The sequence below is a fragment of the Coriobacteriia bacterium genome (genome assembly GCA_030652115.1).
Taxonomy (GTDB): domain Bacteria; phylum Actinomycetota; class Coriobacteriia; order Anaerosomatales; family Anaerosomataceae; genus UBA6100.
Genome location: JAUSBK010000004.1, coordinates 1 through 56,880 on the forward strand (window position 1 = coordinate 1; position 56,880 = coordinate 56,880).

Genomic DNA, 56,880 nt, shown 5'->3' on the forward strand with positions numbered 1-56,880 from the left:
GGTGTGGGAGCGGGACCACATCATCGCGACGTGGCCCAAGGTCTTCACCTACGAGGGGATCGGCTACTACGTAGTCACACCGTAGAGCTGACGGATTCCTTCACGCACGAAGCGCGGGGCGCCTCATCCGAGGCGCCCCGCGCTTCGTGCGAATGGCGGACCGCTCGTTCGCTACTCGTCCTCGTCCTCGTCGTCCAGGGAGACGAACGACGCGCCTTCGAAGACGCTCTCGTCCATGAGGCGGATGACCTGGCGCTGACCCGAACGCAGCTCCGGCTCGTCCAGCGGCACGATTTCCAGTAGCGCGCAGTCAGAGAAGAGTTCGAAGCGCGCCTGCCCGTCGGTCGTGTGGAAGTTGAGGTAGGTGAAGCTCGATACGTTGAGGAAGGCGCAGTTGTTCACAATCGTGCTGGCCGACACGTCATCGAGCATGATACGCACGAGCGTGGCCTTGCCCGCGTCGATCTCCTCGCCGTCCACCACGTAGCGGTAGGTGAACGTCTCAACGGTCTCGAGCGCGCGCACCATGTCTCGTGGGTTGGTGAGGGTGCCATCGCTGACAAGCAGCGGGGTGAGTGGGCGGGTGGACTCCATCACGACTCCTGCCGGTGTGGCTTGCGGTAAGGTTGCACCATACTTGGATTCTACCCCACGCACAACCGGGGGCAGGACCCGTCCGCCGAGCGGTCGGGGGTGTTCGGGGAGCGGGGGACGGACGGCACGACCGCCGGGCGGTCGTGCAGGAGCGGAGGTCACGTGCGGCCGGACAAGCTCGTCATCAAGGTCATGCGCAGTGCGCACGCGCCGCTTACTGCCGAGGAGATTGCCGGCCGAATAGAGTTGGACGGCGGCGGTAGCTTCGACGTCACGCGAGTGGCGCACACCCTCCATCAGCTCGAGCGCTCCGGCACGGTAGCGGCGCTCGGCTCGGGGAAGTACCTCGCACTCCGGGAGCGGAACCTGGTTGCGGGCAGACTCTCGATGAACCGCCGCGGCTTCGGCTTTGTTGCCACGCCTCTCGGCGACATCTACATCGGCAAGCGGGAGACCGGCGGCGCGATGCACGGCGACACCGTAGCCGTGCGGCTGGAGGCGCGCAAGACGCGCGAGGGGCGCGCTGGCACGGTCGTGCAGGTGCTCGAGCGTGCCGTGACTGAGCTCGTAGGCCGCTTCGAGCGGCACGGCAAGCTCGGCATCGTCGTGCCCACCGATCCGCGGATCAAAGGCGACCTGTTCGTCGATCTGGCCACGTCGCCTCTCGAGGTGAAGCCTGGCGAGATCGTGGTGGCGCGCATCACGCGCTACGCCGATCGTCGCGATGCGATGCAGGGAGCCATCACGCAGGTCCTCGGCGCTGCCGACGCCCCCGGCGTTGACGTGGAGATCATCATCCACGAGCACGGGCTGGCGACCGAGTTCCCGCCGGAGGTGATCGAGGCTGCCGAGGCGCTCAGCCAGGACGTGGCCGGTGAGATCGCCCGTGGGCGAGAGGACCGGCGCGACCTCTTCACGATCACGATCGATCCCGTCGATGCGCGCGACTTCGACGACGCCATCTCGATCGAGCGCGAGGGCGCTGGCTATCGCCTCTGGGTGCACATCGCCGACGTCAGCCACTATGTCCCCTGGGACACGGTCGTGGACGTTGAGGCGCGTCACCGCGCCACCAGCGTCTACCTCGTGGATCGAGTGCTGCCGATGCTGCCCGAGCACCTCAGCAACGTCATCTGCTCGCTCAACCCCGACGAGGATCGGCTGACCTTCACCGCCGAGATGCTCCTCGACAAGACCGGCCTGGTGGAGCAGTACGAGCTGTATCCCTCGGTCATCAGAAGCGACCGGCGTCTCGATTACGACCAGGTTCAGACCTGGCTCGACAAGGGCGGCTTCCCGGACGAGACCATCGAGCGCATGCTGCGTGACTTCCATTCAGTGGCGGGGGAGATCCACAAACGTCGGATCGTACGGGGCGGCCTCGACTTCGATACGGTCGAAGCGCGCGTGAAGCTCGATGAGTCGGGCAAGCCGCTCGAAGTTGTGCTGCGCTCGCGCACGGACGCGACCAACATGATCGAGGAGGCGATGATCCTCGCGAACGAGGTCGTCGCGCGCCACATGACCGCCGCCAAGGCACCGATGGTCTACCGCATCCACGAGGACCCGGACCCTGATGCGCTTGCGCAGGTGGGCGTCGTTCTGAAGGAGTTCGGCTACCCGATCTCCGACCTGCACGGCGCGAGCCCCAAGACGTTCCAGAAGATCGTCGCCTTCGCGCACGGGCGGCCCGAGGAGCGGCTCATCAACTCCTTGCTGCTTCGGGCGCTGGAGCGCGCGCGCTACGTGGACTACCTGGGGCCCCACTTCGGGCTGGCGAGCGACGCGTACACGCACTTCACGAGTCCGATCCGCCGGTACCCGGACCTCATCGTGCACCGACTACTGCGCGCTCAGCTCACTCGCGCCCTCGAGAAGCCGCCGACGGCGAACATGGTGCCCGAGCTGGAGTGGCTCGCGGAGCACTCCTCGGCGATGGAGCGTGAGGCCGAAGCCGCCGAGGACGACAGCCAGAAGGTGAAGCTCGTGGCGCTCATGGCCGAGCATCTGGGCGAGGTGTTCGACGGGATCATCACGGGCGTGATGGGCTTTGGGCTCTTCGTTCAGCTGGAGAACACCGCCGAGGGGCTCGTCCACGTGGAGGCGATGACCGATGACTACTATCGGCTGGATCCCGAACGCTTCATGCTCTGGGGCGAGAACAAAGGGCTCACGTACCGGCTCGGTCAGCAGGTGAAGGTTCGCGTGCTCGACGCCAGCATCGGCGAGCGGCGCCTGGACTTCGAACTGGCCTGACCCGGGTCGTGCCTGGTGTGCCGGCGCGGCCGGCGCTACACTTACGCTCCCCACCATATGTTCACAAAGGAGGCCGTTTCATGCGTCCTGAATCCTTCGAGTTCTTCAAGACTCTCATCGAGGCTCCGTCGCCTTCGGGCTACGAGCAGCCGGCGGCGAAGGTCCTGCGGGAGTACATGGCCCCGATTGCCGATGAGGTGACCACCGATGTCATGGGCTCGGTCCATGCGCTGCTCAAAGGCAAGAAGGACGGCCCGACCGTGATGCTCGCCGGTCACATCGACGAGATCGGCTTCATGGTCACCTACATCACCGACGACGGGTACTGCGCGTTCGCGCCCATCGGGGGTCACGACCCGCAGATCCTGCCCGGCATGCGTGTGGACGTGCACACCAAGACCGGCGTGCTCCGCGGCGTGCTCGGCCGACTGCCGATCCACCTGCTCGAGGAAGAAGAGCGCAAGGTCGTGGTGAAGATGCACAAGATGTTCATCGACCTCGGCATGAGCGCAAAGGACGTCAAGAAGAGGGTGCGCATCGGCGACCCGGTCACCTACGGGGTGGGCGTGGAGACGTTCGGAGACGGCATGGCCGTCTCGCGCGCGTTCGACGACAAGATGGGCGCGTGGATCTGCGCCGAAGCGCTGCGTCTGGTGAAGGAGGCCGGCGGTGCTGCGGGCGACCTGGTCGCGGCCGGCACCGTCCAGGAGGAGATCGGCCTGCGCGGCGGCACGACTTCGGCGTATAGCCAGGACCCGGTCGTCGGCATCGCGGTGGAGGTCACGCACGCGACCGACTACCTCGACGTGGACAAGCGCAAGTTCGGCGAGGTCGTCTGCGGCAAGGGACCGGTCATCAGCCGCGGCGCCAACATCAACCCGAAGGTCTTCGAGCTGCTCGTGAAGGCCGCCGAGGCCGAGAAGATCCCGTATCAGGTGGAGGGTGCGCCTCGCGGCACGGGTACCGACGCGAACGCCATCCAGCTTTCGCGCGGCGGCAAGGCTGCGGCGCTCGTAAGCGTGGCGCTCCGCTACATGCACACGCCGACCGAGGTGCTCTGCCTCGAGGACGTGGAGAACACGGCCAAGTTGCTCGCCGCATTCGTACTCAGGCTGAAGCCGGGGACCGACTTCACGCCGTAAGGAAGTCATCACGCGAGCGTTCTGGGAGAGGCGATCTTCGGGTCGCCTCTTTCTTCGTCCGCAGGCTTGACAAGCCATGCTTGCTGTTACTATATACTCGATATGTAGATACTCGGTATATAGCGCGGCTACGGGGGGTCAGGCAGAGGTGAGCGTCCGGCACGGCATTCTCGCGGTACTCGAGCGGCGCTCGGCGCACGGTTACGAGCTGCGGCGTGAGCTGGAGGACGAACTCGGCTCGCACTGGTCGCTCAACTACGGCCAGGTCTACACCACCCTCGAGCGCCTGGTGCGTGACGGATTCGTCGTGCAGTCCGACACGGTCGCCGTCTCAGATGCGCCCGACCGCAAGCTCTATACGGTGACGCCCGCCGGTCGTGCCGAGCTCCGTCGCTGGTTCCTCACTCCGGTGGAGGGCTCCGAGGCGCGACGTGACGAACTCTTCGCCAAGATCGTCCTCGGACTCACGAGCGACGTCGACGTCTCGCAGATCATCCACGCCCAGCGCAAGAACGAACTCAGGCGTATCGCCGAGTTGACCTCGATCAAGGAGCACACGGACCCGGTGCTCGATCTGGCGGAGGTCCTGCAGCTCGACCTGTTCATCCTGCGCACTGAGTCGACGCTGCGCTGGCTGGAGATCGCCGAATCGAAGATCGGCAAGGCCGCAGACAGCGCTCCGGTATCGGTGGCGATCCGCGATGTCCGCGCTGTCGAGGATCCACTCGAAGACGAGCTGAGTCGTGGCGATCGGGAAGACGCCCGGGCTCGCGGCGCTGAAGGGGGCAGGTAGTGCCGGTCCTGAGAGATATCTTCCGTGCGAAGGGACGCTCGGTGCTGACGATCGCCGGCGTGGCCGTCGGCGTGTTCCTGATCGTGCTGATCGGGGCGATGGCCGAGAACTCGAACCGCCAGCTGGAGTCGATCGAGGACTTCCGAGCCGGTACCGTGACCGTGGCGGCGGAGGGCGCGTCCGTGAACGCGTTCAGCTTCCAAACACACAGCTGGGTCCCGCGGATGCTTCCCCCCGATGCGCTGGAGGAACTCCGCGATGTGCCGGGGGTGCGCGAAGTCTTCCCGCGGGTCGCCCTCCAGCTCGACCCCCGCGCGTTCTGGCTGGGGGTCCCGACCACCATCGTAGGCGGCTGCTCGTCCGACTGGCTCGCGCAGCAGGCGACGTTGGCGGCCGGACGCTTCGCCGCCGAAGGGGAGCGCGGCGTCGCCGTCTTCGGAGCCGATGTGGCCACGCAGCTCGACGCCAGCGTGGGCGACTCGGTGCGGCTGCGTAGCGGGGACTTCACGGTCGTCGGCATACTCGATCGCGCCTCGGTCACGATGCTCGACCAGTCGGCGTTCGTAGCGCTCGATGATGCCCGCACACTGTTCGTGGAGTCGTTCGACGACATCTACCACGAGCAGCTGAGTGGCGAGCCGGTGGTGCTGAGCGCCGAGGTGGTCGCCGCCGACGGGGTCGACCCGGACGAGCTCGCCAGCCGGATCGTGCGCGAGGTCGATGGCGTCATCGCACTCGGGCCCGAGAAGCTCAAGCGAGAGTCGTCGGGAACTGCCGCCACCTACGACTCACTCGTGATGTCGATGGGCGTCATCGCGCTGTTCGCCGGAGGTCTTTCGGTCATCAACACGATGATCATCTCGGCCACCGAGCGCACCCGCGAGGTTGGGGTCAAGCGTGCGCTGGGGGCCTCCACGGGCCGGATCATGCGCGACGTGCTGTGGGAGTCGGCGGTGATCGGCGTCCTCGGTGGCCTCCTCGGCGCTGCGACGGGCTCGCTCGGGGTGTGGGCCGCGGATGCCGCGCTTTCCGCCTCCACGGGCATGGGCATGTTCACGCTCACGCCAAGGCTCCTGCTCTTCGCGGTCGCGTTCGCCTGTGCGATCGGGGTCGTTGGTGGTCTGTATCCGGCACGCTACGCTGCGCGGCTCGACCCGATCGACGCGCTTGCACACTCGTAAGGGGAGAGAACGATGGTGAGTGCGATCAGGCGTCTCGCACAGCGGAAGCTCCAAACCACGCTCACGGTGCTCGGCGTGGCGGTGGGAGCGGCGATCTTCGTGATGATGGGCGGCATGGGCGTGAACGCCGCGGGGGTGATGGATCAACTCCTCGACTACCACGGGGACAAGGTGTATGTGGTCAACGCCGAGGGCGTATCGAGCCTGATGACCGGCAGTATCGAACACCCGCTGACTGCGGCGATGGTTGACGATCTCGAGGCTGTGGACGGTGTCGAGATGGTGCTGTGCGCCGCTGCGGTGGGCTATGACGATGAGGGGGTGCTTCAGGGCATCCCGTACATGATCTTCGGCGGCACCACCGGGTCCGGCGACAAACGCGAGGGGTTCTGGGGACGGTGGGAGATCGGTGAGGGGCGCGCGTTCGAGGAGAGCGAGACCGGTGTGGCAGTTGCGGGCGTCGACATGCTGGCGCACTTGGATGCGAAGGTGGGCGACACGGTTACGGTGCGTGGACATCGGATCGAGATCGTTGGATCGATGAAGCGTCTCGGCTGGCCATCGCTCGACCAGTGTCTGATGTTGCCGGTTCGCGACGCGCGGGTGATGACCGTTGAGTCGCTTCCGCCGACGCTCCGCAAGCTCGACCCGGACGACATGACCATGCAGGCGGTCATCTATCCCGAGCCGGGAGTCGATCCGTCGGTGCTGAGGCGTCGCGTCCAGGCCGAGGTGGATGGCGTGGTGGTGATGGACATCGGCGACATGCAGAGCATTCTCGACGATATGGACTGGATGGTGGTCGCCGAGGCGCTGCTCGTGAGCGCCTGCTTCCTCGCCTTGCTCGCCGGATCGATGCCGATCGTGAACACCATGATGGTTTCCGTCGCCGATCAGACGCGCGAGATCGGCGTGAAGCGCGCGCTAGGCGCCTCGGCAGGGCGCATCATACGCGACGTGCTTGCCGAAGCGGCGCTCATCGGCGCGCTCGGCGGTGTGCTTGGGGCCCTGTTGGCGGTAGCCGCGTCGCTTGCGATGAACGAGGCGGCACTCGCCGACGGTGGGGCACCCGTCTTCACCGTGGCCTGGGAGATCGTCGGGCTTGCCCTCGCCTTCTCGGTTGTAGTCGGTGTGCTGGGCGGTCTGTATCCCGCGTGGCGCGTGTCTCGGATGGATCCGGTCGACGCGCTCGCGCACGAATAGGAGGACACAATGCCAGCAGTGGTCGTTGACGATATCGAGAAGCTCTACTACCTCGGCAAGCACAATGTCGTACACGCGCTTCGCGGCACCGACCTGACGGTCGGAGAGGGCGAGTTCATCGCGATCATGGGCCCGTCGGGGTCGGGAAAGTCGACGCTGCTGAACGTCATCGGGTGTCTCTCGCAGGTCACCGCCGGGCATGTGCTGGTGGGAGGGCAGGATGTGACCAAGCTGAAGCCAGCGGCGCTCGATCGACTCCGCGCACGGGCGGTGGGGTTCATCTTCCAGAACTACAACCTGATCCCCACACGCACGGCGCTGCAGAATGTGATGTTGGCCGCCGAGTACGCGGGCATGTCGGCCAAGGAGCGCCATGAGCGTTCGGTCGAGATGCTCGAGCGCGTGGGGCTGGGTGATCGTCTGGATCACTTCCCGAGCGAGCTGTCGGGAGGAGAGCAGCAGAGGGTCGCGATCGCGCGTGCGCTCGTGAAGGAGCCGCAGCTTCTGCTGGCCGATGAGCCCACGGGTAACCTGGATTCGGTCGCTGCGGAAGAGATCATGGACCTGCTGCGTACGCTGCGCGGTGACGGTCAGGCGATCGTGATGGTCACCCACGACTCGCGAATGGCCGCGTATGCCGACCGCATCGTGTTCCTGAAGGACGGTCGTGTTGTGGATGAGGAGCGCATCAGGCCGAACGCGTGCTAGCTTCACCCTCTCGCGGCAGCCACCGTGCGCACATACCCGCATGCTAGAATGCTCGGGCGTCCCCCACGGGGCGCCCGAGTCGCATTGCCCCCGAGGAGTCACGCCCGTGCCTCGCGAAGAGAAGAACATCGCTACCAACAAGAAGGCCTACCACGATTACTTCGTGGACGAGGTCTTCGAAGCGGGCATCGTGCTCACCGGCACGGAGGTCAAGTCACTTCGCGAGAACAAGACGAACCTACGTGACAGCTTCGCGACCATCCGCAGGGGCGAGGTGTGGCTTCACAACGTCCACATCTCGCCGTATAGCCATGGCAACCGCAGCAACGTGCGCGTGGACCGCGAACGCAAGCTCCTGCTGCGCAAGGCGGAGATCCGCTACCTCATCGGCAAGACGAAGGAGCGAGGCTTCACACTCGTGCCGCTCAAGGTCTATCTGTCATCCTCGAACTTGGTGAAGGTCGAGATCGGCCTTGCCCGCGGAAAGAAGCTCTACGACAAGCGCGATGCGATCGCCGAGCGCGACCAGAAGCGCGACGTCGAGCGCTCGCTCAAGGAGCGGACGAAGGGCGAGTAGGCGAACCGACCTAGCGTGCAGAAGGGCCGCCCCTCGGGGCGGCCCTTCTCGTGAGCTTCGAAGGGGATTACCACTGCTCGGCGGAGTCGAGCACCCAGGTGTCTCCGTCGAGAGTGTAGTAAGCGATGTAGCCTGCCGAGTAATCGGCATACGCCTCCCAGCGGGTCACCTCGATGTATCCGCTCTCACCGTCCACCTCAACCCAGTAGATGACACCGCCCGGGAAGTCTACGGCCGCCTGGCTCAGCAGGTCGGTCACGGACGAATCGCCGATGCCGTTGAGAAGGGGTACGAGCTGCGAGTTGTCCCAGAAGTACTCGCGTCCGTTCGAGGCCGTCCCGTAGTCCATGTAGTCGTATTCCTCGTTAGCAGGGTCGTTCGTCCAACCAGAATCGAATCCGGCCGTGTTTTCGACCTCCAGGTAGAACGCGATCTGTACGTTGGGGTCGTCGGCGAGCGTGGCCCGGGCGACCAGCGTGTCAGTGGTGTACTCGGTGCTCGGGTGGACCAGCGCCTCCTTCACGACGAGGTCCGGGTAGTGTGTGGCGACCGCTTCGTCGAGGACCTCCTCGTGGAACGCCTCCAGCGGCCCGTAGCCGTTATCGGCGCTCGCCTCGGGCTGGAAGTCCTCCCAGCCCGTGTCCATCGTGGACGCCTCGTCGTTGCTGTCCGAGTCGAGGTCGAGCGTATTGGTCTCCCACTCATCGGTCGTCTCGAGGGTGTTGGTGACCTCGTCTTCGGCGGCGCGAAAGATCAGGTAGGCTGCAACGCCGCTGCCCACACAGCACAAGAGCAGCACGCCCACCACGATCCCGATGATGAGCCCGGTCTTCTTCTTCTTGGGCGGCTGCGGCTGCTGATACTGAGGCTGGGGTGTCGCTGGCGGGTACTGCTGCTGATCGTACTGCGCCTGCGGTGCGGCCGGCGGGTACGGTGCCTGCGGAGCGCCAGCGGGGGGAACCTCCGGAGTGGGAGGCGGGTAGGGCGTGCCGTCCATGGGTTGACTCCTCTCGCGCTCTTGCGCCGCGATGCCGCGGCCCTCTCATGAGAGTACCCTTTCTGACGCTCGTTGCGCAGCGGTGGCACACGTGGTGCTTCCGTGTCAGGGAGGTCCCGGAGCGGGTATACTGTCCGGGCGCGGCGCACCTTCACATACCTCACACCCGGGGGCGACTGGTTTCGACACGGGAGTTCTGAGGGGAGAAGCAGGCCGAGGTCGCCTTACCTCGTTAAACAGGGGCAAACGACGCTCAAACGTCGACAATAATTACGCTCTCGCTGCCTAAATAGCGCAGCGACGTCTCCCGGTGCGCGTCCCCGTCGCCGGATCTGACGTCACTCAGGGGACTGCCGCATAAGACGTAGCCGGTATGCTTACGCGAAAGACCGAACCAGCTAGGGAAGGGCGCGCTCGTCACACCGTGTAGCCCCGACCGAAACCTAAGATGTGACTGAGCCTGGAGATGCTCCCCAGGGGGCTGTCGTGGACCGGAGTTCGATTCTCCGCGCCTCCACCACACACCTCACGCGCCTGTCCGCGTACCTCAGCGGGCGGGCGCGTTCGCGTGCCCGCCGCTACTCTTCGCCCGGCCCCACTCGGCCCCGCGTCCGCTTCACTCGCGCCCGATGCCGTTTGGCCTCCACCTGCCGCGCCTTGACCGCACGCGACTTGCGCGTGGGCACGCGCGCGGGTCTGTCGAGGACGGCGTTGTGCTCCTCCAGCTTGCGGCGCAGCCGCTCCAGGCATGCGCGCTTGTTGAGCAGCTGGCTTCGTTCGCGCCTGCACACCACCGTGATGCCGCTCGGCAGATGGCGGAGGCGCACCGCGCTGTCGGTGGTGTTCACACTCTGCCCGCCGGGACCGGTCGCGCGAAAGACCTGCACCTCGCACTGTGCGAGGAGATCGGCGTCTTCGGCGGGTATGTCGTAACGGTTGTCCATCAGTGCGGCCATTCTACCGCGACCTATGTGGCATACTCTCGTTCATGCCCGAAGACACGCGATATGGCTTCCCGCTCCCCGCGTGGGAGGCGGCCAAAGCGCAGGCGAACGCGTTCATCCAGCAGCGCGCACGCGAGCGGCGCACGCTCACCTACGCCGAGCTGTGTCGCGAGGTCACCGCGATCACCCTCAAGCCGCGCTCGTGGGCGATCGTGGGCTTCCTGAACGAGATCTGCACGGAGGCCGACGCGAGGTACGGCATCATGCTCGCCACGCTCGTGGTGCGCGCCGACAGCGGACTTCCCGGCGATGGCTACTTTCGCCATGCGGAGCGCCTCGGCCGCGATGTGACCGACCGTGATGAGTACTGGCGAAGCGAGGCCGAGCGCGTGTGGGCGGCCTTCTCAGAGGAGCGGTAGCGTATGCCCGAGTTCGTCTCCGGTCTGCCCGAGTGGCTCAAGTACGTCGTGATCTCGTGGATTCCGACCATCGAGCTTCGTCTAGCCGTCCCCTGGGCTGTCGCCGCCGGTGAGCAGATCTACATGCCTATCATCCTGCTTGCGAGCCTGGCCATCTTCTGGCCGGGCTACTACTTCCTCGAGTTCGTGTACAAGCGATTCCCTCAGCAGGGGTGGCTGCACCGCAAGTTCGAGAAGATCCGGGCCAAAGCGAACCCCCTCATCGAGAAGTACGGCTTCTGGGGTCTTGCCGTCTTCGTTGCTATCCCGCTGCCGGGAACCGGTGCGTACGCAGGCACCGCCGCCGCATGGCTGCTGGACATGGAGCCCAAGCGGGCGTTCCTGGCAGTCTCGGTCGGCGTCACGGGTGCGTTCCTCATCGTGTGGGCGCTGTCCGAGTTCGTCGGCTTCGGTATCAGCAGCATCTAGCGATGGAGCGCCTGTCTCTCAAGGGAACGCCCTTCCCGTTCGGTCTCAGCTTCATACCGACCGCGGCGCTCGCCCCGGTGGCGCGCACCACGTCCGACGCTGCCGTCGCACTCGTGGAGGCATGCATCTCACTCGACGCTTCGTTCGCGTTCGTCCCCGCAGACGCCCCCTGGGCCGATGCCGCGATGGAGGCGTTCGCCGAGGCTGACCTGGCGCCCCTGTGGGCGATGAGCGGCCCGCTGTGGCAGGTCATCGAGTCGCGTGGTGCGATGGACGGTCTGCGCGCCACGCTCACGCACCCCGAGGAGATCGGCGGGGAGTTGGACGCCGGGCTCGACGCGCTCGTGCGGGAAGCCGCGCGGGGAGTGCGTCTAGGCGCGCGAGCGGTCGTGCTCGCCGAGGATCTTGCGGGTACGAGCGGGCCGCTTGTGGCGCCGGATTTCGCGATTGCCGAGCTGCTTCCGCGCTACGAGCGGATTGTGCGCACGGCGCACGCGCTGGGCGTTCCGGCGATCTTCCACTCGGACGGCGACATCCGGCCGCTTCTCCCGGCGATCGGGCGTGCCGGCTTTGTTGCGGTGCACGCGGGCGGGGGACTCGGACTCGACGGCCTCGAACGGCTCTTCTGGGCGGCTCGCGAGGAGGGGATCGCGATGGTCGGCGGCCTGCTCACCTCCGAGCTTGGGAACGCAGCGCGTGCCGAGGCGCTCGGTAGCTCGATCGGCATTCTCGCCCATACGGGTGGTCTGCTCGTAGCTGACGACGGTGGCATCACCACTGCCGAAGAGGTGGCGAACCTGCTGACCGCGCTCGCGGCTGCCCGCGATACGTAGCGCGGGTGGCGTAGCGCGACGCACAAGGGGGCGCCGGTCATCCGGCGCCCCCTTGTCATGCAGCGCAGAGCCGATCGCCTACGCCTCGGCAGGTGCCTCCGCTGTCAACTCCGCAGCCAACTCGGCAGTCACCTCGCCTGTTTGCTCGGCGGGTACCTCAGCGGGCTTCTTGTTGCCCGGCAGCGGCATGGACGCCACCACCAGGTCGATCACCTGCCAGATCTCCATGCCGAGCTCGTGGACCTCGTTGAGCTCCTCGATCTGCAGGCGGCAGTTCTCGCACGGGCAGGCGAGGATGTTCGCGCCGCTCGCCTTGAGCTGCTCGACCTTCTTGATGCCCGACTTGAGCCGGACGTCCTTGAACTCCTCCATGGCTACGATGCCGCCGCCACCGCCGCAGCACCACTGCTCGGCGCGGTTGGGGATCAGGTCGACGAAGTTGTTCGTAACGGCCTTGACGATGTCGCGTGGCTCCTCGAACTTGCCGCCGTTGCGACCGAGCTGGCACGGGTCGTGGTACGTGACCTTGCCCTCGATGAGTCCCTTGTCCACCGTGATGCGGCCGGACTTGATGTACTGGTCCACCTTCTCGAGGATGTGGGTCACCTTGAAGGGCATCGGTTCCTTGCTCCACGCCTCGTAGAAGAACTCGGCGACGCGGTAGGCGTGCCCGCACTCGGGCACCACGATCTCCTTTACGCCGAGGCGCACGGCCTCGTCGATGTAGCGCTTGGTGATCAGCCGCGCTTTCTCCGGGTCACCGTAGAAGTAGCCGTAGTTGGCCGCCTCGAACATCGAGATCGTCCAGCTCTCGCCGGCCTCCTCAAAGATGACGGCGGCCGGGCGGATCGAGTGAGCGCCGGCGAGCGCCACGTACAGCACGTCCGCGCCCTGCTTGTTCACGTGTACCTTGTGTTCGGGGTTGCCCGTGATCGCGCGGACGTCCTCCGAGATATCCTCGAATCCGCTCAGCATCACGCCTTCGAACATCGCCGCGTTGTCGCCCTTGAAGATGGCGGCGTCGGCGAGCTGGCCGAGCATCTCATTGCCGCGGCCGGCTGCGATCAGGATCCCCTTGGCCACCGAGAGGATCCACGCGGTGTCGATCGAGAAGGGGCAGTAGTACATGCAGCGACGGCAACCGGTGCAGGCGTAGGTGGAGTCGTAGAGCTCGTCGAGCAGGTTATCGTCCGGATCCCGCGCTTCGTAGAGCGCCGGCACGAACTTGCCGGTCTTGTCGAAGTACTTCTTGTAGATCTGGCGGATGAGCTCCGCGCGGCGAGCGGGGAGGTACTTGAAGTCCCCGGTGCCCACGTACTGGTGGCAGGCATCCTTGCAGATAGCGCACCGCGCGCAGATGTCGATGTACTGCTTGAGCTGGCGGTTCATCTTCTTGTCGATGACCCCGGCGAGCGTCTTCATCTCAACAGTCTCCATCGCTACTCACTCCTCACAAGGTTCGCCGAGAATGAGCCGATGGTGTGCACGAGCTTGCTGAACGGGAAGTAGATCAAGAACAGGTCCGTGAACAGCATGTGCGTGCCGAGCGACCAGCCGACGTTTCCGTGCAGCAACTCGGCGGGGAAGGCCGGCTTGAACGTCAACAGGCTCTGGAACCACTCGCGGTACGTTGCGGCGTGGATGATTCCGCCGTACACGAACCGCATGTGATCGCCCATGATGATGACGCCGAAGAGCAGGGCCAGCAGCAGGTAGTCCTCGGGCACCGAGAGCCTCTTGTACGGGCCGAAGGTGCGGCGACCGATCCAGAACAGCACGCCCACCAGCATCAGGATGCCAGCGATGCTGCCGGACAGGGCAGCGAACGTGTTCATGCCCTCCTCGCCGAGAAGCTCGGGAAGGATCGGGAACTCGGCGATCAGGCGACCGTGGCCCACGAACGCGCCGAGCGCCGCGACATGGAACGCGAACGCGAACACCCACATCACCGGCTCGATCTTCGCCGAGTGGGGGGCGATGAACGTGTCCTTCAGCATCTTGAAGAACCGGCCAGTGCCGCTTGCAGGCTTCGGGAACATCCCGAGACGGACCGCGGACTTCGGGGTGGTGGCCCACTCGTAGATGCGCCACCCCATTCCGATGATGAACACCGCCAGGGCAAGATACACGCCCCAGACAGATGTTATCCAGAGATACGTTTCCATGCGCGTGACCGCGTCCTCTCCTGGTTACTTGGAGCGCTTGACGAGGAAGACGAACAGATCGCCTTCCTTGCCGGCCGACAGGACCTCATGGCCGGTGCTGGCAGCCCACGCGGGGATGTCGGCCATGGCGCCTGGGTCGGTCGCGACAGCGCGGATGACCCCGCCGACTTCGACGTTGTTGATGTTCTGGCTGACCTTGACCATCGGGAGCGGGCAGAGCAGACCCTTGAGGTCCAGTTCCAGATCGACCTTTACTTCGTCAGACATGGTGATTCCCTTCTGTCACGCCGCGTGCCGGCAGCACGCGATCTCATCCGAGTAGGTGTTGCGGGCAGTGCGCTAGATGAACAGCTGAATCTCGGCTGTCTGCGCCTTGAGGAGGAAGAAGCCGACGCCCACTGGTTCCTTGACGCCATCAATGAACGATTCCTGCGGAATCTCCATGACGTCCATGGACATCTGGCATCCGTACATGTTCACGCCCAACTCAACGGCCAGGTCGCGCATCTCGTTGAGCTTCTGCACGTTGTGGCTGCCCATCATCTTGCCGAACATCCAGCGGCCCATACCACCAAAGCTGAACTTGCTGGGGTTCGCCTTCATGATGTCGCCGCCGTACATGGTTCCGAGCATGCGTCCAAAGAACGTCTTACCCGTTCTGACGTCCTTCTTGATCGCGCGGAGGCCCCAGAACGTGAAGAACATCGTCACGTCCATGCCCATTGCGGCCGCTCCGTTGGCGATGATGAAAGCGCCGAACAGCTTGTCCATGTCGCCGCTCATCACCACCATCGCGAGGCTCTTCTTGTGGTCATCACTCATTGTGGTTCCTCCTTCTAACAGGGCAGTGGTATCTCTCACGCGGTCGACGTGGCCGCGTCTAAGCCGGACGCTCGGGGGTCAGTGCGCGGTCAGCGACGCCGCGCTGCTCGTCGAGGATCTCCTGCATCACCTCGGTGATGAGATCGAACGCCTGGATGATCTTCGGATTGGCGATGCTGTAATACGTGTGATTCCCCGCGCGCCGAGTCCGAACCACTCCGTGACCGCGGAGCAACGCGAGGTGCTGGGAGAGGGTCGCCTGTGGGATGCCCGTGCGCTCGTGAAGCTGGGTGACTGACAGCTCCTCTTCGCGCAGCGCGCCAAGAATCATCTGGCGCTTCTCGTTCGCAAGCGTCTTGCAGAGCTCAGAGTGCTGGCAGTAGAAGTCCGTGCTGTCCACGTCTCACCCCAAGTACATTCGAATATGCGAATTCGCATATCTGAACCCTAAGTCAACTTAAGCCAAAGAGCAAGTGCTTTCAGGGAGGAGTTCCAGGTACGGGTCCGGTGGGGGTGACGCCGCGGTCTGCAGACCGTCGTCCACGGGTTTGAGCACCCCTGGTGACGTGCTACGATTGTCGCGCGGCCGCGTCTCCGTACGGCCGCATCGTCTCGTATGCCGTCCGGCCTCCTACCGGGGAGTGGAGCACGTGGCGCTCGAGGGCAACCTCAGGGATTTCTCGATAGCGGATATGTTCCGTCTGCTGGCCTCTGGCCGGAAGACCGGTACGCTGTATCTCGAGCGCGAGGACGCGCAGGGCCGGGTTTGCTTCAAGAAGGGGCGCGTCTTCTTCGCGAGCAGCAACTGGCACCGCGAGTCGCTCGGCCGGCGCCTGGTGAAGGCCGGCGTGATCTCGGAGAAGCAACTCCGGCAGGCACTCGGCCTTCAGAAGATCCAGAAGAAGGAGAAGGCTGGCCGGCGCCTCGGGCAGATCCTCGTGGATGAGGGCTACCTCGACGGCAAGGTGCTCGAGACGTTCATCCAGGACCAGATCAATGACACGCTATTCGACCTCTTCCGGTGGGAAGAGGGGGAGCTTCGTTTCGAGCCGGACGAGACATGCGACGACGAGGACATCGGCATCTCGGTGTCGGTAGAGAACATCATCATGGAAGCGTCGCGTCGCCTGGAGTTGTGGAGCAGGATCCGGCAGAAGATACCGTCGATGGACACCGAGTTCGTCATGGCCTCCACGCCCGGCGACAAGTCCATGGAGATCCATCTCAAGCCGCGCGAGTGGATGCTGTTGTGCTATCTCCACGGGGGTCGGTCGGTGCGGGAACTCGTCGAGCTCACAGGCTACAACGATTTCGAGACCGCCAAGATCCTGTACGGCATGCACGCCGCCGGTCTCATAGAGCGCCTCGGCGCGGAGGCCGAGGTCCGATGACCGGGGGCGTGGGGCGACCGTGCTGAACGAGGATCTAGCGAAGGACCTGACGCTCGAGGAGTTCCGGCGGTTCCGGGATCTGCTCCATCGGCAGTCGGGCATCTATCTCGAGGAGTCGAAGCTGGACTCGCTGCGGATATCGCTCGTGACCCGAGCAACGCGACTTGGGTACCAGTCGTTGTCCGAGTACTACAAGGCGCTGGAGCGCGACGACCAGGAGTTCAACGAGCTGCTCAATCTCGTCACCATCAACGAGACGAGCTTCTTCCGCTTTCCGGCGCAGTTTGACGCGCTAAGGGACAGCATCATCCCCGAGATCATGGGGGCGAAGGCCAGCGGCAACCGCGGCGTGCGCATCTGGTCCGCAGGCTGCTCGACCGGCGAGGAGCCCTACTCGATCGCCATGACGCTGATCGACTCCGGCATCGAGATGGCGGGCTACAAGCCGCAAGTCCTTGGCACCGACGTCTCCACCAAGGCGCTGGCGCGCGCGAAGGCCGGCGTGTACGGTAAGCGAGCCATGATGAGCGTGCCGGAAGATGCCGTGAGCCGGCACTTCGAGCGCACCGCGAGCGGCGACTATCGCGTGAACGACCGCGTCCGTTCGTACGTGGACTTCGGCTACCAGAACCTGATCAGAGAGCCATACCCACTCTCGCTCATGGGCAATTGGGACATCATCTTCTGCCGCAACGTCACGATCTACTTCCGGCTCGACTCCACGCGGCGCGTGGTCTCGAACTTCTTCGACAGCCTGAATGAAGGCGGCTACCTGTTCGTCGGTCATTCGGAGACGCTCACGTCGGTGAACGACACCTTCGAAGCGGTCGAGGTAGGCGGTGTCTTCCTGTACCGGAAGCCCGTGCCGCGCAAGACGTTCGCGTTCGGTCAATCTCAAGCGCCCAAGACGCCACGAGCTGCGCGACCGTCAACGTCGGCGACCCGGGCGGCCAGGGCAAAGGCAAAGCCGGTGGCCACACCGCCGGACGACTCCGGCGACCCGCTCGAGCAGGCGCGGATCGACCTCAAAGAAGGCCGTCCGGAGCGTGTGCTCGAGATCGTCGAGGCGGTTCTGGCCACCGATCCCAACAACGCCGAGGCCCACCTGCTCTCGGCATACGTGCATGCCGACACCGCGAACTACGACGAGGCGATGCGCGCGTCGCACAGGGCCCTCGCGATCAACCCGTTGCTCCCGGTGGCGCGCTACATCCTCGGCATCATCTACCAACGCCAGGGCGATCCGGTGCGAGCGGTATCGGAGCTCAAGAAGACGATCTACATCGACACGGACTTTGCGCTCGCGCACCTCAACCTCGCCAACATCTACAAGGCGCAGCGCAAGTGGGAAGCGGCGGCGAAGGAGTACGAGAACGCGCTGAAGTCCCTCAAGGCCAGTCCTGAGGGGGCTTGGACGGAGTTTTCCGGCGGGTTCCAGGCTGATCTGCTGGTCAGAACGTGCGAACGCAGTCTGATAGAGTGTCGGAAGGCCATGGGCGGCTAGAACGCAGGCTGTCGTCGTCATCCGGGAACGGCGCCGTATGCCGTTCGGGACGGCGACGCGGGAGGGAGACGGTAATGGCAGGCGCGCGGATCCTGGCGGTTGATGACAGCCCCACCATCCTCGAGATGATCAAGGCCATCCTGCTCGCAGGTGGCTACGAGGTCATCACGGCGACGGATGGGGCGGAGGCACTCGAGACCGCCCGTGCGGAGAAGCCCGACCTGATCCTTCTGGACGTCATGCTTCCGAAGCTTGATGGCTACCGGGTCTGTCGGCTGCTCAAGTTCGACCAGAACTACAAGTCCATTCCGATCATCATGCTCACCGCCAAGACCGAGGAGCAGGCGATGGCCACCGGCATTCGGACCGGTGCGAACCAGTACCTTACCAAGCCCGTTGAGCCGGACACCCTACTCAACGCGGTGGCCGAAGAGCTCGCGAAGGCCCAGGGTTAGGCGATACGCATGGCCCCGGCTAGCGGCATCTCGGAACGGGTGCTCGACAGTCTCGTCTCGGCAGGTCTCATGACAGCCGAGCAGGTCGCCAGCGTCATTGACGCCGCATCCTCCCGCGGCGTCAATGTGGGCAGCGTCCTGGCCGAGCGCGACATGGTGAGCGCTATCGATGTCATCTCAGTGCTCGAGCACGAGATGGGCGTCCCTCAGGTGGACCTGACGAGCTACGCCCCCGAGGACGAAGCGCTTGCGCTCGTCCCGGCCCGTCTGGCGCGCGACCGGCGCATCCTGCCTCTCTTCGAGATCGAGGGCATGCTGACCGTTGCGGTCGGTGACCCGATGGATGTCTTCGCGCTCGACTCGGTGGCCGCCGAACTGGGTCTCGAGCTTGAGCCGGTGCTGGCCGAGAGCAGCTCGTTCGAGTCCACGCTCGAGCAGTACTATCCGTCAGGTTCTGCGGCGGCCGAGACCGAGATGGCCCCGCCTCCACCCGTCGCGGAGGAGATCGAGGAGCTGGCGGCATCTGACTTCTTCGAGGAGACCGCCGGGGAGGAGACACCGGCCGTGCCGGTTGCCCCGGTCGCAGAAGCCCCCTCGGAGCAGGTCGCCGAGGTGCTGATCGGCGAGACCATCGAGCAGATGGCGGCGGCCGAGCCAGCACCACAGGGCCCGGCCGGCATCGATCTCGACGTGCTCGCCGTTGCCGATGCGCGCAAGGTTGCGGTCCTCGTCGCGGACATCATCGACGATGCGATCGCCAGGGGTGCGAGCCGCATCCACCTGCTTCCGTACAAAGACGACTTCTTCCTGGTCTATCGCGTGAAGGGCGCCCTCGAGAAGGTCGCAAGCGCCCCGCTTTCGCTTCAGGCTGCGCTCGTCGACGGCTTCAAGCAGTACGCCAAGCTCGGGGGCGTTCCCGCATCGCGCCCAGCGCTCGGACGGCTGCACGCACGCTTCGGCGACAAGGACCGGGTCCTCACCGTCTCGGTGGTGCCCACGGTCTCGGGTCAGCGGCTCGTCGTCTCGATCACGCCCTTCAAGCCGCAGCCTCGCGGGTTCGCCGAGCTGGGCATGGGTGAAGCCGAGACCCGGGCGCTTCAGGCGATGGTCGAGCGCGGTCGTGGCATCCTGCTCGTGTGCGCGCCGGTCGCGGGGGGCTCCACGACGACCTACTACGCACTGCTGGCGCATGCGGCTGCAGCGGGGAAGACGGTCTACTCGGTGGAGCAGTCCATCGAGTACGAGATCGCTGCCGTCGCACAGGTGATGGTCGAGCCGGGCGGTCCGTCTCCTGCGGCCTACATCGCCGCCGGGATGCGACAGGACACCGATGTCATCGCGATCGACGGTCTTCGAACCGTCGAGGACGTGCACTTCGCCGTCGAGGCCGCCGGCCTCGGCAAGCTTGTCATCGCCACGTTCCCGGCGGCTGACATCGCGTCAGGCGTGCGCCGGATGCTCGACTTGGGTGCCGAGCCGCACAGCCTTGCCGCAGCGCTGACCCTCGGCGTAGGACAGCGCCTCGTGCGGCTGAACTGCCCCAACTGCTCGGTGGAGACAGACGGCGCGCTCGCTGCCCGCATCCCCGGTGTTCCGGCGGGGTTGCGGGACAGGGCGGGCTCCGGCTGTCCGAACTGCGGCAAGACCGGCTTCAAAGGCGCCACGGCGATCCACGAGGTTCTGCCGTTCACCGAGCCGGTTCGCGCGACGGTCGGTCGTGGTGCCTCGGATGCGGAGATCGCCGCCGCTGCAGCTGCTGCCGGCATGCGACCACTTCTGATCTCAGGGCTCGCACGGGTCAAGAGCGGCGACGTAAGTGCCGAGGAACTGAACAGAGTCCTGCGCTTCGTGATCTAAGGAGCAGTGCGTGCCGAGAAAGACCAAGAAGGCCGAGGCTGTCGTCGCCGAGGAGCTGTCCGCCGAGAGCTCGGTAGCCCCCGAAGACGTCACGCCCGCTGCGCCCGATCTCGAACTGGAACCCGAGGGTGTCGATGAGTCACCAGTCCTGGCCCTGGCGGTCACATTCAGGCTCGAGGGCCAGATCTACGGGCTTCCGCTCGAGGCCGTACAGGAGATCCAGCAGCTCGTAGAGTACACGCCGCTACCCGACTCGGCGCCCGCTCTTGTGGGGCTCATCGACCTGCGCGGACTCGTGGTGCCCGCCATCGATCTTCGCGTCCTGCTCGGCCTGGTGCCCCGGGACTTCACGCTCGAGACGCCGATGGTCTTCTGCCGCGTGAGGGATCACGTCGTCTGTCTCATCGTGGATTCGGTGGAAGACGTCGTGGATCTGCCCTCCGAGGGCCTGCAGCCGCCGTCGAACCTCTACAGCATGGCCGACCGCATGCTCGGCATGTGCCGGCTTCCGCAGGGGCTACTCTTGCTCCTCGACATCGATCGGCTTGTGCCGGACGCTGCGCTCGCGGCGGCAGACGCCGCGGAAGGCGGGCACTCATGAGTGGGGAGATGGGGCACGCCGCAAGCGACTTCCAGAATGCGAAGATCCACGAGGAACTGCGCCGTCGCGCCGAGTCGCTTGCGCAGGGCCAGGAGGAGGAGATCATCGCCGATGCCGAGGGGCTGTTGCTCTTCCGGCTCGGTGAGGAGTGGTACGCATTCCCCATTGATGGCGTTCGCGAGATCTACAACGAGTACTCGGTCACGCGGATTCCGCGCGTACCGGACTTCATCCTGGGTGTCGTGAACGTGCGCGGGGAGATCGTGTCGGTGACCGACCTCGGCACGATGATCCGCGTTCCCAGTCGCACGCAGCGTGCGCTCGACGACGCTCTGCCCTCGGCCATCATCGTTGCCAACGAGCGGTGTGTGTCCGCCGTGGTCGTCGACGAGATCGGTGATATCGCGGAGGTCCCACGCGGTAACGTCGAGCCCGCGCTGTCGACGCTCGATCGTGCACAAGCCGAGTTCGTGGCGGGATCCGTGTACCTCGACGGCCGGCTCATAGGTATTGTGAACCTCGACAAAGTCCTCGAGCCCATCGGTGACAACGTCTGACTAGGAGCGAAGCATGTTCAAGCGATTGATGGAGAAGGTCAGCGGCAACTTCCTGCTGAAGTACTCGATATTCACCGTAACTCTGGTGGCCGTGGCAAACCTCGTGCAGATCACGGCGGGCTGGGTCATCTTCAAGGACGAGTTCGGCGGGATCACCACCGACCTGGTCCTTCGCGCGCTAATGATGATCGGCATCTTCGTAGCGGTGATCATCGTGTTCGCGTACTTCCAGCGGCAGCTGGGCAAGCGCATGATGGCGCCGCTGTATGAAGTCGTGAGCAGCATCAAGGCGTCATGCGAGGGCGAGATCGGCCACAAGGTCGCCGTGGACTCCAAAGACGAGTTCGGCGTGCTCACCCGTTCCTACAACCAGATGCTTGACCTGATCATCTACCTCATCAGCCAGATGCAGGACTCCTCCCAGCGTCTTGCCGGCGCGTCCGGCGAGATCCTTTCCGCCACCGAGCAGCAGGCGTCGGGTGCGGCCGAGCAGGCCGCCTCGATCAGCGAGACGACCGCGACGATGGAGGAGCTCGCTGCCACGTACCGCCAGATCGCCGAGAATGCGAACCAAGTGGTCAAGATGGCCGAGACCTCCCTCGGTAACGCCGAGAGCGGGCAGCAGGCGGTCATGAACACGCTGGACTCGATGGAGTCGATCAAGACGCGCTCGCAGTCCTCGGCGGCGAAGATCCTTCAGCTCGGCGAGCGCAGCCAGCAGATCGGGCAGGTCCTCTCCATCATCAACAGCATCGCCGACCAGACCAAGATCCTCGCGCTCAACGCGGCCATCGAGGCTGCGCGCGCGGGTGAGGCCGGCAAGGGCTTCAGCGTTGTGGCGGTCGAGATTCGCAAGCTCGCCGAGTCGGTGGTCGACTCCACGGGCGAGATCGAGACGATCATGACCGAGATACAGGGAGCCGCGAACGATCTGGTCATCGCCACCGAGCAGGAACTCAAGCAGGTCGACACCGGTGTGGATCTCGCCCACACCACGGGCGACAGCTTCGATCAGATTCTCGAGACCATCGAGCAGACGACCATCGCGGCCAAGGAGATCTCCGCTGCGACGCAGCAGCAGCGCACGGCGACCGAGCAGGTCGTCAAGGCTATGCACGAGGTGGCCTCGGTGGCCCAGCAGACGGCCACCGCATCGCGCCAGGTCGCGGGTGCCGCAGAACAGCTGTCGGGCATCGCGAAGGAATCCAGCCACATCGGCGCAGCGTTCAGGATCGTCGGCCAGTAGCGGTCCGGTCGGCGGCACGAAGGAGACAAGATGGTCGAGTTCGACCGTTCGGTTTTTATCGCCAAGTTCCAGGAGGAGGCGACCGACCTCCTACAGCGCCTGAACGAGGGCATCATCACGCTCGAGGGGGAGCCGACGAACCGGCCGCTCATCGACCAGTGGCTGCGCGACGCCCACACGCTCAAGGGCTCGTCGCGGATGGTCGGTCTCATTGAGATCTCCGACATCGCACACCGCATGGAAGACGTGATGGTCAAGGTCCGCGATGGTGCGCTCGCTTACACCACGGACATGACCGACACATTCTTCGAGGCGCTCGACACGGTCGTCTTCCTTGCGGAGCACGCCGGCAAGGAGTCGGCATCCGAGGCCGAACTCGAAGGCGTGACGGCCCGGCTCAACACGCTTGCGGGCAATGCGGTCGTGGTGGAGCCCGCTGACGAGGCGCCCCCGGTCCGGCAGCACTCTGCCGAGGGGCCGGCTCAGTCTGACGCCGACGACGCAGACACTGATGGCGAGCAGGCAGCCGCAGGCGAGGCCGAGGATTCGCCCGCGCCGCGCGAGGCCGACGCCCCGGGGCCGCAGTCGGCCCAGCGCGACGACAAGCTGCACACCAAGGAGCAAACGACCGTACGCGTTCGCACGAACCAGGTCGACCGGCTCCTCAACCTTGTGAGCGAGGTCGTGATCTCGCAGATCAAGGCCGAGCAGCGCGTGCGCGATATGCGTGGCGCCATGATTCAGGCTGCGGACACGACGCAGGTGTGGGCGCGCATCAAGACCATGCTGACCGCCCTCTCCCATGACGACCAGTCAGCGCTCGACGACGACCTCCACCTACTCGATGAACTACTGTCCACCCTGCGCAAAGACATTGCTTTGCTGTCCAAGGACTACGCGGACGACACGTCGCGCACCTCCACGGTGGTGGGCGACTTGCAGGCGAACGCGATGTCACTTCGCATGCTGCCGGTCAGCACGGTGTTCAACACCTTTCCCCGCGCAATGCGTGATCTCGCCCGCACGTACAAGAAGGACGTCGAGCTGTTCATCGAGGGCGGCGACACGGAACTCGACAAGAAGGTCCTCGAGGAGATCAACGACCCCCTGATACACATCATGCGCAACGCCGTGGATCACGGGATCGAGCCCGCAGCGGACCGGGTCAAGGCGGGCAAGCCCGCCGTAGGCACGATCCGACTGAGCGCCCGACAGGAGGGCGACCACATCATCATCGAGGTCTCCGACGACGGCGCCGGTATCGATCCGGGCAAGGTGAAAGCGGCCGCCGTTCGCAAGGGCTACATCTCTGAGTCAGAGGCCAACGCGATGTCTGATCGCGAGGCCCGCTACCTCATCTTCGAGAAGGGGTTCTCCACTGCGGCGATCATCACCGAGATATCCGGTCGCGGCGTGGGCATGGACGTCGTCCGCGAGTTCGTGGTCGAGCGGCTGAAGGGCTCCCTCGATGTGGAGTCCGAGCTCGGGAAGGGCTCGACGTTCCGCCTGACCATCCCGCTTACACTTGCGATCATCCGCGCGCTCCTGTTGCGCGTGGGCGGTCAGACCTTCGCATTGCCCACGTCAGCTATAGAAGAAACCGCCCGCATCGAGCGCTCGGCGATCATCAAGGTCGAGGGCCACGAGGTGATCAGGCGCCAGCGCAGGACCGTCCCGCTCGTTCATCTGCGGGACATCCTCGGTATCGAGTCCGACGCGGACGACACCGGCGTGAAGATCCCGGTCGCAACGCTCGGCTTCTCGGGCCACCGCATCGGCATGATCGTGGACGAGTTCGTGGGCGAACAGCAGATCGTGATCAAGACGCTGGGGACGCACCTCAAGCGTGTCGACAACGTCGCCGGTGTGACCATACTCGGCGCAGGCGAGGTCGTTCCGATCCTCAATGTCCCGGACCTGATGACGAACGGTCGGCAACTCACGGGCGTGCGCGCTCGTCGGGCGGGTGCTGCCGTGGACACCGAGAAGGACAGGGGACCGAGGCGAATCCTCATCTGCGAAGACTCGTTCACCACGCGCGAGCTCGAGCGGTCGATCTTCGAGGCGGCCGGCTACGAGGTCGAGACCGCCACCGATGGCGCCCTGGGGCTGACCAGGTTGCGCGAGGGCCTGAACCCCGACGCGGTCGTCACCGACGTGCAGATGCCCAACATGACCGGATTCGACCTCACGAGGGCGATCAAGGCCGATGACGAACTCAAGGCTATCCCCGTCATCATCGTCACCTCGCTTGAGCGTGACGAGGAGAAGGCCGAAGGGATCAGCGCCGGAGCGGATGCGTACATCACCAAATCGGTGTTCAACCAGGACACGTTGCTTGATACCGTCGAACGATTGATACGGTAGCCGATGAGCGACACATCCCCCACGCCGCAGGGTGACCGCATCCGCGTGCTCATCGCTGACGACTCGCTCGTCGCACGCGAGATGCTCAGCCAGATCCTGAAGAGCGATCCGGGCATCGAGGTGGTCGGCACGGCGGTCAACGGCCAGGAGGCCGTGGACATGGTCGCACGGCTGCGTCCCGACCTCATCACCATGGATGTCCACATGCCGAAGATGGACGGTCTCGAGGCCACGGAACGCATCATGGCCTACACGCCCACGCCGATCCTCGTCGTGTCCTCTTCGGTTCACGGTGAGGGCATGGGCCGTGCGTTCGACGCGCTCGCCATCGGGGCGCTCGAGGTCATCAAGAAGCCCGAGCCGCGCGACTGGGCTGCGCTCGAGGCGATCGGTCGCGACATCATCAGGCGGGTGAAGATCCTCGCGCGGGTGCGGGTGATCACTCACATCCGTGGCCGAAGGGCGCCGATTCATCGCACCGAACCGGAGCAGACCAAGGCCTCGGGCAGGCGGGGACGCGTTCAGCTGGTGGCGATCGGCTCGTCGACGGGGGGCCCCTCGGCGCTGTTGAACGTGCTCGGGCGTCTGCGTCCCGATTTCCCGTTGCCGATCGTCATCGCCCAGCACATCGCGGAGGGATTCGTCCCCGGTCTGGCGGCCTGGCTCGATGCGGGGTGCCCTGTGAAGGTCGCGGCGGCCGAGAACGGTAAGCCGGTGAAGCCCGGGGTGGCGTACCTTGCGGCGACCGGCTCGAACATGGAGATCGACGGGTCGATCATGCGCTTCACCAAACCGCTCACCGGGCAGCTGTACATTCCTTCGGCGGACACGCTCTTTGAGTCGGTGGCGCGCTCGTACGGTCCACACGCGCTCGGCGTGCTGCTCACCGGCATGGGGGTGGACGGGGCGCGGGGACTGAAGCAGCTGCACGATCTCGGAGCAACGACGATCTGCCAGGACGAGGCCACGTCCACCGTCTGGGGTATGCCACGGGCCGCGATCGAGATGGGCGCGGCGAGCGCGGTCTTGCCGGTGAACGACATCGCCGCGGAGATCGACCGCGTCACGGTGTCGGTGTAGGCCCGTCGTGCGACCGCTATACTGAGGCGCATGCGAGAGCTCCCCATCGGCATATTCGACTCCGGTCTCGGCGGCCTCACCGTTGCGGGTGAGATCATGCGCGCGCTTCCGGACGAGAGTGTCATCTACTTCGGCGACACGGTGCGCTGTCCGTACGGCCCCCGCGATCCCGCCGAAGTGCGGGAGTTCGTGCTCCAGATCGGGCAGTGGCTCACTGAGCGGCGCGTGAAGCTCATCGTTATCGCCTGCAACACCGCCACCGCCGCCGGACTGCCCCTCGCGCAGTGCGTCTTCGACGTCCCGGTTCTCGGGGTCGTCGAGCCGGGTGCTCGCGCAGCCGTGCAGAGCACCGTCAACCGGCGCGTGGGCGTCATCGGGACCGTCGGCACGGTCGAGTCGGGCGCCTACAGCACCGCGGTCCGTGCGCTGGATGCCGGGGTCACGGTGTTCTCGGTGGCCACGCCACGCTTCGTGGACGTCGTGGAGCAGGGACTGCGGCTCGGCGAAGGCACCATCGAGGACTGGCTCGCCGAGACGGGCGACGTGTACATCCGTCCCTCGTTCTACGAGATGGCGCGCGACTACCTCGACCCGCTCAAGCGCAGCGGCATCGACACCCTGGTGCTCGGCTGCACGCACTTTCCCCTGCTTGCGGCGCCCATCCAGCAGGTCGTGGGACCCAAGGTGCGACTGATCTCCTCGGCCCAGGAGACCGCACGCGAGGTTGCCGAGACACTCGAGGCACGCGGCCACCTTGCCGAGTCCGGCGCGAAGCGGACCGAGACCTTCGCTACCACCGGTGATGCTGAGGAGTTCGCGGGGCTGGGCGCCCGTGTTCTGGGCCGCCGGGTGGCATCTGCCGAGTTCGTGGAACTCGCCGAACTCGAGACGATGGTCACCGGGGAGCTCCGCGAGCGGCAGCGCGCTTTCGAGGAGGAGGGCGCGTGCAGCTAACCGTCCTCGGCAGCGCGGCATCGTATCCGGATGCCGGGCGCGCCTGCTCGGGCCACCTGGTACGGTCGGGCGAGACCTCGGTCCTCCTGGACTGCGGCAACGGCGTGCTGGCGAACCTGGGCAAGGTGATCGATCCAACCCACCTGTCGGCGGTGTTCATCAGTCACGCGCATGTGGACCACTTCGCTGACGTGTACGCGCTGCAGGCGGCGCTCAGGTACGCACCCGCCGGTCCGGTGGCGCCGCTGCCGCTGTACGCGCCATCCGGCGTCTTCGAGCTCATGCAGCGCGCGCTCACGGAACACGGCGCGCACGAATTGGCGGAGGCCTTTGAGGTGCACGAACTGGCTCCGGGCGCCCCCGTGCGCGTTGGGAAGCTTACGGTGACCCCGCATCCGGTCGACCACGTGGGCACGACCTTCGCGCTCGTTGTGGACGAGGGCGATGCTCGGCTGTGCTACACCTCCGACACGCGCGCGGGCGACGCTGTCGCGGCAGCGGCCAGCGGGGCGTTGGTGTTGTTGGCGGATGCGACGCTTCCTCCGGCGTACGCAGGCCGCGCGCCGCACATGACCGCCTTCGAGGCGGCTCTGCTCGCGCAGGAGGCTGGCGCCCGTACGCTCGTGCTCACGCACCTCTGGCCGACCGTGGACCGCGTCGAAGCGGCGGAGCAGGCACGCGAGGCCTTCGGCGGCCGTGTTATCGTGGCCGATGAGATGGATACCCTCGACATCGAGTAGGGAAGGACGCCTTCATGCAGCGTTCCGAAGGCCGGAGTACCGCACAGATGCGGCCCGTCACGATCACCAGGCGCTACCTCAAGCACGCCCATGGGTCGTGCCTGTTCGAACTCGGCGACACGAAAGTGCTCTGCGCCGCGACGTTCTCCGACACGGTCGCCGGCTGGCGGCGGGGAAGCGGGCTGGGCTGGGTGACCGCCGAGTACTCGCTGCTCCCCGCGTCCACGCACACGCGGACACGGCGTGAGGTCGCCTCCGGGGCGCCGAGCGGCCGCACTCACGAGATCCAGCGGCTCATCGGACGCTCGCTGCGCACGGTCATCGACCTCGGCGGGCTCGGCGGCGAGCACACGCTCAACGTGGACTGCGACGTCATCCAGGCCGACGGCGGCACGCGCACGGCCGCGATCACGGGCGCCTTCATCGCCGTGCACGATGCGCTCACCACCTGGCGTGAGGCCGGCAAGATCACCGATCTGCCGGTTCTCGACTACGTTGCAGCCACCTCGGTGGGCATTGTGGATGGCGTGGTATGCCTCGATCTCGACTACCGCGAGGACAGCGTCGCCGAGGTGGACATGAACGTGGTCTGCGACGGCAAGGGCCGCTTCATCGAGGTGCAGGGCACCGGCGAGCGCACACCGTTCGACCGCGACCGCCTGAACGAGCTGGTCGACCTGGCAGCGGGCGGCATCGCACGCCTCGTGGAGATCCAGCGCCGCGTGTTGGCCGACAACGTCGAGGTCTTCAGTGAGCGCGGCTGAGCCCCGGCGTGTCGTGGTGGCCACCGCCAACCGCGGCAAGCTCGAGGAGATCCGCTCGACGCTTCCCTTCGAGGGGTGGGAGTTCGTGACCGCCGCCGACCTCGGCGCCGAGCCGCTCGAGGTCGAGGAGACCGGCACCACCTTCATCGCAAACGCGCGCCTCAAGGCGCACGCGTATCACGAGGCGTTCGGCCTCGCGGCGCTCGCCGATGACAGCGGCCTTGAGGTGGACGTCCTCGGCGGTGCGCCGGGTGTCCACTCGGCGCGGTACGCAGGCAACTGTTGCGGCGCCGGAGACTCGGCGAACAACGCACGCCTGCTGATCGAGCTGGAGGAGGTTCCCAAACCGGAACGCACCGCACGTTTCCGCAGCGTGATGGTGCTGGTGGCCGAGGACGGCACCGAGACGGTCGCCGAGGGCGACTGCGAGGGCGCGATCGGTTTCGAGCCGCGCGGCATCGGCGGGTTCGGCTACGACCCGCTCTTCCTGCCGGTCGCGAGCCCCGGCCGCACGATGGCCGAGCTCACGCTTGCCGAGAAGAACGAGATCAGCCACCGCGGTGCTGCTCTGCGTGCGCTCCGGGCGCAGCTCGGCGGGTAGTCTGCTAGCCACCTCCGGCGGTCTGCTTCGGCGATTTGCCCGCTTTCGCGCTCGCCCCTATACTGGGCGATGCTCTCGAGCACGGGCCTGCGAGGGCTTCGCGAGAGCGAGGTCGGGCCGTAGCGCAGCTTGGTAGCGCATCTGCTTTGGGAGCAGAGGGTCGCAGGTTCGAATCCTGTCGGCCCGACCAGTTTTCGCGGCGGTAGTTCAATTGGTAGAGCATCAGCCTTCCAAGCTGATTGTTGCGGGTTCGAGTCCCGTCCGCCGCTCCAGCGTGACCCTCGGCACGCCCGGTGCGGGCCGATTGACAACATAGGGCGCCGCAGGTACCGTTCTCACTCGGCACTTCGGAGGCGCCGCATATGCGCCCGTAGCTCAGTTGGATAGAGCGGGAGACTTCTAATCTCTAGGTCGGGGGTTCGAATCCCTCCGGGCGTGCCAGCCACCACATGGTGGGTGTAGCTCAGTTGGTTAGAGCGCCGGACTGTGGCTCCGGAGGCCGCGGGTTCAAGTCCCGTTACCCACCCCATGAAACGTGCTCGACGGCCCGCCTCGTGCGGGCCGTCGTGTTATGCACCCGCGACGCTCGGCTACACTCATTGGGGAGTCTTCGCAGCCACAGGCCGAGGAGCCGTACATGCTCTCAGACATCGAGATCGCCCATGCCGCCAGCGTACGACCCGCGCGCGAGGTCGCCGAGGAACTCGGCATCCTGGCCGACGAAGTGGAGCCAAACGGGCGCTACAAGGCGAAGGTGACGCTAAAGGTCCTCGAGCGGCTGGCCGACGCGCCGAACGGCCGGTACGTGCTCGTCACCGCTATCACGCCCACGCCGCTCGGCGAAGGCAAGACGCTCACCACCGTCGGGCTCGGTGAAGCCTTCCGCGCGAGCGGGCACACGGCTGTCGCCTGCATCCGCCAGCCATCGCTTGGGCCGGTCTTCGGCATCAAAGGTGGCGCTGCCGGAGGCGGGTACGCGCAGGTGGTGCCGATGGAGGACATCAACCTGCACCTCACCGGCGACGTGCACGCCATCACCGCTGCTCACAACCTGTGCGCAGCGTTCATCGACAACCACATCTACCACGGCAACGCACTCGGTATCGATCCGCACGCCATCAGCTGGCCGCGGGTGCTCGATATCTCCGACCGCGCGCTGCGCAACGTGGTGATCGGCCTCGGCGGGCGAACCGACGGCAACCCGCGCGAGTCGCACTTTGAGATCACCGTGGCAAGCGAGCTCATGGCGATCCTCGCGCTGGCCGAAGACGTTCAAGACCTCCGTGCGCGAATCGGGCGCATCATCGTCGGCCGGACCTTCGAGGGTGCGCCGGTCACCACCGAGGACCTCAAGGTCGCAGGGTCGATGACCGTGCTCATGAAAGAGACCATCAAGCCGAACCTGATGCAGAACCTCGATGGTGGCGCGGCGTTCGTGCATGCGGGGCCGTTCGCCAACATCGCGCACGGGAACAGCTCGATCGTGGCCGACCGCATCGCGCTCAAGGTCGCCGACTACGTGATCACCGAAGCCGGTTTTGGCGCCGACATGGGCGCGGAGAAGTTCGTGAACATCAAGTGCCGTGCCTCGGGCCTGGAGCCGGACGCGGCGGTGCTCGTGTGCACGGTGCGCGCGCTCAAGGCGCACTCGGGCCGGTTCGAGGTCAAGCCCGGGCGCCCGCTCGACCCGGCGCTGCTAGCTGAGGACCTCGATGCGCTCACGGCCGGTATGCCGAACCTCGTGAAGCAGATCGAGAACGTGCGTTCCTTCGGCATCCCGGTGGTCGTGGCCATCAACACGTTCCCGACCGACACACCCGCCGAGCACGCACTCATCGGCGAAGCGGCTCGGGGGGCTGGAGCGTTCGACGTGGTGACGCATCACATGCACGCCGAGGGCGCGCGCGGCGGGCTTGCACTCGCCGAGGCGGTGGCGCTTGCATGCGAGGTGCCGTCGTCGCTCACGTTCTCTTACCCGAGTGATGCGCCCATCCGGGAGAAGATCGCGTCGATCGCTACGCGGATCTACGGCGCAAGCGGTGTCGACTTCTCCTTTGAAGCATCGAAGGCGATGCAGGCCATCAGCGACGCGGGGCTGTGCGAGCTGCCGGTGTGCATGGCCAAGACGCACCTGTCGCTCAGTCACGACTCGAAGCTCAAGGGCGCGCCGGTTGGATGGCGCCTGCCGGTGCGCGATGTGCGTGTCTCGGCAGGTGCCGGGTTCGTCTACGCGCTCTGCGGCGACATCACCACCATGCCCGGCCTGCCGGGTAAGCCAGCCGGCGAGCACATCGACATCGATGCCGAGGGCAATGTGGTGGGGCTGTCGTAGCCGGCTAGATAGGATTGAGCCGGGACTGTACGGCCGCATGGGAGCGCGCTCGCGCTCGCTCGGGCGGCCATTTGCATTCAGCGCAGCAGCAGGTACAATATGCGAGCGTTCGGGCCGTTAGCTCAGCTGGTAGAGCAGGGGACTCTTAATCCCAAGGTCATAGGTTCGATCCCTATACGGCCCACCATACGTACTCAAGGAGAGCCGGTCCCACGGGGCCGGTTTTCTGCTATCGACCCTGGATTAGCCAGCGGACGAGCCGGACATCACGGTGGTATGGGGAGCTGGCTATGCCGGTCGGTTGCCTTCGTCCGCACCAGGCCGCTGGTCGTTCAGCTGTTCCAGGAAGCCGGAGGCGATGATGCCGGCGGGAAGCGCGAACAGCCCGACGCCCAGGATCGCGATCACCATTCCCAGCACTCGGCCAAAGAACGCCATCGGCGTGACGGTGAACTCGCCCGTCATCATCAGCGTTGACCACCAGATGGCCTCGGGAAGGGTCGCGAACGCTTCGGGTTGGGCCTCGTGCTCGGCGAAGTACATGAGCCCGGACACAAGCGTCAGCAAGATGACTATCAGCAGGAACGATGAGACCAACTCGCCGCGCTTGCGCCAGATGACGTCATCGAGCCGACCGAGACCCTCCGAGTATCGACCGAGTTTGAGTACCCGCAGCAGGCGAACGAGCCTCAAGGTTCTCAGGAATCGCAGGTCGAGTGCGAACAGCGAGAAGTACGACGGGGCTATCGACAGGAGGTCGACAAGGGTGATCGGCCGGATGAGATAGCGAAGCCGTCCCAGCACCGGGTGTGAGTACTTCGGATCGACGGTGCAGGCCCACACCCGCACCGACAGCTCGATCGTGATGACCGCGACGGCGAAGATCTCGAAAGCGATGAGGGGTACGGCGTAGCGCTCGACGATCCACGGCACCGTGTTCAGGGCCACTGAGATCAGGTTGAGCACGATGAGCACGGCGAGGAAGGCGCGTAAGCCGAAGTACTTCTCCTGCCCCTCGTCTGTCTCGAGGGCCTCGTACGCGTTCTTCTGGGCCGTTCGGTAACGGGTGTCTGTGTCCATGAAGGATGTCTTACCCCGCAAGGGGCAGGGAATCCCCACCCGCTCGACTCCTGTGTCGCACAGTTGTGCTGTTTCTAGCGGCGTCGTCGCTTCGACAGATACGATCCGCCGAGTGCGGCGCCAACGGCAAGCGCCGAGCTGGCGGCCGGGATCAGTGTCGTGTTGCACGCGCCGCAGGCCACACACTGGCCCGGGCAGGCCACCCGGACAACAACTGCGGCCGCGCAGAGCGCGCCTGCCGCACCGCCGAACGACAGCAGCTTCACTTTGGAGGGGCGGCTCATCTCATCGCGCCGTAGCGGAAGGACCCGGTCGGGCACCCGCGGACACAGTCCATGCAGGCGTTGCACAGATACTGGTTGACCTTCACGTTGTCGCCCAGGGCAGGTCCGCCCGGCTCATCTGTGCCCTCAGGCGGGGCCTCAGCAGCAGTCACCTCGATCGCACGCACCGGGCACACCTCGGCGCAGGTTGCGCAGCCGGTACATGACGACGGGTCATGGCGCACGCGGGTGAGCCACTTGACCTTGGAGGTGGCGCCCGCAACCAGGCTCATCAGGGCCCCCGAAGGACACAGGAAGAGACACCAGCCGCGCCCGCCCTTTGTGAAGATTCCGAGCACGAAGATCCACAGCACGAGCGTGACGACACCGGTCGTCGCCACGTACAGCCACGAACTCACGTTGCCGGTCAGCGCGCTCACGATGTTCTGCATCCACGTGAAGTTGCAGAAGGAGCAGCAGACGCTCGCGGCGATGAAGGGGACGATCAGGAAGCCCGTGAAGAAGCCATAGCGCACCGCGGTGATCTCGACCGAACCCTTGGGGTCCCACTTGAAGCGGTCAGGAACCAACCGTCCGAGGAACTCGGGGAAAGCCCCGGCGGGGCAGAGCCAGCCACAGAACAGCGGCGCGCCCGCGATTGCGGCAAGCGGCAGGATCACGATCGGAAGGTAGTAGAGGGGATTGCTCTCGAGCGCTCCCCACATCCACGGCTGCGCCATCCAGCCGATCGGCATGCGCAAGCATGCCGTGTGAACGTCAGACACCCATGTGGCGGGCATCGTGCCCGGGAAGACAGCGCCCGCGATCCGGGCGATGAGCGCGAACGGTGCATAGAACAGGATCAGGCCGACGAAGAAGAAGCCGAGGCGCCAGAGACGGTTCCGCTTGACGCCACCCGCACTCGCCTTCGGTGCGTCCAACCCCGCGCTAGCCACAACAGTCACCGCCCTCGCCGATAACTGCGTCGCCTCCCATGAACTTGACCGGAAAGACGGTGAGTCGCTCGCCTGTGTCCGCGTCGATCACCACGATCGCGCCCTCGATGATCACGTCATCGGTGGGCACGGGGCGGGGGAGTGTAACGAACCAGTCCACGGTGACGTCCTCGCCTGGTTCGAGGATGCGACCGATCGAGTGAGTCTCCTCGTCCCAGGTCTTGTCTGTCGACTCCCAGCGGACCGGGTAATTGAACCCTTCGAGTTCGAGCCTGATATGCCGCGGTGTGTCGCCCACGTTGCGCAGCCAATGAGAAGAGAGGTTGAAGACGTTGGGCTGCAGAAGCTTCTTGATCGGGCTGACCTTTTCCACCTGGACTACGAGCTTCCCGTCCGCGCCCAATGCGCCAAGGCCGCCGGTCTCGTCCCCCTCGGCGGGGTAGTTGAGGGCGAAATGCACGGATTCGCCGGTCTGAATGGTCTGCCGGTAGTAGCCGGCCGCGAACACGACTGTCATGGTCGCGATGAACCAGAGGACCTTGTGCGTGCGCTTGGGATCGGCCACGGCGCCCTCCCAATCAGTGTCCCAGTGCCGGCTAGTCCAGCGTAGTCGACCTTCGCTACAACGACGCGGGCCCTACCCGCGTCGTTCAGGGGGGTTTGTGCCCGAAAGCCGCCACTGTCACTCCGCGCAAAGGCCCTCTGCCTGCATGGCCGATCGTCACCCGAGCCGTGGTCGCACAGCATCGAGTCAGGCGTCGGGTGGCTGCCTGCGCCCTCTGCTATCATTGTCGGGCGATTCACCACGCGGGCGTGGCGGAACTGGCAGACGCGCCGGGTTTAGGTCCCGGTGAGGAAACTCGTGGAGGTTCGAGTCCTCTCGCCCGCACCACGATAACGCGTTCCCCGGGCACTGGACGTGCTCGCGATCGTAGTGACATTAGAAGGAGGACCCTTGCAGACCAGCGTTGAACGCCTCGAAGGCGACCGCGTGAAGCTCACGATCACCGTGCCGGCAGCCGAGGTCGACTCGGCCATCGACAAGGCGTATGTGGCCGTCGGCACCAAGCTACGCATCCCCGGCTTTCGCCCCGGCCACGCGCCGCGGCCCGTCATCGACACGCACGTCGGTCGCGACGCCGTTCTTGCCGAGGCCCAGGAGGAGGTCGTCTCCAACTCCTACAGCCGCGCCATCTCGCAGGAGGACATCCTCACCTTCGGCCAGCCCGACGTGGGTGAGCTCGATCTCGTCGAGCCGGGACAGGATTACACGTACACCGCCGAGGTGTCGCTGCGCCCGGAGCTCACCTTGGCGAAGGCCGACGACTTCACGGTGACCGTGCCCGCGCGGACGGCCTCCGACCGCGAGGTAGACGCGCAGATCGAGTCCACCCGCGAGCGGTTCGCCACGCTCGAGGTGGCGGACCAGCCGGTAGGGGGAAATGACTTCGCGCTCATCTCCTTCGTGGGTACCGTGGACGGCGAGGCGTACGAAGGCAACACCGTCGACAAGTACCTCTACGAGCTCGGCCGCGGCATGATGCCGTCCGAGTTTGATGCGGCGCTCGTGGGAACGAAGCCCGGCGCCTCGACGGTCGCCGAGTTCGAGATCCCCGACACGAGCTCGAACGAGGAGTTCGTCGGCAAGCAGGCTCGCTTTGAGATCGAAGTGCACGAGGTGAAGACGAAGGTCCTGCCGGAACTCGATGATGAGTTCGCCGCAAGCGCCGGCGGATTCGACTCGATGGAGGACTACCGTGCGGACGTCCGCAAGGGCCTCGATGAGACGAAAGAAGCGGCGCACATGCGTGAGATCGAGATCGCGGCGGTTCGCGAGCTCGTCGAGCGGCTCGAGGGCGACGTTGCGCAGGAGATGATCGACGGCCGTGCGAACTCGATGCTCGGCGACTTCCTGGAGACGCTCCAGGAGCGCAACGTCTCCATCCAGGACTACCTGCAGATGACCGGGATCACGCCCGACAAGCTTCAGAGCGACCTCAAGGACCAGGCGGCCGTGCGCGTGCGCGAGGAACTGGCGCTTGAAGCCCTGTTCCGCGCCCAGGCCCTGACGGTCAGCGAAAGCGATATGGATGACGCGATCCGCGAGATCGTTAGCGGCGACGAGACCGAAGCGCTGAAGCTTCGGGAGAGCCTGGTCGCCAACGGCGCGCTGCCGATCATGCGCGAGCAGATCATGCACCGCAAGGCGCTGAAGTGGCTGATCGATTCGGTGACCGTCGTGGAGGAGGAGCCGTCATGACCAACGCCCCCAGGGCGCTCGTGCCAATCGTCGTCGAGCAGACGTCGCGAGGCGAGCGCAGCTTCGACATCTTCTCTCGTCTTCTGAACGAGCGCATCGTCTTCCTCGGCACCGAGATCGACGATATCAGCGCGAACCTCGTCATCGCCCAGCTCCTGCACCTCGAGAGCGAGGATCCCGGCAAAGACATCAGCCTGTACATCAACTCGCCGGGCGGCTCAGTCACCTCGGCGCTGGCGATGTACGACACGATCCAGTACATCCGCTCGGATGTCTCGACGATCTGCATCGGCCAGTGCGCTTCGGCTGCGGCCGTGCTGCTCGCATCGGGGGCGGCGGGCAAGCGCTTCGCGCTTCCCAACAGCCGCATCCTCATCCACCAGCCGTGGGGCGGCACGCAGGGTCAGGTGACCGACATCGAGATCCAGGCCAGGGAGATGCTACGCATCCGCGACGCGCTCGATCGCATCATGTCCCAGCACACAGGACAGTCGATAGAGAAGATCCATGTCGACACCGAGCGCGACAACATCATGACGGCCGAGGAGGCGAAGGCGTACGGTATCATCGACGACGTCTTCGAGAAGCGCGCTGCTAAGGAAGGCTGATAGGTGCCGATGGACCGTCACGACGACAACGAGCGGCTCGTCTGCTCCTTCTGCGGCAAGCCGCAGCACCAGGTGCGCAAGCTCGTAGCGGGCCCGAACGTCTACATCTGCGACGAGTGCATCGACCTGTGCTGTGAGATCGTCGACGAGGAAGCGATCGAGCCCACAGCCGAGGCCCCCGCTGGTGACCTGCCCACGCCCAGGGAGATCCTTGCGGCACTGGACGACTACGTCGTCGGGCAAGACCTCGCGAAGAAGACGCTTTCGGTCGCCGTCTACAACCACTACAAGCGCATGCGCTGCGCCGCCGACGAGGCCGAGACGGTCGAGATCGCCAAGAGCAACATCATGCTGCTCGGCCCCACAGGCTGCGGCAAGACGCTGCTTGCGCAGACCCTGGCGCGCATCCTGAAGGTGCCGTTCGCCATCGCGGATGCTACTACGCTGACCGAGGCGGGCTACGTGGGCGAGGATGTCGAGAACATCTTGCTCAAGCTCATCACCGCTGCGGACTTCGACATCCCCCGCGCCGAGGTCGGCATCATCTACATCGATGAGATCGACAAGATAGCGCGCAAGGCCGAGAACCTCTCGATCACCCGCGACGTTTCCGGCGAGGGCGTGCAGCAGGCGCTGCTCAAGATCATCGAGGGCACCGAGGCCTCGGTGCCGCCCCAGGGCGGCCGGAAGCATCCGCAGCAGGAGCTCATCAAGATCGACACCACCAACGTGCTGTTCCTTCTTGGCGGCGCGTTCGTGGGTCTTGAGAAGATCGTCGCGGACCGCATCGGTAAGAAGGGCGTCGGTTTCGGCGCCGAGATCCACGAGGCTGATCAGCACGACACTGGCGTCCTGCTCGCGCAGGTGCTGCCCGAGGACCTTCACAAGTTCGGGCTGATTCCCGAGTTCATCGGGCGCATTCCGGTGACGGCGCACGTCGAGGAGCTCGATGAGGACGAACTGGTCCGGATCCTGACCGAGCCCAAGAACGCGCTCGTGCGGCAGTACCGCCGGCTGTTCGAGATGGAAGGCGTGGATCTCGTGTTCACCCCCGAAGCCCTGCGCGAGGTGGCCACGCAGGCCATCGCGCGTCAGACGGGTGCCCGGGGCCTACGCTCGATCCTCGAGAATCTGCTGCTCGACACCATGTACGAGCTGCCGAGTCGTGAGGACGTGGAGCGCGTGACGATCACCGAGGACGTGGTGCTCGGCACCATGGAGCCCGTGCAAACGCTCCACGGAGCCAAGGACGCGAGCGCATAGCGGTAGGATTGTGACCATGAAAAGGGCCCCGGATCCCGGGGCCCTTCGCGTTTCGTAGGTAGAGCGGACTATGCTTTGCCGATAATCTCGTCGGCACGTTCGACCTGGCTGGGATAGAGGTCCTTGGGAACCGCCTCACGCCCGAGGACACGGAACACCATGTGACGCGCGCACATCGTGTTGCTGCCCTTGCAGTACCGGTCCTTGATGATGTTCGACATCGAAGGCATCTCAGCCATCTGGTCGTTGAAGAACGGACAGGTTGTGAGAAGTTCGCAGTCTGCCATGGTCGTATCAGCCGCCTCTCCGTGCGCGTGCCCTTGTGCCTTCACTCACATTATTGCCCATAACGGCTCGATGCGGTCGCATTCCGTCCGCCTGTCTCCCCAGCGGCGCGCTTGGCCGCGATGAGCGTAAGTGAGCGATTGACCGCTTTGTCGTAGAATCCAGATTCAGCCTTCTGTTCGAGAGGATGTCGCGCAGCCCATGACCCAGATGCCATCGGCATACGAGCCGGACGCCGTTGAGGGACGCATCTTCGGCCTCTGGGCCGAGGGGGGCTACTTCTCCCAGGCTCCGGAGGGGGAGGCGCCGTTCACGGTGGTCATCCCGCCGCCGAACGTCACCGGCTCGCTTCACATGGGCCACGCGCTCAACAACACCATCCAGGACGTGGTGATCCGGCGCTCGCGTATGACCGGGCGCCCCACTCGCTGGGTCATCGGCACCGATCACGCCGGCATCGCCACCCAGAACAAGGTGGAGCAGAAGCTGGCGGCGGAGGGTCTGTCGCGCAATGACGTGGGTCGCGAGCGCTTCATCGAGATGTGCTGGGAGTGGCGCGAGCAGCACGGCAGCATCATCATCGAGCAGCTCAAGCGGATGGGGTGCAGCTGCGACTACGCCGACGAGCACTTCACGATGGATGAAGCGTATCAGCGTGCTGTGCGCAGGGTGTTCGTGGACTGGTTCGATAGCGGGCTCATCTACCGCGGCAAGCGCATCATCAACTGGTGTCCGCGTTGCGCGACCGCGCTTTCGGACATCGAGGTGGAACACGAGGAGCTCGACAGCCACCTCTGGCACATCCGCTACCCGCTCAAGGAGCCGGTGGCCGGACGTGATCATCTGATCGTTGCGACGACCCGGCCCGAGACGATGCTCGGCGACACGTGCGTCGCGGTGCATCCCGACGATGAGCGCTACACGGGTCTTGTCGGCGCCACCGTCGTATTGCCACTGCTCGGTCGCGAGATCCCGATCGTTGCGGATGCGTACGTCGATCCGTCGTTCGGCACGGGCGCAGTGAAGGTGACCCCCGCCCATGACCCGAACGACTTCGACATCGCCGAACGGCATGGGATCGAGAAGATCAACGTCCTCAACGCGGATGCGACGATCACTGCCGAGGGTGGCCCCTACGAGGGCCTCGACCGCTACGAGGCTCGCACGCGCATCGTTGCCGATCTTGAGGCAGCAGGGCTGCTCGTCGGCATCGACGATCACGTCCACGCGGTCGGACACTGTTATCGCTGTCACACCGTGGTGGAGCCGTGGCTTTCGGACCAGTGGTTCGTGGACATGAAACCGCTCGCGGCTCCCGCGATCGAGGTTGTGCGAAGCGAGCGGGTGATCTTCCACCCCCGGCGGTGGGAGAACGTCTACTACCACTGGATGGAGAACATCCGCGACTGGTGCATCAGCCGTCAGCTCTGGTGGGGCCACCGCATCCCCGTGTACTACTGCGATGCATGCGGACTCACCAAAGCGAGCATGGAGGATCTCGGGAAGTGCCCGGAATGCGGGTCGCCCGTGCGCCAGGACGAGGACGTGCTGGACACATGGTTCTCGTCGCAGCTCTGGCCGTTCGCGACCCTCGGTTGGCCGGACGAGACGCCCGAGCTCGACTTCTTCTATCCCACGACCGTGCTCTCAACGGCCCGCGACATCCTCTTCCTGTGGGTCGCGCGCATGATCATGAGCGGTCTGTACTTCGTCGGCGACGTCCCGTACAAAGACGTCATCATCCACCCGACCGTATTCAACGCCGAAGGCAAGCGGATGAGTAAGTCGCTCGGCACGGGCGTGGATCCGCTCGACCTCATGGCCCACTACGGCGCCGACGGCATGCGCTTCGGCCTCATGCTGCAGGTCACCGGCAACCAGGACATCAAGTTCGCCGAGGACAAGCTGGCCTCGAGCCGCAACTTCGCGAACAAGATCTGGAACGCGAGCCGCTTCGTGCTGATGAACCTTGGCGAGGACTTCGTGCCCGGGCAGCCGGTTGTCGAATCGGTGGCCGACGCGTGGATACTCTCGCGTCTGGCGGATCTCTCGGCACGCGTGGACGAGGGGCTGCTCGCCTACGAGTTCGGCGAGACCGCACGCGCGCTGTACGAGTTCTTCTGGAACGAGTTCTGCGATTGGTACATCGAGCTCGCAAAGCCACGCCTTGCCGCAGGTGGCGATGCCCGGCAGACGGTGCTTCGCAATCTCGTATTCGTGCTCGATCACGCGCTCAGGCTCCTGCATCCGATGATGCCGTTCGTGACCGAGGAGATCTGGGGCCGTTTGCCGCTTGCCGAAGCGGACCGCACCGCAGCGCTCATGATCGCCGCATGGCCCGATCCGGTCGTGCTCGCGGAGTACCGCGACGAAGACGCCGAACGCTCGATCGGCAGGCTGGTGGAGCTTGTGGTGGGCGTCCGCGCCGTTCGCGCCCGCTACGGCATCTCGCCGAAGCAGGGGTTGCGGGTCGAGTTCAAGACCGCCGGCGACGCGGACAACACCTGGGTGCAGGAGGAGTTCGGGCACATGAAGTCGCTCGCCGGGGTCACCGACTTCAGCGCGGGTGTGGACGCGGTCAAGCCGCCGCATTCGGCGGTCTTCGTGGCGGGCGATATGACCGTGTTCGTGCCGCTCGAAGGACTCGTGGACTTCGCCGCAGAGCGCGCGCGCATCGCGGCAGAACTCGCCAGGGCCGAAGAGGACCTCGGCCGGCTCACGAAGAAGCTCTCCAACGAGGGGTTCCTCGCCAAGGCGGCGCCGGAGATCATCGAGAAGGACCGCGCGAAGGCAGGGGAGCTCTCCGCGACGATCACCAAGCTGACCGGCCAGCTCGCGGAGCTTGCTGACTGAGATGACTGCCGGCGAACTCACGTACGAGCAGGCGATCGCCCGGCTGGGTGAGGCGCTGAAGTTCGGCATCAACCCGTCCCTTGAGGGCATCCGGTCTCTCACGCGGGCCCTCGGCATGCCGCAGACGTCGTTTCGCTGCATCCAGGTGACCGGAACGAACGGCAAGACGTCGGTGGTTCGCATGATCGGGGCCGCTCTCGCGGCCATGGGCCACACGTCCGGGGCCTACACGAGCCCCCACCTCATCTCCTACACCGAGCGCTTCGAGATCGACGGGGTGTCGGTGACCGAGGACGCACTGGCGCGCGCCCTCAGCGAGGTCTTCACCGCAGCCGGGTCGCTCGAGAGGGAGTTCACCGAGTTCGAGCTTCTCACCGCCGCCGCGTTCATCCTGTTCAAGGCCCATCGCGTGGAATGGGCCGTGCTCGAAGTGGGAATGGGCGGCCGGTGGGACGCGACGAGCGTGGTGGATCCCCAGGTAGCCGTGATCACCGGCGTGGGACTCGACCACACCGATCGCCTCGGAGCTACGCGCGAGGAGATCGCCGTTGACAAGTCGTACATCATCAAGCGGGGTTCTCTCGCGATCATCGGGCCTGGTTGCGAGGGCGTGGACCACATCTTCGAGAACCGGGCGATTCAGATGGCGAGCCCCTATGTGATGCGGGTCGGCGTCGGGCCGAATCCCGACGTGACCTGGCAGATCGTGCGACGGCCCAGGACTCCCGGGGGCACGCTCACGGTCGACGTGAGCGTGCATGGGGTTCAAACCCGCCGCGCGACCTTGCGCGCGCCCTCGTACCAGGCTCCCAATGTCGCCACTGCGATGGCAGCTGTGGGAGGCGCGCTTTGGGATGTTGGGCCCGACGACGCAGCCGAGAAGTTGTCGAAGGTTCTTCGCTTCCCCGGCCGCTTCGAGCTCCTGCGCGATGACCCGCCGCTGGTCATCGACGGCGCGCACAACCCGCAGGCTGCCGAGATGCTTGCCACGGCGATACGGGAGGCGTTCGGCGAGAAGCTGCCGGTCGTGCTGCTTGCGATCTTCTCGGACAAAGACGCCGAGGGCATCATTCGTGCGCTCACCCCGGTGGCGCACGCGTTCGTCGTGACCGAGAACGGATCCCCGCGCTGCATGGAGGCCGGGGCGCTTGCAGCGATCGTCGAGGCTGTGACCGGCGTGGCACCGGTGGTCGAGCCCGCGCTCGAGGCGGCGCTGCTTGCTGCCGGGATATCGGGGCGGGGCGTTGTGGCCACGGGCAGTCTCTACACCGCCGGTGCGGTGCGTGCTCTCTTCGTGCGCTAGGTGTACCCGGGCCCGGTTCTGCTAGAATCCCGGTAGCCTCCGCGTTCGTCATCAGACCGGGGGTCGCACTCGGAGCGCGCACACACACCCGGAGGGGGACGGCATGGACGATCTGTTCGGCGAGATTCTCGACCCGATCATCAACAGTGCGGCGGTCAAGCTCGCCAGCAACCTATGCCTGCTCTTCTTCGTGGTCTTCTCGGTGGCTCTCATCTTCTGGACGTGGCGCGACTCCGAGCGGCGCGGTGCGATGCCGTGGTTCTGGGCGCTTGTGGTGCTGCTCTTCAACGTCTTAGGCTGGATGATCTACATGGTCGTCCGTCCGCCCGAATATGCCGAGGATGCACGGGAGCGCGAGCTTGAGATCCGCGCCCGGGAGGCTGAGCTCCAGCGTGAAGCGGCAACGTGTCCCGCATGCTTCAAGCCGATAGAGCCCGACTTCCTCATCTGTCCGTCGTGCATGAAGAAGCTCCGCAAGGAGTGCATCAGCTGCACCAAGCCGCTGAAGCTCGACTGGCAGGTCTGCCCGTACTGCAAGACGAAGCAGTAGCCTGACTGCCCGCGCGAGCGGGCCGCACGCTCCTGCGAAAGGACATGCATCATGCCCGAGATCTCCGTCACGCTGCCGGACGGCAGCGCGCTTGGCGTCCCCGAAGGTGCGACCGTGCTCGACGTTGCCGAGAAGATCGGCTCGCGTCTCGCGGCGGCGGCACTCGCCGGCCGCATCGACGGTCGAATGGTGGACATGCGAGCTACGGTGATCGACGGCGCGCGGATCGAGATCATCACCGAGCGCAGCGGCGAGGCCCTCGAGCTGCTGCGTCACTCGGCGGCGCACGTCATGGCCGAGGCGATCAAGCAGCTCTTCCCGCTCGCGAAGTTCGGCATCGGGCCGGCGGTCGAGGACGGCTTCTACTACGACATCGAGATCGACCGCACGTTCACGCCCGAGGACCTCGGCGCGATCGAGGACCGCATGAGTGCGATCGTGGCCGAGGAGCAGCCGTTCGAGCGCACGGTGCTCGACAAGCTCGAGGCCGAGCGCGTCTTCGACGGCCAGCCGTACAAGCTCGAGCTGATCGCAGATCTCCCGGACGCCGAGGAGCTCTCGGCGTACACCTCGGGCATCTTCACCGACCTGTGCCGCGGCCCGCACGTTCCGCACACGGGGTGGATCAAGGCGTTCAAGCTGATGAAGGTCGCCGGCGCCTACTGGCGCGGCGACTCGACACGCCCGATGCTGCAGCGCATCTACGGCACCGCGTGGTTCTCCGAGAAGGACCTCGCGGCGTACCTGACGCGCCTCGAGGAGGCCGAGAAGCGCGATCACCGCAAGCTCGGCAAGGAGCTCGACTTGTTCCACTTCGACGAACTCGCGGGTAGCGGCCTGGTGCTCTACCACCCGAAGGGCGCCCGCGTGCTCCACGAGCTCATCGAGTGGCTCTCCGCCGACCTGTACGAACGCGGCTACGAGGAGATCCGCACGCCGCACATCTACAAGGCCGACGTGTGGAAGACGAGCGGTCACTGGGACTACTACCAGGAGAACATGTACCCCTTCCAGATCGACGAGGGGGAGGGCAAGGAGCCGACCGACTACGCAGTCAAGCCGATGAACTGCCCCGGTGCGCTCTTGGTCTACCGTGCCGATGTGCGCTCGTACCGCGATCTGCCGATGCGTCTCTTCGAGTTCGGCACGGTCTACCGCCACGAGAAGAGCGGCGTGGTGCACGGCCTCATGCGCGCCCGTGGGTTCACCCAGGACGATGCGCATATCTTCTGCACCGGCGAGCAGATCGTGCCTGAGGTCAAGGCGATGCTCGACATCGTGAAGTTCATCATGGACACCTTCGGCTTCGAGTACACAGCCGAGGTCTCGACCAAGCCCGAGAAGTCGGTGGGCAGCGACGCGGACTGGGAGCTGGCGACCAAGGCGCTCATGACCGCGCTCGAGGAATGGGGGCTGTCGTACCAGATCAACGAGGGCGACGGCGCCTTCTACGGGCCCAAGATCGACATCAAGGTGAAGGACGCCATCGGCCGCATCTGGCAGCTCTCGACGATCCAGGTGGACTTCAACAACCCGGAGCGTTTCGACATCACCTACCGCACCGCCGAGAACACCGAGGAGCGGCCGTTCATGCTGCACCGGGCCATCTTCGGCTCGATGGAGCGCTTCTTCGGCATCCTCATCGAGCATACTGCCGGCGCGTTCCCCACGTGGCTTGCGCCGGTGCAGGCCGTGATCATTCCGATCGCCGATCGGCACCTCGAGCACTGCGACGCGGTGCGCGTGCGGCTCAACAAGGCCGGAGTACGTGCCGAGGTGTATGCCGACAACGATCCCATGCGCGTGAAGATCGCCAAGGCGCAGCAGCAGAAGGTTCCGTACATGCTCGTGGTGGGGGACAAGGAAATCGAGTCCGACACCGTGGGCGTGCGCGAGCGGCTTGCGGGCGACATCGGCGCGATGGGCGTAGACGAGTTCGCAGTGAGAGTACGCGCCGAGCGGCCGTAGGGCACACCACCAGTCGTGAGGGGGCGTCATGAGCGACGAACTCGCGGGACGTACGCTGGCCGACTACCTTGCCACGCACGAGCGATTGCCGCTCGGTGAGGGCCTCGCGCTGCTCGACGCGCTGCTACAGCGGGTGGGCGAAATGCACCGGTCGAATACCGCGGACGGCGCGCTTCACCCGGGCCGTGTCTTTGTTACCGGCCCCGGCAAGGTCGAGATCATACCGGCGCCGGAGGCCGCGGAATACGCCGAGGCGCAGGCGTATCTCTCGCCGCAGCAGCTGGACGGCAAGCCAGCCGACGTGCGCGCAGACGTCTACGCACTCGGCGTGCTCGCGTTCCGGACGCTGATGGGCGTGCTGCCGTATTCGGCGGGCGAGGACCCGGTCGACCCGCACGACTACCTGCCCAACCTCACCGATCGCGTGCGCCGGACGCTCACGATCGCTGTGCAGACGAACCTCACGGATCGGTTCGGAGATGCGCTCACGTTCCGCGCCGCACTGCGCGGGGAGTCGGACCTGGCGCTCGCGAGCCCGACGCTCCGGTGGGCGGTCGCCGAAGGCATCCCCGAAGGCGACACGGGTGCCGCCGAGGAGTTCGCAGGTGAGGTACCAGCTGAGGAGGACCCGGGCACCGAGGGGTGAGCCGACCACGCGGCTGGACACGCTCACGACCGGTCGCTATAGTGAGCGGGCTTACAAACCGCATAGAGATGAAGTGGGACCCCGCCCCTCGGGGTCGAGCATAGGTCCCCACCTGCCGGCGCACAGCAGTGCAGCTGTCTGGTCAGATGAAGTGAGCGGGCGCAGATGCGTCCCGCCCGCTCAGACGTCCCGACGGCCGAGTGCGCCGCGGGACGTTTCTTGATTGAAGGGGCCATTTTGGGGCCCCCGTTCACCGGAGGTGACGCTATCAGCACGACAGAGCCCAGGCTCAACGACCGGATCAGGGTACCGCGCTGCCGTCTGATCGGCGAAGACGGAGAGCAGCTCGGCATCTTCATGATGGAGGATGCGCTCAGAATGGCCGATGAGGCCGCGCTCGATCTCGTGGAGATCGCGCCGAGTGCAGACCCGCCGGTCTGCAAGATCATGGACTACGGCAAGTACAAGTACGAACTGGAGCAGAAGGCCAAGAAGGCTCGCAAGAACCAGACGCGGGTCGAGATCAAAGAAATCAAGTTCCGCCCCAAGATCGACATCCACGACTACGAGACCAAGAAGAAGCACGTCGTGCGCTTCCTGGAGGCCGGTGCGAAGGTCAAGGTCACGATCATGTTCCGCGGTCGTGAGATGGTTCACGCGGAGCGCGGGCTCGCGATCCTCGAGAAGCTGGAGAGCGAGATCGCGGAACTCGCCTTCGTTGAGAGCAAGCCGAAGCTTGAAGGTCGCAACATGTTCATGCTCGTGGCGCCGACCAAGAAGGATATCGTGAAGCCGAAGTCGGCCAAGGACGAGACCGCTGACGCGGACGACGCAGTCACCGAAGCGCCGGACGCTGAGGAATAGGAGAGACGCATGCCCAAGATGAGGACCCACAAGGGTACCGCGAAGCGCTTCAAGCTCACGGGTACCGGCAAGATCAAGCGGGCGAAGGCCTTCAAGAGCCACATCCTCGAGAAGAAGAGCCCCAAGCGTAAGCGCAACTTCCGTCACGACGGACTTGTGCACAAGGCGGATACAGACGTCATCAAGAAGCAGCTGGGCATCGGCTAATCCGACGCTCGCATATTCCTTCAAGGAGTGATCGAAGATGCCCAGGGTGAAGCGTGCAGTCACCGCAAAGAAGAAGCGTCGTACCGTTCTCGAGCAGGCCAAGGGTTACTACGGTGACCGCAGCCGCCGGTACAAGAGCGCCAAGGAGCAGGTGCAGCACTCGCTGCAGTATCAGTACCGCGATCGTCGGAACAAGAAGCGCGAGATCCGCCGCCTGTGGATCACCCGCATCAACGCCGCGGCCCGCATCAACGGCCTGTCCTACTCGGTGTTTATGAACGGCCTCAAGAAGGCCGAGGTCACGCTCGACCGCAAGGTGCTGTCGGATATGGCCGTGAACGATCCGGCCGGGTTCGCCAAGCTCGCCGAGGTCGCGAAGGCCGCGCAGAGCGCCTAGACACGCGCAAGATCGGTACGCGATCGAAGGCCCCGCCCATGCGGGGCCTTCGTGCGTCCCCAGGCTACGCACCGCATCGTCCAACGCCGGTCGGCGATACGTTGACCTCGCGCTTACGTCTCGCTTCGTTCAGGCTCCGGTCCTCCCTCCATCATGTGGTCTGCGGGGCCCCGCGCCATGTCGGACACAGCCGCTCCCCTCGGCGGCCACTTATGAGGAGGAGAGATGAAGCGAGTACTGATCTATGCGGCGATCGTCGCAGCCATGCTGTCGATGGGCGGCGCGCGCGCCTACTTCACGGCGCAGACCGAGGTGAAGGACAGCGTGATCACCGCAGGCATGGTCGCGATCTCGGCCGAGCCTACGTCCGCGCCGCTCACGATCGACGCGCTGGCGCCGGGCGAGACCGTGAGCCGGACGATCGAGGTGCGGAACACCGGATCGCTCGGTTTCGACGCGGTCACCAGCGCCGCCAAGAAGGCAGGCATCACCGACTTCTGGAACGCGCTGCAGTGCCGGGTCACGTGCGCCGGCAGCGAGCTCTACAACGGTCCGCTGTCAGCCATGCGCACGGCGCCGGTGCGCGTCGGTGCGGGCGGCAGTGCCACACTCACGTATGCGATCACGCTGCCTGCCGACGCAGGGAACGACCTGCAGGGCGACTACGTGAAGGCATCGGTCTACATCGATGCCGAGCAGACGCACTGAGGGCCGTCACGCCGGTCTGCGGCGATGCACTGAGGCGCTGCTTGCGGCGACGCTGATCGCGCTTGGTTGGACGCACGGTATCCTGTATGTCGAGGGGGGCTCGATGGAGCCTGCGCTGTATCCGGGCGACCTGATCGTCTACCGGAAGGGAGCCGACACGCCGAACAACGGCGATCTGGTGGTGTTCGAGCATCGGGAATCCCTGGTCGTGCATCGCGTTGCGGCGCTTCTGCGCGACGGAACGCTCAAGACGCGTGGTGATGCGAACGAGTCGGTGGATAGTGAGCCGGTGGCGGCGGGTGATGTGCGAGGCGAGGTGCTCCTGATCCTTCCGGCAGGGCGCGCCGTCCATGCGTTGGCCGCTCGGTGTGACTGATGCTAGACTGTCGTACCAATCGCACAACAGGCGATAACGGAGAAGACGCGGCGCGAGAATGCCGGCTCGCCAGGGAGGGGCCTCCCGACTGCAAGGGCCCCGGGGCGGCAGCACCGCGGTTCACTCCATCAGCTGCGAACTGAACGGTCCTGTGGGCCCAGTAGGCAAGCCGGAGCCCCCGTTACCGGGCAGCCGGGGTAAAGACCCGGTCCCGCAGCGCGTGGGACAGGCGGTGCGGAGACGAGCGGGTCGGCGATGAGCCGGTCAAGCAAGGTGGTACCGCGGGAGTCGTTCCCGTCCTTGTGAGTGAGGACGGAACGGCTCCCTTTCTCGTGAATGGAGAAGTGAGACGCATGACGATCACCGACGATTTGCGAACGCTCGAGGCCGAGGCGCTCGACGCGGTCGAACAAGCTGCTGCTCCCGAGCAGCTCGAAGCCGTTCGCATCGCCTACCTCGGCAAGAAGGGCTCTCTCACCGCGGTGCTGCGCGGTCTCGGCGCTCTGTCGGCCGAGGAGCGTCCGGCGGTGGGCAAGGTGTCAAACGAGGTCCGGCAGGCCCTCGAAGAGGCGCTCGAGTCCAAGAGGGCTGCGCTGGAGGGCGTGGGCCGGGCAGCGCGCATCGCTGCCGAGGCCGTGGATGTGACTCTTCCGGGTCGCCATCACCCGGTTGGCCGCCAGCACGTGATCGGGCAGATCGTGGATGAGATCGTGGACATCTTCTCGGGGCTCGGCTATCAGGTCGCCGAAGGTCCGGAGGTCGAACTCGACTACTACAACTTCACGGCCCTCAACCACCCGCCGGACCACCCGGCGCGCGCGCTGCAGGACACCTTCTACGTGAAGGACCTCTCCGGCGATAGTGCTGTCGTCGAAGGCGAGAGCGACGTGCTCCTCCGTACGCACACGAGCCCGACGCAGGTGCATATCATGGAGTCGCAGAAGCCACCGATCTACGTGCTTGCCCCCGGCAAGGTGTATCGCCGCGATGTGGCCGACCCCAGCCATCTGCCGCAGTTCACCCAGGTGGAGGGTCTTGTCGTCGACGAGGGGATCACCCTCGGCGACCTTAAGGGCACGCTCGAGCACTTCGTGCATCAGATGTTCGGTCCGGACCGTCGCGTCCGTTTGCGGCCGCACTTCTTCCCGTTCACGGAGCCTTCCGCCGAAGTGGACGTCTCGTGCGGGATCTGCGGCGGTTCGGGGTGCCGGACCTGCAGTGGCGAAGGCTGGCTGGAGATCCTCGGCTGCGGCATGGTCGACCCCAACGTCTTCGGCTACGTGGGCATCGATCCGGAGCGGTACACGGGCTTCGCGTTCGGCATGGGTGCCGAGCGGATCGCCATGCTCAAGTACGGCGTGCCGGACCTCCGCCTGTTCGTCGAAGGCGACACGCGCTTTCTCCACCAGTTCTAGCGGCACCGCCCGCTCCGTTTGCACGCCGGCCCGCCGGACCCGTTCAGGAAGGATCTGCGATGCGCGTATCGCTCACATGGCTCAAGGACCTCGTCGACATCACGCTTCCCGTTGAGGAGCTGTGCGATCGGCTCGATATGACCGGCACGAAGGTCGAGGCGGTGCACCGGCTCGGTGCGGCGCTCGAAGGCGTCGTCGTCGGTCAGGTCATCACGAGAGACCAGCATCCCGATGCCGACAAGCTCTCCTACTGCACGGTGGACATCGGCAAGGCTGAGCCGCTCCACATCGTGTGCGGGGCGACCAACTTCCAGGCTGGCGATAAGGTGCCGGTGGCATGCGTTGGGGCGACTCTCCCCAACGGTATGAGCATCAAGAAGGCCAAGCTCCGCGGACTCGTTTCCAAGGGCATGATGTGCTCGGCCACCGAGCTTGGCGTGGGTGGCGACGCGAGCGGCCTACTGGTGTTGCCGGCCGACGCCCCGGTGGGCACACCCTTCGCCGAGTACTACGGCATCGGCGACACGGTGCTCGAGCTGGAAGTGACTCCGAACCGCCCCGACTGCCTGTCTATGGTGGGCGTGGCGCGTGAGGTTGCCGCCGTCACGCGGACGACATATCGCGAGCCTGCGAGCACTCCGGAGGAGTCCGGTACGCCGGCCGCGGATCTGGTGAGCGTGGAGATCGCCGATGCGGTGCTGTGTCCCCGCTATACTGCGCGGGTCATCCGGGGCGTCACCGTGGGCCCGTCGCCCGCGTGGTTGGCCGAGCGGATCGTGGCGGCCGGCACGCGGCCGGTCAACAACATCGTCGACGTGACGAACTACGTGATGTACGAGCTCGGCCAGCCGCTCCACGCCTTCGACATGCGCAGCGTCGCGCAGCGCGATGGCAGGGCCGCCATCATCGTCCGCCCCGCTGCAGCAGGTGAGACCATCCGGACGCTCGATGGTCAGGACCGGATCCTCGCCACCGACACGCTCCTCATCACCGACCCGTCGGGTCCGATCGCGCTCGCCGGTGTCATGGGGGGCGAGACGACCGAGGTCTCAGATGCAACGATCGACGTCCTCCTCGAGGCGGCGTGCTTCAACGCCTCCTCGACGAGCCGAACCAGTCGGCGCCTGGGACTGATCTCCGAGGCGTCGCTCAGGTTCGAGCGCGGCATGGACCCGGACCTTGCGGCGCGTGCGTCCGACCGCGCCGCGGCGCTCATCGCCGAGGTCGGTGGCGGCACGGTTGCCCCCGGGATCGTCGATGTCTACCCGGGTAGGCCGGAGCCGAAGCTCCTCCACCTGCGCACCGCCCGCGTGAACGCGATCCTCGGGACAGCGCTCACCCGCGAGGACATTGCTGCATTCCTGACGCCGCTCGGCCTCGGTGTGACCGCCGAAGGTGATGATCTCGATGTCGTCGTTCCCGCGTTCCGGCCCGACCTGGAGCGGGAGATCGACCTCGTCGAAGAGGTGGCTCGCCTCTACGGGCTCGAGAACATCGCCTCGACCCGACCCGGCGGGCGCGAGCGCGTCGGCGGGCGCACGGCGGCTCAGCGCTTCTCCCGGCGTATCGGGGAGGGTTTGCGCGCCGCCGGTCTCGACGAGCATGTGGGCTACGCGTTCGGCGATCGCGCGGATCTCGTCCGCCTCGGGTGGGATCTCGCCCCGGACGAGGTGCTCGTAGAACTCATCAACCCGATGTCCGAGGATCAGTCGGTGTTGCGCTGGACGCTCGCGCCGAGCCTCCTGCGCGCCGTGTCGCACAACCGCCGTCGCGGCATCGCCGACGCGCACATCTACGAGATGGGTGCCGTCTTCGTGACCGCTGACGGACGCAAGCAGCCGAAGGAGCGCACGATGGTCGGCGGGGCGCTCACTGGCGCCTGGGACCGTCCCGGGTGGAACGAAGCGGGCCGCACGCTCGACTTCTTCGATGGCAAGGGTGTCCTCGAGAGCCTCTTCGAGTCGCTACACGTCGGCCGTTGGACGGTTCGCGCGTGCGAGCGGGCGTGGCTGCAGGCGGGGAGGAGCGCCGAGGTGATCGTCGCAGGCGATGTAGTGGGCTGGCTCGGCGAGGTGTCGCCGGAGGTCCTCGACGCGTTCGAGATCACCGCGCCGGTCGTGCTCTTCGAGCTCTCCGTGCCCTCACTCGTGAAGGCAGCCGCGCGGGAGTCTGTCGCGTACCAGGAGATCCCACGCCAACCCGCCTACGCGCTCGACCTCGCGCTCGTGGTGGACGAGGCCGTAACGGCAGAGCGGGTCACGAGTGCGATCCGCTCGGCCGGCGGGCCGCTGCTGGAGTCGGTGCGGCTGTTCGACGTGTATCGGGACGCTCCCGGTGCAGAAGAAGGACAGAGACGCCTGCCCGAGGGTAAGAAGTCCCTGGCGTTTGCACTCTCGTACCGCGCCGCGGACCGCACGCTCTCGGACGACGATGTGCGACCGGTGCACGAGAAGCTCGTTCGGAAGGTGTCCGGTGCGGTCGGTGCCGAGGTGCGGGCCTGAATCCCGCAGTCACACGCATCGTACGTGCCGAATAGCGAATAGAATTGCAGCAATTCGCATTCTTGTTGATATCTGTTTGACCGATATGCACCTCACAGTGTATTGTCTCCACACGACGATACATCGGGAGGCTGTTGATCGTGATTCCTGTCGCCATTGTAGGTGCCGCGGGTTACGCAGGTGTGGAGCTCACGCGCCTCCTGCTCGGGCACCCGGTGTTCGAGCTCGTAAGCGTCACCTCGAGCCAGGATGAGGGTCGGCGAGTGGGGGACCTCTACCCGGCGCTCGCGGGCTGCGACCTCGTGTACACAGCGCATGACGCCGCGACTGTGACGGCGTCGGCGAAGGTGGCCTTCCTGGCCGTTCCGCATACCGCTGCGATGGCGATGGCGCCCGCGCTGATCGAGGCCGGACTCACCGTGATCGACTGCTCGGCGGATTTCAGGCTTCGCGATCCCGAGCTCTTCACTGCCTGGTACGCAGAGCCCCACACAGCTCCGGCGCTGCTCGACGAGGCTGTCTATGGCCTACCGGAGCTCTGGCGTGATTCGATTCCGGGCGCACGCCTCGTGGCGTGTCCGGGCTGCTATCCCACTGCAACGCTGCTGGCGGCGGCGCCCGCCGTGCGGGCCGGCGTGGTGATCTCGAGCCGCGTGATCGTGGATGCCATCTCCGGCGTCTCGGGGGCGGGCCGCTCGCTCTCGACGACCTCGCACTTTGTGAACGCGACCGAGTCAGTGTCGGCGTACAAGGTGGCGTCGCACCGTCACACGCCCGAGATTGTGCAGGCGCTCGGGGACCTCGGCCTTCCGGACCCGTCGGTGGTCTTCACGCCGCATCTGGCGCCGCTCAGCCGGGGACTGCTGTCGACCGTGTACCTTGAGGTCGATCCGGGCCTGCTTGCCGAGGAGGCCCATGCGCTGTATGCGGCCGCGTACGCGGGGGAGCCGTTCATCACGGTCTGCGATCCCGGCGCGCAGCCGGCCACAGGACACGTCCGTGGCTCGAACCGCGCGCACCTCGGCATCGCGCTCGATGAGCAGTCGCATACGCTGATCGTCACCTCGGCGATCGACAATCTCGTGAAGGGCACCTCCGGGCAGGCCATCCAGTGCGCCAATCTCGCCCTCGGACTCGACGAGACGGCCGGGCTCACCGCGCCCGTGCCGGTGGTATAGGGGGCATCGATGGACGCGTCGTATGAGTTCGCCCACGCCGAAGGCGGCATCACGGCCCCCCGGGGGTTCCTGACCGCCGGGGTGAGCGCTGGTCTCAAGAAGTCGGGGAAGCGGGACGTCTGCCTGCTCGCCGCGCACGAGGCGGTTCCGACCGCGGGCGTCTTCACCACGAGCGCCACGGCCGCGCCGCCGGTCTCGGTCTCGCGGGAGCATCTTGCCTCCGGACGTATGCGGGCGGTCGTGATCAACGCCGGCAACGCGAACGCCTGCACGGGCGAGGCCGGGATGAACGATGCGCGGGCGATGGCCGCCACCGCTGCCGACGCCCTCGGCTGCGTTCCCGAGGAGATCGCGGTGTGTTCGACGGGGGTGATCGGCGTGCCGCTCCCCCTCGATCTTGTGACCGCCGGAGTCCACGAGGCGGCGGGCGGGCTCGACTCCACCAACGGCGAGGACGCCGCCGAAGCGATCATGACCACCGATACGTTTGCGAAGCAGCTGGCCATCAGTGTCACTGCCGAGGGGCGGACGTTCACCATCGGCGGGATGGCCAAGGGTAGCGGCATGATACAGCCGAACATGGCGACCATGCTGGCGTTCATCACCACCGACGCGCCGATCTCGCCGTCCGCGTGTGACGCGATGCTCCGGTCCGCAGTCGGCCGTTCGTTCAACCGCATCACCGTCGACTCGGACACATCCACCAACGACACGTGCATCCTGATGGCGAGTGGCGCAGAAGGCGGCCCGGAGCTCGGGCAGGATTCGCCAGCCTACGCCGCGGTCGCCGCGGCGATCCTTGAGGTAGCGACCGCGCTCGCGCAGATGGTGGTCCGGGACGGGGAGGGCGCCACGAAGTTCGTGACCGTCACCGTCCGGGGTGCGGTGACCGAGTCCGATGCCGAGGTATGCGCGTTCGCCATCGCAAACTCGCCGCTCATGAAGACCGCGCTGTTCGGCCAGGACGCGAACTGGGGCCGTGTGGCGATGGCCGTGGGCAAGTCGGGGGCTGCGGTCGACCAGAGCAAGCTTGAGATCATCTTCGCCGGGATCGTGACGTGCACAAACGGCACGGCAACCGGCTTTGACGAGGACGAGGCCGCTCGCGCTCTTGCCGAGCCGGAGGTCGAGCTCCTGGTGGACCTGCACCTCGGCGAGGCCGAGGCGACTGTGTGGACGTGCGACTTCAGCTACGAGTACGTGCACATAAACGGTGACTACCGGTCGTGAGCGGAGGGCCGATGAGAGACATGCATGACAAGGCCGCCATCCTGATGGAGTCGCTGCCGTGGATCAAGCGCGCCTGGGGCCGAACCGTAGTCATCAAGTACGGCGGCGCGGCGATGACCGATGAGGCGCTGCGGCACGGTGTCGCGGCCGACATCGTGCTCATGAAGCTCGTCGGGATCAACCCGGTGATCGTCCACGGGGGCGGCCCGGAGATCACGTCGTACATGAAGCGCCTCGAGATGCCGGTCGAGTTCATCGACGGCCTGCGCGTCACCTCGCCCGAGGCCATGGAGCTCGTGAAGATGGTGCTCGTCGGCAAGGTGAACGGGGACCTCGTCTCGGCCATCAACGCCCATGGCCGCATCGCCGTGGGCATCGCCGGCGATGACGGCAACCTCATCCGCGCCACGCAGAAGGACCCGCGTCTCGGCAGGGTGGGCGAAGTCACGGCGATCGACACCACCGTCGTCACGAACCTGATCGAAGACGGCTTCGTGCCGGTGATCGCTTCGGTGGGCGCGGGCGACGACGGGGGCAGCTTCAACATCAACGCCGATCAGGTGGCGGGCGAGATCGCCTCGGCGCTCGGCGCGGAGAAGGTGATCTTCCTCACCGACGTGGACGGGCTGTACGCGGACTTCGCCGACAAGGACTCGCTCATCAGCGCGCTCACGTTCGCCGAAGCGGAGGAGATGCTGACCTCGGGCGAACTCGCCGAGGGCATGATCCCGAAGGTCGGGGCGTGCGTGCACGCGCTCAGGCGCGGCGTGGAGCGGGCGCACATCCTGAACGGCACGATCCCGCATGCGCTGCTCCTCGAGGTGTACACCGACGAGGGCATAGGCACCATGATCACGGGCGAGTCGGCGAGCCTCGGACTGCCGGACGACGCGATCTACACCGCATACGAGGGCGAGGTGACCCTCTAGCCATGGGCGCCCGCTACGACGAGATCTCCGCGCTGGATGCGGCCTATCACCTGCCGACCTACACTCGCAAGCCGGTGCTGTTCGTGCGCGGGGAGGGCATGCGCCTGTTCGACGACGACGGCCGGGAGTACCTGGACTTCGTGTCCGGCATCGGCTCGGTCAACCTCGGCCACGCGCATCCGGCCGTTGCCGATGCGGTCGCGGCACAGATGCGCACGCTCGTGCAGGTGTCGAACCTCTACCACGTCGAACACCGCGCACCGCTCGCCGAGCGGCTGTCGGCTCTCGCGGGAGGCGGCTGGAAGGCGTTCCTGTGCAATTCGGGCACCGAAGCCATCGAGGGCGTGATCAAGCTGGCGCGCCGGTGGGGCAAGGCCCGGCGCGGCGAGGAGTGCTTCGAGATCGTGTCCGCCGAGCGGAGTTTTCACGGCCGCACGATGGCGGCGCTCTCGGCCACCGGCCAGCCCTCTAAGCAAGAGGCGTTCGCGCCGCTGCTTCCGGGCTTCACGCACGTGCCGCTGAACGACCTGGGCGCGCTCGAGGGTGCAGTCACCGACCGCACCTGCGCGGTGCTCCTGGAGCCCGTGCAGGGTGAGGGCGGCGTGCATCCGTGCGACGAGGCCTACCTGAAGGCGGTGCGGCAGCTGTGCGACGAGCGCGGCGTGCTGCTGGCGTTCGACGAGGTTCAGTGCGGGTGCTACCGCACCGGCCCGGCGTTCGCATGGCAGGGGTACGGCGTTCGCCCCGACGTGATGGCACTCGCGAAGTCGCTCGCAAACGGCCTGCCAGCCGGTGCCGTGCTGGCCTCCGGAAGCGCTGCCGAGGCGTTCTCGCCCGGGGACCACGGATCCACCTTCGGCGGCGGGCCGGTCATCGCCGCAGCGGCGCTCGCCACGCTTGGCGCGCTCGAGGGGGAGAACCTCGGCGGGAACGCGATCGCCACCGGTGCGGTCCTCCGGTCGATGCTGCAGGAACTTACCGAGACCACTGGTGCCATCGTCGAAGTGAGGGGCCTCGGGCTGATGCTCGCCGCCGAGTTGGCCGAGCCACGCGCACAGGACGTCACAGCTGCCTGCCTCGAGCGGGGTATCGTGCTGAACGCGATCGGTGATCGGACCCTGCGCTTTCTGCCGCCGCTCGTATGCAGTCCAGACGAAACAGCTATACTTGGTGATACACTGCAGACCATCCTGGGAGCTGCCTGATGCATACGTTCAAGGGCCGCGATCTTCTCACGCTCGCCGAGCTCACCCCGGACGAGATACTCCACGTTCTGGATGTAGCCGACGAGCCGGAACGCAAGTGGCCCCGGTTCGAGGGCGCTGCGGCCGGACTCATCTTCATGAAGCCGTCCCTGCGCACGCGGGTGAGCTTCGAGGTCGGCTGCGTGCAGCTCGGCGTGCACCCGGTGGTGATGGGTCCGTACGACGCGTTCTCGCGCGAAGAGACGGTGCACGACACCATCAAGGTCCTCGAGCGCTACGTCGAT

Annotated in this window: 56 protein-coding genes, 6 tRNA genes, 1 other RNA gene and 1 pseudogene (1 of these 64 only partly in view); 51 read left to right on the plus strand and 13 right to left on the minus strand. The window is 65.8% G+C overall.

Going from position 1 to position 56,880, the window contains the following annotated elements; genetic code table 11:
- Window positions 1-171: 171 nt before the first annotated feature.
- Window positions 172-594: a hypothetical protein gene (locus tag Q7W51_03600; protein MDO8847460.1), complete on the minus strand. Its 423-nt coding sequence runs from the start codon at window positions 592-594 to the stop codon at window positions 172-174.
- 162 nt (window positions 595-756) lie between these two features.
- Here Q7W51_03600 and rnr point away from each other — a divergent pair, with 162 nt between their 5' ends.
- From rnr to smpB, 7 genes are all read left to right on the plus strand, one after another.
- Window positions 757-2,850: a ribonuclease R gene (gene rnr / locus Q7W51_03605; protein ID MDO8847461.1), complete on the plus strand. Its 2,094-nt coding sequence runs from the start codon at window positions 757-759 to the stop codon at window positions 2,848-2,850.
- Between the two features lie 80 nt (window positions 2,851-2,930).
- Window positions 2,931-3,992, plus strand: a complete 1,062-nt coding sequence (locus tag Q7W51_03610) for a M42 family metallopeptidase (GenBank protein MDO8847462.1) — start codon at window positions 2,931-2,933, stop codon at window positions 3,990-3,992.
- Between the two features lie 148 nt (window positions 3,993-4,140).
- A complete protein-coding gene (locus tag Q7W51_03615) occupies window positions 4,141-4,785 on the plus strand; it encodes a PadR family transcriptional regulator (GenBank protein ID MDO8847463.1) in 645 nt (214 codons plus the stop codon).
- On the plus strand, window positions 4,785-5,966 hold the full coding sequence (locus Q7W51_03620) for an ABC transporter permease (protein ID MDO8847464.1): 1,182 nt from the start codon (window positions 4,785-4,787) through the stop codon (window positions 5,964-5,966). The genes Q7W51_03615 and Q7W51_03620 overlap by 1 nt, the downstream gene beginning before the upstream one ends.
- A 12-nt stretch (window positions 5,967-5,978) precedes the next feature.
- Entirely contained in the window at window positions 5,979-7,169 is a 1,191-nt protein-coding gene (locus tag Q7W51_03625) for an ABC transporter permease (protein MDO8847465.1), read from the plus strand.
- Between the two features lie 9 nt (window positions 7,170-7,178).
- The gene (locus Q7W51_03630; GenBank protein ID MDO8847466.1) at window positions 7,179-7,877 is read left to right on the plus strand and encodes an ABC transporter ATP-binding protein; all 699 of its coding nucleotides are present in this window, start codon (window positions 7,179-7,181) and stop codon (window positions 7,875-7,877) included.
- 106 nt (window positions 7,878-7,983) lie between these two features.
- Window positions 7,984-8,454 (plus strand): SsrA-binding protein SmpB, encoded by a 471-nt coding sequence (smpB, locus tag Q7W51_03635; GenBank protein ID MDO8847467.1) that lies wholly within the window; start codon window positions 7,984-7,986, stop codon window positions 8,452-8,454.
- 67 nt (window positions 8,455-8,521) lie between these two features.
- On the opposite strand, the gene Q7W51_03640 is transcribed toward smpB, so the two are convergent.
- A complete protein-coding gene (locus Q7W51_03640) occupies window positions 8,522-9,451 on the minus strand; it encodes a hypothetical protein (GenBank protein MDO8847468.1) in 930 nt (309 codons plus the stop codon).
- Between the two features lie 168 nt (window positions 9,452-9,619).
- On the opposite strand from Q7W51_03640, the gene ssrA reads away from it, so the two are divergent.
- Window positions 9,620-9,971, plus strand: a transfer-messenger RNA (tmRNA) gene (gene ssrA / locus Q7W51_03645).
- Window positions 9,972-10,029: 58 nt separating this feature from the next.
- Here the strand turns inward: ssrA and Q7W51_03650 are convergent.
- Window positions 10,030-10,341: pseudogene (locus Q7W51_03650) on the minus strand (peptide chain release factor-like protein).
- Window positions 10,342-10,439: 98 nt separating this feature from the next.
- Here Q7W51_03650 and Q7W51_03655 point away from each other — a divergent pair.
- From Q7W51_03655 to Q7W51_03665, 3 genes are read left to right on the plus strand one after another with little or no spacing between them, the layout of a single operon-like run.
- Window positions 10,440-10,814, plus strand: coding sequence for a hypothetical protein (locus Q7W51_03655; GenBank protein MDO8847469.1), 375 nt, complete (start codon window positions 10,440-10,442; stop codon window positions 10,812-10,814).
- Window positions 10,815-10,817: 3 nt separating this feature from the next.
- Window positions 10,818-11,282: a small multi-drug export protein gene (locus tag Q7W51_03660; GenBank protein ID MDO8847470.1), complete on the plus strand. Its 465-nt coding sequence runs from the start codon at window positions 10,818-10,820 to the stop codon at window positions 11,280-11,282.
- A 2-nt stretch (window positions 11,283-11,284) separates the two neighbouring features.
- Window positions 11,285-12,115 (plus strand): uroporphyrinogen decarboxylase family protein, encoded by an 831-nt coding sequence (locus tag Q7W51_03665; GenBank protein ID MDO8847471.1) that lies wholly within the window; start codon window positions 11,285-11,287, stop codon window positions 12,113-12,115.
- 78 nt (window positions 12,116-12,193) lie between these two features.
- On the opposite strand, the gene Q7W51_03670 is transcribed toward Q7W51_03665, so the two are convergent.
- The 5 genes from Q7W51_03670 to Q7W51_03690 all read right to left on the minus strand — a co-directional run bounded on the left by Q7W51_03670 (window position 12,194) and on the right by Q7W51_03690 (window position 15,502).
- The gene (locus Q7W51_03670; protein ID MDO8847472.1) at window positions 12,194-13,552 is read right to left on the minus strand and encodes a (Fe-S)-binding protein; all 1,359 of its coding nucleotides are present in this window, start codon (window positions 13,550-13,552) and stop codon (window positions 12,194-12,196) included.
- A 2-nt stretch (window positions 13,553-13,554) separates the two neighbouring features.
- Window positions 13,555-14,280: a respiratory nitrate reductase subunit gamma gene (locus tag Q7W51_03675; protein ID MDO8847473.1), complete on the minus strand. Its 726-nt coding sequence runs from the start codon at window positions 14,278-14,280 to the stop codon at window positions 13,555-13,557.
- Window positions 14,281-14,304: 24 nt separating this feature from the next.
- Window positions 14,305-14,547, minus strand: a complete 243-nt coding sequence (locus Q7W51_03680) for a sulfurtransferase TusA family protein (GenBank protein ID MDO8847474.1) — start codon at window positions 14,545-14,547, stop codon at window positions 14,305-14,307.
- Window positions 14,548-14,619: 72 nt separating this feature from the next.
- Window positions 14,620-15,102 (minus strand): DsrE/DsrF/DrsH-like family protein, encoded by a 483-nt coding sequence (locus tag Q7W51_03685; protein ID MDO8847475.1) that lies wholly within the window; start codon window positions 15,100-15,102, stop codon window positions 14,620-14,622.
- 58 nt (window positions 15,103-15,160) lie between these two features.
- On the minus strand, window positions 15,161-15,502 hold the full coding sequence (locus Q7W51_03690; GenBank protein MDO8847476.1) for a metalloregulator ArsR/SmtB family transcription factor: 342 nt from the start codon (window positions 15,500-15,502) through the stop codon (window positions 15,161-15,163).
- A 250-nt stretch (window positions 15,503-15,752) separates the two neighbouring features.
- Between Q7W51_03690 and Q7W51_03695 the strand changes: the two genes are divergently transcribed.
- The 19 genes from Q7W51_03695 (at window position 15,753) to Q7W51_03785 (ending at window position 31,738) form a co-directional block, all read left to right on the plus strand.
- A complete protein-coding gene (locus tag Q7W51_03695; protein ID MDO8847477.1) occupies window positions 15,753-16,493 on the plus strand; it encodes a DUF4388 domain-containing protein in 741 nt (246 codons plus the stop codon).
- A gap of 19 nt (window positions 16,494-16,512) precedes the next feature.
- Window positions 16,513-17,997 carry a CheR family methyltransferase gene (locus tag Q7W51_03700; GenBank protein ID MDO8847478.1) on the plus strand — a complete coding sequence of 495 codons (1,485 nt, stop codon included), beginning with the start codon at window positions 16,513-16,515 and terminating at the stop codon, window positions 17,995-17,997.
- 74 nt (window positions 17,998-18,071) lie between these two features.
- Complete coding sequence (locus Q7W51_03705) at window positions 18,072-18,452, plus strand: response regulator (protein ID MDO8847479.1); 381 nt, start codon at window positions 18,072-18,074, stop codon at window positions 18,450-18,452.
- Between the two features lie 9 nt (window positions 18,453-18,461).
- On the plus strand, window positions 18,462-20,309 hold the full coding sequence (locus Q7W51_03710) for an ATPase, T2SS/T4P/T4SS family (GenBank protein MDO8847480.1): 1,848 nt from the start codon (window positions 18,462-18,464) through the stop codon (window positions 20,307-20,309).
- A 10-nt stretch (window positions 20,310-20,319) separates the two neighbouring features.
- Window positions 20,320-20,910, plus strand: coding sequence for a chemotaxis protein CheW (locus Q7W51_03715; protein MDO8847481.1), 591 nt, complete (start codon window positions 20,320-20,322; stop codon window positions 20,908-20,910).
- Window positions 20,907-21,467 carry a chemotaxis protein CheW gene (locus tag Q7W51_03720; protein MDO8847482.1) on the plus strand — a complete coding sequence of 187 codons (561 nt, stop codon included), beginning with the start codon at window positions 20,907-20,909 and terminating at the stop codon, window positions 21,465-21,467. Before Q7W51_03715 ends, Q7W51_03720 begins: the two co-directional genes overlap by 4 nt.
- Window positions 21,468-21,480: 13 nt before the next feature.
- On the plus strand, window positions 21,481-22,713 hold the full coding sequence (locus Q7W51_03725) for a HAMP domain-containing methyl-accepting chemotaxis protein (protein ID MDO8847483.1): 1,233 nt from the start codon (window positions 21,481-21,483) through the stop codon (window positions 22,711-22,713).
- Between the two features lie 30 nt (window positions 22,714-22,743).
- Entirely contained in the window at window positions 22,744-25,080 is a 2,337-nt protein-coding gene (locus Q7W51_03730) for a hybrid sensor histidine kinase/response regulator (protein ID MDO8847484.1), read from the plus strand.
- 3 nt (window positions 25,081-25,083) lie between these two features.
- Window positions 25,084-26,160, plus strand: coding sequence for a chemotaxis-specific protein-glutamate methyltransferase CheB (gene cheB / locus Q7W51_03735; protein ID MDO8847485.1), 1,077 nt, complete (start codon window positions 25,084-25,086; stop codon window positions 26,158-26,160).
- A gap of 30 nt (window positions 26,161-26,190) precedes the next feature.
- Window positions 26,191-27,114, plus strand: a complete 924-nt coding sequence (murI, locus tag Q7W51_03740; protein MDO8847486.1) for a glutamate racemase — start codon at window positions 26,191-26,193, stop codon at window positions 27,112-27,114.
- Window positions 27,105-27,854, plus strand: a complete 750-nt coding sequence (locus Q7W51_03745) for an MBL fold metallo-hydrolase (protein ID MDO8847487.1) — start codon at window positions 27,105-27,107, stop codon at window positions 27,852-27,854. Before murI ends, Q7W51_03745 begins: the two co-directional genes overlap by 10 nt.
- Window positions 27,855-27,868: 14 nt before the next feature.
- Window positions 27,869-28,618: a ribonuclease PH gene (rph, locus tag Q7W51_03750; protein ID MDO8847488.1), complete on the plus strand. Its 750-nt coding sequence runs from the start codon at window positions 27,869-27,871 to the stop codon at window positions 28,616-28,618.
- Window positions 28,605-29,219, plus strand: a complete 615-nt coding sequence (gene rdgB, locus Q7W51_03755; GenBank protein MDO8847489.1) for an RdgB/HAM1 family non-canonical purine NTP pyrophosphatase — start codon at window positions 28,605-28,607, stop codon at window positions 29,217-29,219. Before rph ends, rdgB begins: the two co-directional genes overlap by 14 nt.
- Window positions 29,220-29,332: 113 nt before the next feature.
- Window positions 29,333-29,409, plus strand: a tRNA-Pro gene (locus tag Q7W51_03760).
- A 6-nt stretch (window positions 29,410-29,415) separates the two neighbouring features.
- A tRNA-Gly gene (locus tag Q7W51_03765) sits at window positions 29,416-29,491 on the plus strand.
- Between the two features lie 92 nt (window positions 29,492-29,583).
- Window positions 29,584-29,660, plus strand: a tRNA-Arg gene (locus Q7W51_03770).
- Window positions 29,661-29,671: 11 nt separating this feature from the next.
- Window positions 29,672-29,748 (plus strand) — tRNA-His (locus tag Q7W51_03775).
- A 108-nt stretch (window positions 29,749-29,856) separates the two neighbouring features.
- Window positions 29,857-31,551, plus strand: coding sequence for a formate--tetrahydrofolate ligase (locus Q7W51_03780; protein MDO8847490.1), 1,695 nt, complete (start codon window positions 29,857-29,859; stop codon window positions 31,549-31,551).
- A 111-nt stretch (window positions 31,552-31,662) separates the two neighbouring features.
- A tRNA-Lys gene (locus Q7W51_03785) sits at window positions 31,663-31,738 on the plus strand.
- Between the two features lie 101 nt (window positions 31,739-31,839).
- Here the strand turns inward: Q7W51_03785 and Q7W51_03790 are convergent.
- The 4 genes from Q7W51_03790 to Q7W51_03805 all read right to left on the minus strand — a co-directional run bounded on the left by Q7W51_03790 (window position 31,840) and on the right by Q7W51_03805 (window position 34,415).
- Window positions 31,840-32,631, minus strand: a complete 792-nt coding sequence (locus Q7W51_03790; protein ID MDO8847491.1) for an ion transporter — start codon at window positions 32,629-32,631, stop codon at window positions 31,840-31,842.
- 74 nt (window positions 32,632-32,705) lie between these two features.
- On the minus strand, window positions 32,706-32,915 hold the full coding sequence (locus Q7W51_03795; protein ID MDO8847492.1) for a hypothetical protein: 210 nt from the start codon (window positions 32,913-32,915) through the stop codon (window positions 32,706-32,708).
- Window positions 32,912-33,859, minus strand: coding sequence for a 4Fe-4S binding protein (locus Q7W51_03800; GenBank protein MDO8847493.1), 948 nt, complete (start codon window positions 33,857-33,859; stop codon window positions 32,912-32,914). The genes Q7W51_03795 and Q7W51_03800 overlap by 4 nt, the downstream gene beginning before the upstream one ends.
- Entirely contained in the window at window positions 33,843-34,415 is a 573-nt protein-coding gene (locus tag Q7W51_03805) for a hypothetical protein (GenBank protein MDO8847494.1), read from the minus strand. Before Q7W51_03805 ends, Q7W51_03800 begins: the two co-directional genes overlap by 17 nt.
- 242 nt (window positions 34,416-34,657) lie before the next feature.
- Between Q7W51_03805 and Q7W51_03810 the strand changes: the two genes are divergently transcribed.
- The 4 genes from Q7W51_03810 to clpX all read left to right on the plus strand — a co-directional run bounded on the left by Q7W51_03810 (window position 34,658) and on the right by clpX (window position 37,981).
- Window positions 34,658-34,742 (plus strand) — tRNA-Leu (locus Q7W51_03810).
- Window positions 34,743-34,805: 63 nt separating this feature from the next.
- The gene (gene tig / locus Q7W51_03815) at window positions 34,806-36,110 is read left to right on the plus strand and encodes a trigger factor (GenBank protein MDO8847495.1); all 1,305 of its coding nucleotides are present in this window, start codon (window positions 34,806-34,808) and stop codon (window positions 36,108-36,110) included.
- Window positions 36,107-36,718 (plus strand): ATP-dependent Clp protease proteolytic subunit, encoded by a 612-nt coding sequence (locus Q7W51_03820; protein MDO8847496.1) that lies wholly within the window; start codon window positions 36,107-36,109, stop codon window positions 36,716-36,718. The genes tig and Q7W51_03820 overlap by 4 nt, the downstream gene beginning before the upstream one ends.
- 9 nt (window positions 36,719-36,727) lie before the next feature.
- Entirely contained in the window at window positions 36,728-37,981 is a 1,254-nt protein-coding gene (gene clpX / locus Q7W51_03825) for an ATP-dependent Clp protease ATP-binding subunit ClpX (GenBank protein MDO8847497.1), read from the plus strand.
- Window positions 37,982-38,049: 68 nt separating this feature from the next.
- Here clpX and Q7W51_03830 read toward each other — a convergent pair whose 3' ends face one another.
- Window positions 38,050-38,268, minus strand: coding sequence for a hypothetical protein (locus tag Q7W51_03830; GenBank protein MDO8847498.1), 219 nt, complete (start codon window positions 38,266-38,268; stop codon window positions 38,050-38,052).
- A 199-nt stretch (window positions 38,269-38,467) separates the two neighbouring features.
- On the opposite strand from Q7W51_03830, the gene Q7W51_03835 reads away from it, so the two are divergent.
- From Q7W51_03835 to argF, 17 genes are all read left to right on the plus strand, one after another.
- Window positions 38,468-41,119 (plus strand): valine--tRNA ligase, encoded by a 2,652-nt coding sequence (locus tag Q7W51_03835; protein MDO8847499.1) that lies wholly within the window; start codon window positions 38,468-38,470, stop codon window positions 41,117-41,119.
- Between the two features lies 1 nt (window position 41,120).
- Window positions 41,121-42,422 carry a Mur ligase family protein gene (locus Q7W51_03840; GenBank protein MDO8847500.1) on the plus strand — a complete coding sequence of 434 codons (1,302 nt, stop codon included), beginning with the start codon at window positions 41,121-41,123 and terminating at the stop codon, window positions 42,420-42,422.
- 103 nt (window positions 42,423-42,525) lie between these two features.
- Window positions 42,526-42,972: a zinc ribbon domain-containing protein gene (locus tag Q7W51_03845; protein ID MDO8847501.1), complete on the plus strand. Its 447-nt coding sequence runs from the start codon at window positions 42,526-42,528 to the stop codon at window positions 42,970-42,972.
- Between the two features lie 51 nt (window positions 42,973-43,023).
- Window positions 43,024-44,940: a threonine--tRNA ligase gene (gene thrS / locus Q7W51_03850; GenBank protein ID MDO8847502.1), complete on the plus strand. Its 1,917-nt coding sequence runs from the start codon at window positions 43,024-43,026 to the stop codon at window positions 44,938-44,940.
- A 28-nt stretch (window positions 44,941-44,968) separates the two neighbouring features.
- The gene (locus Q7W51_03855; GenBank protein ID MDO8847503.1) at window positions 44,969-45,586 is read left to right on the plus strand and encodes a hypothetical protein; all 618 of its coding nucleotides are present in this window, start codon (window positions 44,969-44,971) and stop codon (window positions 45,584-45,586) included.
- Between the two features lie 237 nt (window positions 45,587-45,823).
- On the plus strand, window positions 45,824-46,450 hold the full coding sequence (gene infC, locus Q7W51_03860; GenBank protein MDO8847504.1) for a translation initiation factor IF-3: 627 nt from the start codon (window positions 45,824-45,826) through the stop codon (window positions 46,448-46,450).
- 9 nt (window positions 46,451-46,459) lie between these two features.
- On the plus strand, window positions 46,460-46,657 hold the full coding sequence (gene rpmI, locus Q7W51_03865; protein MDO8847505.1) for a 50S ribosomal protein L35: 198 nt from the start codon (window positions 46,460-46,462) through the stop codon (window positions 46,655-46,657).
- Between the two features lie 37 nt (window positions 46,658-46,694).
- Entirely contained in the window at window positions 46,695-47,054 is a 360-nt protein-coding gene (gene rplT, locus Q7W51_03870; protein ID MDO8847506.1) for a 50S ribosomal protein L20, read from the plus strand.
- Window positions 47,055-47,279: 225 nt separating this feature from the next.
- Window positions 47,280-47,762: a TasA family protein gene (locus Q7W51_03875; GenBank protein ID MDO8847507.1), complete on the plus strand. Its 483-nt coding sequence runs from the start codon at window positions 47,280-47,282 to the stop codon at window positions 47,760-47,762.
- Window positions 47,743-48,138, plus strand: a complete 396-nt coding sequence (locus Q7W51_03880; protein ID MDO8847508.1) for a signal peptidase I — start codon at window positions 47,743-47,745, stop codon at window positions 48,136-48,138. The genes Q7W51_03875 and Q7W51_03880 overlap by 20 nt, the downstream gene beginning before the upstream one ends.
- A 353-nt stretch (window positions 48,139-48,491) precedes the next feature.
- Window positions 48,492-49,553, plus strand: coding sequence for a phenylalanine--tRNA ligase subunit alpha (gene pheS, locus Q7W51_03885; GenBank protein ID MDO8847509.1), 1,062 nt, complete (start codon window positions 48,492-48,494; stop codon window positions 49,551-49,553).
- A 59-nt stretch (window positions 49,554-49,612) separates the two neighbouring features.
- Complete coding sequence (gene pheT / locus Q7W51_03890) at window positions 49,613-52,054, plus strand: phenylalanine--tRNA ligase subunit beta (protein MDO8847510.1); 2,442 nt, start codon at window positions 49,613-49,615, stop codon at window positions 52,052-52,054.
- Between the two features lie 137 nt (window positions 52,055-52,191).
- Entirely contained in the window at window positions 52,192-53,232 is a 1,041-nt protein-coding gene (gene argC, locus Q7W51_03895; protein MDO8847511.1) for an N-acetyl-gamma-glutamyl-phosphate reductase, read from the plus strand.
- A gap of 9 nt (window positions 53,233-53,241) precedes the next feature.
- The gene (gene argJ, locus Q7W51_03900) at window positions 53,242-54,462 is read left to right on the plus strand and encodes a bifunctional glutamate N-acetyltransferase/amino-acid acetyltransferase ArgJ (protein MDO8847512.1); all 1,221 of its coding nucleotides are present in this window, start codon (window positions 53,242-53,244) and stop codon (window positions 54,460-54,462) included.
- 11 nt (window positions 54,463-54,473) lie between these two features.
- Window positions 54,474-55,391, plus strand: coding sequence for an acetylglutamate kinase (argB, locus tag Q7W51_03905; GenBank protein MDO8847513.1), 918 nt, complete (start codon window positions 54,474-54,476; stop codon window positions 55,389-55,391).
- Between the two features lie 2 nt (window positions 55,392-55,393).
- Window positions 55,394-56,596: an aspartate aminotransferase family protein gene (locus Q7W51_03910; GenBank protein MDO8847514.1), complete on the plus strand. Its 1,203-nt coding sequence runs from the start codon at window positions 55,394-55,396 to the stop codon at window positions 56,594-56,596.
- A protein-coding gene (argF, locus tag Q7W51_03915) for an ornithine carbamoyltransferase (protein MDO8847515.1) crosses the window boundary here: on the plus strand, window positions 56,596-56,880 show its 5' end (the start). 630 nt of this gene lie beyond the right edge of the window; the window shows 285 of its 915 coding nt (coding positions 1-285); the start codon lies at window positions 56,596-56,598; its stop codon lies beyond the right edge, outside the window. The genes Q7W51_03910 and argF overlap by 1 nt, the downstream gene beginning before the upstream one ends.

Coding starts and splice junctions, on each gene's coding strand:
- Q7W51_03600 (MDO8847460.1), bottom strand. CDS start 594: ATGGAGTCCACCCGCCCACTCACCCCGCTGCTTGTCAGCGATGGCACC.
- Q7W51_03610 (MDO8847462.1), top strand. CDS start 2,931: ATGCGTCCTGAATCCTTCGAGTTCTTCAAGACTCTCATCGAGGCTCCG.
- Q7W51_03625 (MDO8847465.1), top strand. CDS start 5,979: ATGGTGAGTGCGATCAGGCGTCTCGCACAGCGGAAGCTCCAAACCACG.
- Q7W51_03630 (MDO8847466.1), top strand. CDS start 7,179: ATGCCAGCAGTGGTCGTTGACGATATCGAGAAGCTCTACTACCTCGGC.
- Q7W51_03640 (MDO8847468.1), bottom strand. CDS start 9,451: ATGGACGGCACGCCCTACCCGCCTCCCACTCCGGAGGTTCCCCCCGCT.
- Q7W51_03655 (MDO8847469.1), top strand. CDS start 10,440: ATGCCCGAAGACACGCGATATGGCTTCCCGCTCCCCGCGTGGGAGGCG.
- Q7W51_03660 (MDO8847470.1), top strand. CDS start 10,818: ATGCCCGAGTTCGTCTCCGGTCTGCCCGAGTGGCTCAAGTACGTCGTG.
- Q7W51_03665 (MDO8847471.1), top strand. CDS start 11,285: ATGGAGCGCCTGTCTCTCAAGGGAACGCCCTTCCCGTTCGGTCTCAGC.
- Q7W51_03670 (MDO8847472.1), bottom strand. CDS start 13,552: ATGGAGACTGTTGAGATGAAGACGCTCGCCGGGGTCATCGACAAGAAG.
- Q7W51_03675 (MDO8847473.1), bottom strand. CDS start 14,280: ATGGAAACGTATCTCTGGATAACATCTGTCTGGGGCGTGTATCTTGCC.
- Q7W51_03680 (MDO8847474.1), bottom strand. CDS start 14,547: ATGTCTGACGAAGTAAAGGTCGATCTGGAACTGGACCTCAAGGGTCTG.
- Q7W51_03685 (MDO8847475.1), bottom strand. CDS start 15,102: ATGAGTGATGACCACAAGAAGAGCCTCGCGATGGTGGTGATGAGCGGC.
- Q7W51_03705 (MDO8847479.1), top strand. CDS start 18,072: ATGGCAGGCGCGCGGATCCTGGCGGTTGATGACAGCCCCACCATCCTC.
- Q7W51_03710 (MDO8847480.1), top strand. CDS start 18,462: ATGGCCCCGGCTAGCGGCATCTCGGAACGGGTGCTCGACAGTCTCGTC.
- Q7W51_03720 (MDO8847482.1), top strand. CDS start 20,907: ATGAGTGGGGAGATGGGGCACGCCGCAAGCGACTTCCAGAATGCGAAG.
- Q7W51_03725 (MDO8847483.1), top strand. CDS start 21,481: ATGTTCAAGCGATTGATGGAGAAGGTCAGCGGCAACTTCCTGCTGAAG.
- Q7W51_03730 (MDO8847484.1), top strand. CDS start 22,744: ATGGTCGAGTTCGACCGTTCGGTTTTTATCGCCAAGTTCCAGGAGGAG.
- cheB (MDO8847485.1), top strand. CDS start 25,084: ATGAGCGACACATCCCCCACGCCGCAGGGTGACCGCATCCGCGTGCTC.
- murI (MDO8847486.1), top strand. CDS start 26,191: ATGCGAGAGCTCCCCATCGGCATATTCGACTCCGGTCTCGGCGGCCTC.
- rph (MDO8847488.1), top strand. CDS start 27,869: ATGCAGCGTTCCGAAGGCCGGAGTACCGCACAGATGCGGCCCGTCACG.
- Q7W51_03780 (MDO8847490.1), top strand. CDS start 29,857: ATGCTCTCAGACATCGAGATCGCCCATGCCGCCAGCGTACGACCCGCG.
- Q7W51_03790 (MDO8847491.1), bottom strand. CDS start 32,631: ATGGACACAGACACCCGTTACCGAACGGCCCAGAAGAACGCGTACGAG.
- Q7W51_03795 (MDO8847492.1), bottom strand. CDS start 32,915: ATGAGCCGCCCCTCCAAAGTGAAGCTGCTGTCGTTCGGCGGTGCGGCA.
- Q7W51_03820 (MDO8847496.1), top strand. CDS start 36,107: ATGACCAACGCCCCCAGGGCGCTCGTGCCAATCGTCGTCGAGCAGACG.
- clpX (MDO8847497.1), top strand. CDS start 36,728: ATGGACCGTCACGACGACAACGAGCGGCTCGTCTGCTCCTTCTGCGGC.
- Q7W51_03830 (MDO8847498.1), bottom strand. CDS start 38,268: ATGGCAGACTGCGAACTTCTCACAACCTGTCCGTTCTTCAACGACCAG.
- Q7W51_03835 (MDO8847499.1), top strand. CDS start 38,468: ATGACCCAGATGCCATCGGCATACGAGCCGGACGCCGTTGAGGGACGC.
- Q7W51_03840 (MDO8847500.1), top strand. CDS start 41,121: ATGACTGCCGGCGAACTCACGTACGAGCAGGCGATCGCCCGGCTGGGT.
- Q7W51_03845 (MDO8847501.1), top strand. CDS start 42,526: ATGGACGATCTGTTCGGCGAGATTCTCGACCCGATCATCAACAGTGCG.
- thrS (MDO8847502.1), top strand. CDS start 43,024: ATGCCCGAGATCTCCGTCACGCTGCCGGACGGCAGCGCGCTTGGCGTC.
- Q7W51_03855 (MDO8847503.1), top strand. CDS start 44,969: ATGAGCGACGAACTCGCGGGACGTACGCTGGCCGACTACCTTGCCACG.
- rpmI (MDO8847505.1), top strand. CDS start 46,460: ATGCCCAAGATGAGGACCCACAAGGGTACCGCGAAGCGCTTCAAGCTC.
- rplT (MDO8847506.1), top strand. CDS start 46,695: ATGCCCAGGGTGAAGCGTGCAGTCACCGCAAAGAAGAAGCGTCGTACC.
- Q7W51_03875 (MDO8847507.1), top strand. CDS start 47,280: ATGAAGCGAGTACTGATCTATGCGGCGATCGTCGCAGCCATGCTGTCG.
- Q7W51_03880 (MDO8847508.1), top strand. CDS start 47,743: ATGCCGAGCAGACGCACTGAGGGCCGTCACGCCGGTCTGCGGCGATGC.
- pheS (MDO8847509.1), top strand. CDS start 48,492: ATGACGATCACCGACGATTTGCGAACGCTCGAGGCCGAGGCGCTCGAC.
- pheT (MDO8847510.1), top strand. CDS start 49,613: ATGCGCGTATCGCTCACATGGCTCAAGGACCTCGTCGACATCACGCTT.
- argJ (MDO8847512.1), top strand. CDS start 53,242: ATGGACGCGTCGTATGAGTTCGCCCACGCCGAAGGCGGCATCACGGCC.
- argB (MDO8847513.1), top strand. CDS start 54,474: ATGAGAGACATGCATGACAAGGCCGCCATCCTGATGGAGTCGCTGCCG.
- Q7W51_03910 (MDO8847514.1), top strand. CDS start 55,394: ATGGGCGCCCGCTACGACGAGATCTCCGCGCTGGATGCGGCCTATCAC.